The organism is Aeromonas sp. DNP9 (genome assembly GCF_001728955.1).
Taxonomy (GTDB): Bacteria; Pseudomonadota; Gammaproteobacteria; order Enterobacterales; family Aeromonadaceae; genus Aeromonas; species Aeromonas veronii.
The window spans coordinates 1-57,113 of record NZ_LYSQ01000019.1; the positions used below are offsets into that span (position 1 = coordinate 1).

The following is a 57,113-nucleotide window of genomic DNA, read 5'->3' on the forward strand; positions in this document are numbered from 1 at the left end:
ATGGCCAGCCAGCGGATGACTGACACCGACTGCTCCCCGCACACGTGGGGATGAACCGCGACACTCAAGGTCTTCGTGTTTTGTCAGTATCTGCTCCCCGCACACGTGGGGATGAACCGGCAGTGCTGCACCTTGTAGACGGTCGCCCACCCTGCTCCCCGCACACGTGGGGATGAACCGGAGCAGGCCAGCTCCAGTGTGTTGATGACGTGCTGCTCCCCGCACACGTGGGGATGAACCGCTGGAGCGGTCGCCGTGCTCGAGACCTTCCGCCTGCTCCCCGCACACGTGGGGATGAACCGTTTGCGGGCGGCGATGGCTATGGGGTGCTCTGCTGCTCCCCGCACACGTGGGGATGAACCGCCTCCAGTTTAGATGCCCAGACATACTGGGGTCTGCTCCCCGCACACGTGGGGATGAACCGACCCCGCTCAATGGCGGGGCAGTCTCTTTGGTCTGCTCCCCGCACACGTGGGGATGAACCGCAGAGTCACACCAGCGATTGAGCCAATGATGCCTGCTCCCCGCACACGTGGGGATGAACCGCGCCATAGAACGCGAGCACAAGAACGCCCAGGCTGCTCCCCGCGCACGCGGGGATGAACCGAGCGGGGCAGGGGTCAATTGCAACCTGTCCAACCTGCTCCCCGCGCACGTGGGGATGAACCGTGGGCATTCCGCCAAGTGCTGTCGATGTTTGGCTGCTCCCCGCGCACGCGGGGATGAACCGTGAGTCAGTATGCCCGCCAGCAGCGTTGTTTTCTGTTCCCCGCGCACGCGGGGATGAACCGAACTCAACATCGCCAGCGATGCAGGCGGAAATCTGCTCCCCGCGCACGTGGGGATGAACCGCTCGAGGATGCCAGTAGCAGCACAGTCTGGCCCTGCTCCCCGCGTACGTGGGGATGAACCGCGAACTGGCCCGGGCGCTGGGCCATATCTATGCCTGCTCCCCGCGTACGTGGGGATGAACCGGCCCCGCCGACGGCGAGACCAGCTAACCGAGCCTGCTCCCCGCGTACGTGGGGATGAACCTACAATTTGCCTGCTTATGATAAGAACGTGTGGCTGCTCCCCGCGTACGTGGGGATGAACCGCCGGATGCAGCGGCAGAGACCAGCGTCCAGGCCTGCTCCCCGCGTACGTGGGGATGAACCGGTAAGCCGCTACACCTATGACCGCCGTCATTGCTGCTCCCCGCGTACGTGGGGATGAACCGTGCTGACAGGTCTCGCCGCCGTGGTCGGTATCCCTGCTCCCCGCGTACGTGGGGATGAACCGCATACGGCGCTGGTATGTCGGTGCTTGATTTCCTGCTCCCCGCGTACGTGGGGATGAACCGGTCATTGCCAACGCCCCGTTCGTTCACCGCCACTGCTCCCCGCGTACGTGGGGATGAACCGAGCCTGCTGATGCCCCGCATGCTTGGCAGCCACTGCTCCCCGCGTACGTGGGGATGAACCGAAGTTGCCAACCGGTGAGGCGATGGTGATCGGCTGCTCCCCGCACCCGTGGGGATGAACCGACTCTCCGCGCCACCGCACCCCGGCGGGGAGGCAGCTCCCCACACCCGTGGGGATGAACCGGTCACTCTGCAGCTGCGAGATACTGACAATTCCAGCTCCCCGCAGCTGTGGAGATGAACCGCACATTGACGAAGCGACATGGAGGAAGGTAGCCCGTTCCCCGCATACGTGGGGATGAACCGATGTTGGAGATGGTGAGCTGAATGGTGTTGGTCCGTTCCCCGCATTCGTGGGGATGAACCGGGGTTCGTGGAGGACCGCGCTAAGATGAATGACCGTTCCCCGCATACGTGGGGATGAACCGCAAATGCAGCATGGACGGGATGTGTCTCTGGACAGCTCCCCGCGCACGCGGGGATGAACCGAATGGCCCCTCCTTTGAACTGGTAACAGTTACCTGCTCCCCGCGCACGCGGGGATGAACCGGGGCCGATCACCTTCATGGGGGCGTCAGGCTACTGCTCCCCGCGCACGTGGGGATGAACCGGACGACGAGACGCCTTGGTGCGCTGCGTTCGTCTGCTCCCCGCGCACGTGGGGATGAACCGATGCAGCCATCAAGGGCGACTTCGAGGTACAGCTGCTCCCCGCGCACGTGGGGATGAACCGGACGTAGAGCCGCTGGCCGCCGCCTACAACGACTGCTCCCCGCGCACGTGGGGATGAACCGGGCGGCAGCAGCCACTCAGGCCGACGAACGTTCTGCTCCCCGCACCCGTGGGGATGAACCGCCAGCCGCCAGCAGAGCCTTGGTCATAGCGGCCTGCTCCCCGCGCACGCGGGGATGAACCGGCCAGCGCCTTGAGGCCAACAACGTGATAGGTCTGCTCCCCGCGCACGCGGGGATGAACCGCGACAGCGGCGGAGGTGACAACAGCTACCGGATTGCTCCCCGCGCACGTGGGGATGAACCGGGTAACGATGTGCTGGCCAAGGGACGCCGCACCAGCTCCCCACACCCGTGGGGATGAACCGAACTACGTCACCGATGTGAGCGATGGGGTTAACCGCTCCCCGCACTTGTGGGGATGAACCGGTGCTGATGTACTCGTCGGCAGAGTAGGGGGCCTGCTCCCCGCGCACGTGGGGATGAACCGTATGTAGATGTTGATCTTGATCTCGCGCGGCGCCCTTCCCCACGCTCGTTGGGATGGAGACAAGCTACAACTCTAAGTGCTCAAATGTCTACCGGCTAATCAACGATGGCCACAGTGCGGAGGACGCATCCCGAATGCTTGGCCTACCGCTGCGAACGGTTAACGACATCCTGGGGATCGAGGAATAAACAAAGGGGCTCACGGCCCCTTTGTTATTGGTTCATCCAGTGTAACCACTATCTCGACAGACTCACCGAAGTGAAGGCGGGCGAGTCTGATTAGTTCTGCCACATCTGGGTAGTTGTCACGGACGTACTGACGCCGTTCTTCCAGTGACATTTCAGCGGACACGCGGCCCCCCTTTTGTCCAATTCACTTCGCCTTGGGCCTCTGTATCTCTTGAGGATTTTAGGTCTCTCAAAATCAAGAGGAAGCCAAGACTCCTTAGAACGCCTGCCTGACTTAGTGAAGTTTAGTCACGACCTTACGGAACCGCGCCAGCGGTGAAGTAAGGGAGTCGGAGGTTTTCAGGAGATCCAAGAAGTGAATTGAGGGTAGCATTTTTTTGACCAAAAGACAAGGGTGGTTGTTTGTTTTGTTGTCTAGATCACGCCCGTTAGACCTTTGGATATGCTGTATAAAAATACACTAGCCCATTTTTGTTCTTTCAGATTGCAATGGGGTGGGTGTGTGGTATGTTTTTCATGCCTTGGTGTGAGAGGGAACTATGCCGAAGAAAACCAAACTGACGACTGAGCAACTTGACTGGCTCCGTTCGTTACCGCCAGAGAGCTTACCAGTACAGGCCGAGCGAGTAGGTGTGTGTGTTGACACCCTCAAAAGGATCTTGGTGCGCGAAGGCATCAGAGAGTTTGACGGCGCGAAGTTTGTCGCCCCTCTCAAGGTCAACTATTGGACTCGTCCATGCCTGTTCTGCAAGAAGTGCGTGAAGCGCCCGAAGTGGCAATTCATCTGCGACAGGTGTGCGAGGTCGATGAAGCAACGGGATAACTAACAAGGATCGTTATGTTGAAACAGCAGGCCCGCAGTGCCCTTGAAGGGTACTTCGATGTCACGCTCACCCAGTTGGCCGAGCGGCATCCATTCACCTACGCGGGCGTCAACGAAGAGGTCATTCACCTCGACTTGGCTATCTTGAGCCACGCGCATGGTCTCAGTGGTGTGACCCTCAAGCATTGCATTCTCGTCTCCAATCAAGGCCCGAGTTTGCGTTATGAGTTCTTCACCAACTTGGCCCAAGCAAGACTCCCCATCCTGCCACATCACCCGCTTGGGATGATGATGCCGGTCGTGTCCGTGCCGGTGGCCTCATTGCAGGAGATCCCAGCATGAGCACCACCCTTGAGCACTGGAAGCGCCTTGTCACCCAGAAGCACCTGTTCTACCGCCCGTCCTTCACCTTCCAGTGGACGGATGAACTGGACGCCCGCTTGCGGGAGTGCATCGAGGAAGGTCTGTCGTATGGCAGCATCAACATTCTCTTGGGCCTGTCACCTGATGGCGCCGTTATCGGGCGGCGGCGGTGGTGTGAACGAGCGAATGACCGGAGGGGCTGACCTAGTGGGGACGCCCCTTCTTCATGTCGAGGCCAAGCGCGTGGAGCGCCTCAACTTTTTGGAGGCGATGGCGCAAGCAGAGCGCAGCTTGGCCAGAAGCAGAGGGCCGGAAGTGCCGGTGGTCATCAACCGGCGCAACCGCATGACAACAGACGACAGCCTAGTCGTGATGCGCCTCAAGCACTGGCGCATTCTCTACTTGGCTCTCTTACATCTTGAAGGGATTCACCATGTTTGAAGTCACAGCAAATACCGTGGAAGACCAACTGGACGAGGGCGTGTTCCGCGCATTGGTTTCGGTCAAAGGCGATCAGGTCGTGACCAATTCGCGCATCATCGCGGACGTGTTTGTAAAGCGCCATGATAATGTCATGCAAGCAATCACTAACCTGAAATGCAGCGCGAAGTTTCGAGCCCTTAATTTTGAGGAGTCTAGCTACCTCCAGCTGATACCTGGGGGAGGCACTAAAGAGGTGCCAGAATACTTGCTCACTCGTGACGGCTGCATGTTCCTCATCATGGGCTTTACAGGAGCCAAAGCAGGTGCATTCAAAGAGGCGTTCATCAATGCCTTCAACTGGATGGAGGCCATGCTCCGCAAGCGTGACGAGTTGAATCGGCGCATCAACGATCACACTCTCCGCGCAATGGACTCGGCAAACGAGGGGAGTTTCCACGGGCGCGGGTTGGCAAAGCGCAGGATTGATAAGCGCACCTTGGCTCTCGAAGAGTTCCAACTCCGAGGGGAGGTGCAACAGGGCCTCTCGTTATCATTGGGGGCGCAATGAACCGCGACCACTACCGCACACCGAGACCGGTGTTCCAGTACATGGCGGTACGCTATCCGTTGGTTGTGGACGTTGCCGCCAGTGTCATCAATACCCAGTTGCCCATCTTCATAGACGAGCGCCACAACGCCTTGGCTACGCCGTGGACGTGGTTCGCTATGCCTGGGGAGTATGCGTGGTGCAATCCGCCGTACAGCAACATTGGCCCTTGGGTGGACGCAGCGAACGAGGCCAGAGCGGAAGGCATCGGGACGGTCATGCTGGTCATGGCTGGTTTAAGAAAGCGAAGGCGACTTGTCAGGAGGTGGTGGTTGTAACAGGCGGGCGCTTGTCCTTCCTGCACCCCGAGACCGGTGAACCGGCGCGAGGCAACAACAAGGGCAGCATGTTCTTGGTGTGGCACCTCTTCGGTCGGGGCGCTATGCAGACGAGCTACGTGGAGCGGGACGCCCTCATGGCTTGCAATGACGATCCATTGCTACCGGTGAAGGCCGTCTCTTCGTTCTAATAGAAAGCCCCTCAATCGAGGGGCTTTTTGTTGGAATGGTCAATCCCAATTTTCTTCTTTCACTTGGCCAACCTCGGTTCGCCGGACTCCCTTCATCTTGGCTCTCGCTACCTCCACCATCGGTTGTGTGTAGCGCATGACGGTCTTTTTATCTCGGTGGCCCGTGAACATCATTACATCCGAGACGGTTAGGCCGAAAAAGTTCTGAGCCCTGGTGATAAAGCCGTGCCGGAAGTTGTGAGGGTGGACATGATCTCCAAGTCCTGCCTTCTCGCGGGATCTAATGAACATGACACTGATGCCATTAGGGCGACTAAATCGGCAGAGTCGCTCGGTATCCTTACGACCACTCTCCAAATGCTCTTTGATGACTTGCTCCAGCAAGAGTCGGCAATCATCGGTAAAGGTTCTCATTCGTTCGTCATGTGTTTTCGCATCGGGGAAGTCTGCAACGTTATCCTCCAGCCGCACATCGCAGGGACGCAAACTCCAGATCTCTGCTCGCCGCCAGCCGCTCTCCATCAAGAGCCGAATTATCCAGCGGTTCTTTTCCCTTGTGGCTTCTAGTAGCGCCTTGTAATCCGAGGCGGTAATAGGGCGCTTCACCGAAGTGATTTCGCCCTTTACCTTGAGGTTGGCAAGCGGGTTAGACTCCACTCGTTTGAGCAACGACTTGAGGTAGATTACCTCACGGCGGATCGTATTCCAGTGTCGTGTCTTCAATGCCTTCTCTATGTATTTATCCACATCGCTTTGGGTCAGTCGCTCTGGGATGCTCTTACCGAATGTTGGCTTGAGGTGCTTGTAGTGACCCTCTTCGCGCTCGATAGTCGATGGCCCAACAGCTCTTAGTAGGTGTGCTTTGTGCAGGTCATCAACAGTCACTGACTCTGGCACGTTACAAACAACTGCGTTCCTTGACTCAACCTTATCGGCCCACGCTCTTGCTTCCTCCATGGAAGGGAATGTCTTCTGTAATCTCTCTGATTTTGAACCGTTTTTCACCAAAATACGAACTCTGATCGTTCCACTTTTCAGTGTGTCGAAACTTGCCATGATGTCTCTCCTTGTTCATCAGCAACCCGAAAAGTAAATCTAATTATTCGGGTGACTGTTTTAATGTACATAAAGGGTGATACCGAGACAACATTTAGGTTGTAGTGACCATGATATTGGTCACATGTGGTCATGAGGGTGGGTTAGCGAAGTTACAAGTGACTGCTTTTGAAGCAAAAAAAACCGGCCAAAAGGCCGGTTGAAACAGTTCAGGCTTGTCAGGTGACAAACGTATCCAGCGGATGAGAGTCGCTTTCCACTCCTTGTGAAGCACAACCCTCTTGGTTACGTGCGGCTACTTTATGCCATTCACACTGAATCGAGGCTGAACCATGGATGATCCCGCCTCGTTCCCCTCTTCAATCAGATAGTGATCCCCATCGACTGGCGCAAGTAAGCGCCCGCACCGAGTAGCCCCGGCCCTTCATGGGTGATCAGAAACACCGGGATCTCCTTGAGGTAGGATTTGAAGCGCCCCTTGTCTTCAAAGGCGACCCGGAAACCGGAACTGGTAAAGAACTCCTGGAAGCGCGGCACTATGCCACCTGCGATATAGACGCCGCCAAAGGTACCCATATTGAGGGCCAGATTGCCGGCAAAGCGGCCCATCAGCACGCAGAACAGGCTCAGGGTGCGACGGCAATCGAGGCACTCGCCCGCCAGTGCGCGCTCGGTAATGTCTTTGGGGGCAAACGGCTCTGGCTCACGGCCATCGGATTTCACCAGCCCGCGATAGAGATTGACCAGACCCGGGCCGGAGAGGAAACGCTCTGCCGAGACATGGCCCAATTCGCCTCGCATTACTTGCAGCACCGCATCTTCCTCTTCGGTGTTGGCAGCAAAATCCACATGACCACCTTCACCCGGCAGGCTCAGCCACTGGTCGCCCGCCTTGACCAGATGGGCGACCCCAAGGCCGGTGCCCGCACCATAGATGGCGATGGGCTTGCCCGCTACCGGCGCGGCGCCGCCCAGCTGGATGCGATCCGATTCAGCCAAGACCGGCACCGCCATCGAGACCGCAGTAAAGTCGTTGATCACTTGCAGGCGTACCAGCCCGAGATTGCTCTGCATCTCGCTGATGGAGAACTCCCAGCTGTGGTTGGTCATGGCAACCCAGTCACCGTTGATGGGGCAGGCGATGGCGATGCAGGCTTCAGCCACCTGTACCTTGTGTTCTTCCAGATAGAGGCGTACCACGGCTTCAAGGCTGGGATGGGCCAGACCTGAGTAGGTCTTTGCCTGAGAGATAGTACCGGTGGCCAGCTCACACAGGGCCAGACGCGCATTGGTGCCGCCGACATCGCCGACCAGCGCATGGGTATGCTGCATAACAACTCCTTCGTTACAGGATTGGGACGACTCTGGTGTCCCGAGATTATTGTTGGATTATGACGGCCCATTCTATCCGAGCTCAGGCTTGCTCACCCGCCGGATCGATACAAACGTGCGCCTGCTCACAGTGTTGTTGCTTTGCAACATTTGTAAGCGCTTTCATGGCTAGGTGACGTTTTGTAACGAAAAGTACGAAATAATTAGAGATGAGTCATACTTTGTATGGCAGGCGTTAGTTGCGATAACCGCTTGTCTTGTATAGTCCTTAGCTTGAATGGAAACTTGCTTAGCCGTAGATTGAGTGCAAAGACACTGAAGCTAAATTACAAAAACGCCTGGTGGTGATGATGAATACCCTTGATAAAATTACGAACAACTTGGAAAGTTTCAGTAAATCAGAACGCAAGGTTGCCGAGGTGATCCTGGCGTCTCCCCAGACCGCCATCCACTCCAGCATCGCCGCTCTGGCCAAGATGGCCGACGTCAGTGAACCGACCGTCAACCGCTTTTGCCGCCGTCTCGATACCAAGGGCTTTCCTGATTTCAAACTCCATCTGGCCCAGAGCCTGGCCAATGGCACCCCTTACGTTAATCGTCATGTGGAAGCGGAAGATGGGCCGGATACCTACACCGCCAAGATCTTCGAATCCACCATGGCATGTCTGGATGCCGCCAAAAACAGCCTGGATATCTCTGCCATCAACCGCTGCGTCGATATCCTGACCCAGTCCAAGAAGATCAGCTTCTTCGGCCTTGGCGCCTCCTCCGCCGTTGCCCGCGATGCCCAGAACAAATTCTTTCGCTTCAACATTCCGGTAGTGAGCTTTGACGATATCGTCATGATGCGCATGAGCTGCATCAACAGCAGCGAAGGGGATGTGGTGGTGCTGATTTCCCACACCGGCCGCACCAAGGCGTTGGTCGAGATCGCCGCGCTGGCTCGCGAGAACGACGCCACCGTGATCGGCATGACCGCCAAGGACTCCCCTCTGGCCCGCGAGTGCAACCTGGTGCTCTCCATGGATGTGCCGGAAGATACCGATGTCTATATGCCGATGGCATCCCGCATCGCCCAGCTGGCGCTGGTGGATGTGCTGGCGACCGGTTTTACCCTGCGCCGGGGGATGAAATTTCGCGAAAATCTGAAGAAAGTAAAAGAGGGATTGCGCGAATCCCGCTTCGAAACCCCGCACTCTTCCTGAACCGTCGGGGGCTCAGGCCCCCGACTGTCTATGCCACCCGCCTTGGTGTAGTATTGTAATTTAATAACAAAAACCACCCAGATGGTTTGTAAACGGGTGCATCGAGCCATGGGCTTGATGGGGCAGAATCTCAAGTCATATCAACTTCATATTGGAGTCTTTCATGCCTAGACGTACAAAGATTGTAACCACACTCGGTCCGGCTACCGACCGCGAAGGGATCCTCGAAGGGATCATCCGCGCCGGGGCCGACATGGTGCGGATGAACTTCTCTCACGGCACTGCTGAAGACCATATCCTGCGCGCCAATCAGGTGCGTGACATTGCTGCCAAGCTCGGTCGTCACGTCGCCATCATGGGTGATCTGCAAGGCCCGAAAATCCGTGTTTCCACTTTCAAGGATGGCAAAATCTATCTGGCCATCGGTGACAAGTTCATTCTCGACGCGGCACTCGGCAAGGGTGAAGGTTGTCAGGAGCAGGTTGGCATCGACTACAAGAGCTTGCCAGACGATGTGGTACAGGGCGACATCCTACTGCTGGACGATGGCCGTGTGCAACTGAAGGTCGAGCAGGTTGAAGGAACCCGCATTCACACCACGGTGACCGTGGCCGGGCCGCTCTCCAACAACAAGGGGATCAACAAGAAAGGGGGCGGTCTCTCCGCTCCGGCCCTGACCGAGAAAGACAAGGAAGACATCAAGACTGCTGCACGTATGAACGTGGACTATCTGGCTGTCTCCTTCCCGCGCTGTGGCGATGATCTGCGCTATGCCCGTGAACTGGCTCGTGAAGCCGGTTCCAATGCCAAGATCGTGGCCAAGGTTGAGCGCGCCGAAACCGTCGCCACCGATGAGGCGATGGAAGACATCATCCTCGGTTCCGATGCCGTGATGGTCGCCCGTGGCGATCTGGGGGTCGAGATCGGTGACCCCGAGCTGGTTGGCGTGCAGAAGAAGCTGATCCGCCACTCCCGTCGTCTGAACCGTGTGGTGATCACCGCCACCCAGATGATGGAATCGATGATCAATGCGCCGCTGCCGACTCGTGCAGAGGTCATGGACGTGGCCAACGCCGTGCTGGATGGTACCGATGCAGTGATGCTCTCCGCCGAGACAGCTGCCGGTCAGTTCCCCATCGAGACAGTGACCTCCATGGCGAGCGTCTGTGTCGGGGCCGAGAAGCATCCGAGCCTGAACGTCTCCAACCACCGCATGAGCTACACCTTCACTTCCGTTGAAGAAGCTGTAGCCATGTCCACCATGTATGCGGCAAACCACCTGGAAGGGGTGAAGGCGATCGTGGCACTGACCGAGTCCGGCACCACGCCGCTGCTGATGTCCCGTATCAGCTCCGGTCTGCCGATCTTTGCTATGTCCCCCCACAACAAGACCCTGGCCTGGACCAATCTCTACCGTGGCGTCACCCCGGTGATGTTCGACGGTGACGAGACCAAACCGGTCTACGAAGTGTGTCGCGACGCGCTGGCCGTGCTCAAGGAGAAGGGGCTGCTGCAGAGCGGCGATATGGTGCTGCTGACTCACGGTGACAAGATGGAAACCGTGGGCAGTACCAACACCTGCAAGGTGATGATGGTCGAATAAGCCCGTCCGGTTTTACTGTGTTTAACAAGGCTGCTCCTCTTTGATGAGCAGCCTTTTTGTTAACTGCTGTCGGGCTGTGGCGTGATAAGCAGGACTCAATGATTGCTTAACCGGATTCCCCTTCCGATAATGCGGGAGTGATTTTCAGCGGGTAGCCTGTTGTAGGTGATCGCACCAGGTAACCCAGACACTCGACAATACGGGAGTGAAAAAATGAACAAGCGTAACTGGTTGCTGGCCCTGTCACTGAGTCTGGCCTTCTCACCCTGTTATGCCGACTGGGCCAAGCTCAAGGCCGCAGCGTCCGATCTGGGAGCGGCAGTGAGCGAGACCAGCAAGGAGGTGTGGCAGGATGTCAGCGATTTCTCCAAGAAGAGCTGGGCCTCCATCTCGGCCTGGGGGGAAGATGCCTTCAATACCGCCGGGGTCTGGACCGACAAGAGCATCGCCACCGGCAAGGAGTGGCTGAAGGCGGCCGACAAGGAGCTCAACGAGATGCTCAACCCCAAGACGGCGAAAGAGGCGAGGATCGCGCTCAATACTATGGCCGACACTGCGCTGATCCGGTTGTTCAACGAGCAGCCATCAGCCAAGTTGTTGTTTGACAAGGCTTATGGTTATGCAGTGTTCGATTCGCGCAAGTTCTCCCTGATGCTGCATACCAATCAGGGGGCCGGGGTGGCAGTCAATCGCAAAACCGGCAAGCACACCTATATGAAGATGTTTGGCGCAGGTCTGGCGGCCGGGATTGGTGGCAAGTTCTATCAGCAGGTGATCCTGTTTGAAGACAAGGCCAGATTCGATGCCTTCGTGACCCAGGGGTGGGAAGCTACCTCCGAAGTGGGTGTGGTGGCCGGCAAGGAGAGCGCCGAGCTGACCGCCAAATACAATGGCGGCATGGCCATCTACCAGATTGGCGAGAAGGGCCTGCTGCTCGATGCCAATATCTCCGGCTCCAAGTACTGGATTGACAAGGATCTGACCCAGTAATTGATCATGCTTTGAGCGATCGTCAGTTTTTCTTTATTCACAGTGAGTTGTTGTCTGTTTAAACGCCGCAACTTGCAGTAAAAAGAGGGCCCGTAGCCCTCTTTTTCGTGGGCGCAAACAAGCTTTAGCAACAGGACAAGGAGAGTGGCATGGTACAAGCAACAGAACCGGGTGGGATGGAGATGAGTCCTGGTCGAGAGTGGGACAAACAGAGTATCTATCTGCGTCAGCAGGATGGCATTCCCATGGTCTTTTGGGTCAAGGGGGAGCAGGTCTTTCCCCTCGACCCCAGCCCGTCAGGGGCTGAATACCAGGGGCATTTTGGCTGGGGGCAGGCCGATGAGGCGACGATGGCTCTGGCGGAGGCCATCGTCGCCAAACTGGTGGCAGAGGGATTGATCTCACCCGATCTGGCTGCGAGCCGAGCGGGTTACCTTTACAACGAAGTGTTGGTCAAATTACCCGCCGGAGAACATTACGATCTGCATCTTAGCTATCTGAGGTTGTTATTTGGTGAGGGTAGCGTACCGCGGCCTTGAGTGATGCAAGCTCCTCATCCATCCCCCCAGCCCTTGGCTTGAAAGCATTTTACCTGATTGGCACTTTTATTGCTTTAAGCCAATCAGCGTCAATGATTTGTCTGGGGATAGAAAATGGAAATTAGTGCAAGCAGCCTGATGCAAGAGATGCAGGCGCTCAAGATCGAAGCAGGCGCAACGCCGTTGGCACAACCCGGTCGTCAGGTAACCTCCGACTTTGGTCTGCTACTGCAACAGGCGCTTGGCAACGTCAACGAGCTGCAAGGGGCCGCCAATGATCTGCGTACCCGTTTCGATATGGGCGACAAGTCGGTGGATCTGGCCGAGGTGATGATCGCGGGCCAAAAATCGTCCATCGCTTTTGAAGCAACGGTACAGGTGCGCAACAAGATGGTCGATGCCTACAAGACCATCATGAACATGCCGGTATAAGCGACGCCAATAAACCATGACGACTGAACATCATGAACATGTCAGCAATAAGGACATAAATCGTGGCTACTGACCAAAACGGCGATCTGCTGATAAACGATGAGGGCACCGCCGCCCTCGATGAAAATGAGCAGAAGAGTTCGGCGCTGGGATTCCTGTCCAATACCGATGTACTGCGGCAAATCACCCTGATCCTGGGGCTTGCCATCTGTCTGGCTATTGCGGTGTTTATCCTGCTGTGGGGCAAGGAGCCGGACATGCGTCCCCTCGGCACCTACACTACCCAGGAGCTGGTGAAGACTCTCGACTTCCTCGATCAGCAGAAGATCCCCTATGAGGTGGATGGCAAGAGCGTGCTGGTCAACGCCGAAAGCTACCCCACTATCCAGCTGGCCCTGACCCGTGCCGGTCTTGCCAATGCCACCGATAGCAACATCGGTGGTGAAGATATCCTGCTGAAAGATTCCAGTTTCGGCGTCAGCCAGCGGATGGAGAGCGAACGTCTGAAGCTGAGCCGCGAGCGCCAGCTGGCGAGCGCCATCGAGCAGTTCCAGAATGTGGCCAAGGCCCAGGTACTGCTGGCTATCCCGAAAGACAACGTCTTTGCCCGCAACGAACGCAAACCCAGTGCCACCGTGGTGCTCAACCTGAAAGGGGCGGCGCTGGGGCAGGGGGAGGTGGACTCCATCGTTGATATGGTCGCCTCTGCCGTGCACGGTCTCGAGCCGACCCGCGTCACCGTCACCGACCAGAATGGCCGTCTGCTCAACTCCGGCTCGCAAGACCCGATCTCTGCCCAGACTCGCAAAGAGTTTGCCATGCAGCAGAAGCAGGAGCTGGAGTACAAACAAAAAATTGACGCCATCCTGATCCCGGTGCTGGGGGCCGACAACTATACGGCGGAAGTGGATCTCTCCCTCGACTTCTCCCAGCAGGAGCAGACCCGCAAGACTTACAACCCGGACCTGCCTGCGGTGCGCTCCGAGATGACCATGGAAGAGAACAGCGCCAGTGGTAGCAACGGTGGTGTGCCCGGCGCCCTCTCCAACCAGCCCCCTGCCGCCTCCAATATTCCCGAGGAGGCGACCGGTGGTGATGGTGCCAGCGCTGCCGCTTCGGGCCGCTCCCGCAAAGAGGCAACCCGCAACTTCGAACTGGATACCACCGTCAGCCATACCCGTCGCCAGATGGGAGGCATTCGCCGCATGACCGTCTCGGTTGCCGTGGATTACAAAGCGGTACCCGGTGCCGACGGGGCCGTGACCCGTGAGGCGCGCACCCAGGCGGAACTCGATACATTGCGCCGTTTGTTGAGCGGTGGCCTTGGCTTTGATGTGACCCGGGGTGATACCCTTGAGGTGGTCGCGATTCCGTTCAATCGCCCAGAGCTGGATACCGTGGCTGAGGTGCCGCTCTACGATCAGCCCTGGTTCTGGCGTGCGGTGCGGATTGCCGCCTCGGTACTGGTGATCATCGTCTTGATCGTCACCGTAGTTCGCCCCATGCTCAAGCGACTGCTCTACCCGGATGCCAAACCGGAAGGGGAAGTGGATTTCGACAACCACACCGTACTGGGTGGCGACGACGAGTTGAGTCTGCTGTCAGCACAAGTCGAGAACGATCAGGTATTTGGTGTCCGCGATGGCCAGCTGAAACTGCCGGATCTGCACCGTGACGAAGACTTGCTCAAGGCGGTACGTGCGCTGGTTGCGAACGAGCCGGATCTGGCCGCTCAGGTCATTAAAGAATGGGTAACGAACAAAGATGCCTGAAGAAAAGAAGAGTCAAGTCACCGGCAATGACATCACCGACAGTCAGCGCCAGATCCTCGACCAGATGTCGGGGATGGAGATGGCTGCGGTGTTGATGCTGAGCCTCAATGAAGAGGATGCCGCCCAGATCTTCCGTCATCTCGAGCCCAAGCAGGTGCAGCGGCTTGGTATGTCGATGGCCTCCATGTCCGACTTCAGTCACGATCGGGTGGCGGCGGTGCACCGTCAATTCATCGACGATATCCAGAAGTACACCAACATCGGTATCGGCAGCGAAGACTTCGTGCGTAAGGCGTTGGTGGCGGCCCTTGGCGAGGACAAGGCGAGCAACCTGGTGGACCAGATCATTCTCGGTTCCGGCGCCCGTGGCCTCGATTCGCTCAAGTGGATGGATGCCCGTCAGGTGGCCAGTATCATCCAGAACGAACACCCGCAGATCCAGACCATCGTGCTCTCCTATCTGGAGCCGGAGCAATCCGCCGAGATCCTGAGCCAGTTCCCGGAGCAGGTGCGCCTCGATCTGGTGATGCGTATCGCCAACCTCGAAGAGGTACAACCGGCGGCATTGCAAGAGCTGAACGACATCATGGAGAAACAGTTCGCCGGTGCGGCCGGTGCCCAGGCAGCCAAGATGGGCGGCCTGAAGGCTGCCGCCAACATCATGAACTACCTGGATACCAATATCGAAGGCCAGTTGATGGACTCCATCCGCGAGTCGGACGAAGAGATGAGCCAGCAGATCCAGGATTTGATGTTCGTGTTCGAAAACCTCATCGATGTGGACGATCGCGGCATCCAGACCATGCTGCGGGAAGTGCCGGGGGATCTGCTGCAACGCGCCCTCAAGGGCTCCGACGATCAGATGCGCGAGAAGATCTTCAAGAACATGTCCAAACGGGCGGCCGAAATGCTGGCAGACGATCTGGAGGCCATGGGGCCGATCCGGGTCTCCGAAGTGGAAGCGGCCCAGAAAGAGATCCTCTCCATCGCCCGTCGTCTGGCGGATGCCGGCGAAATCATGCTGGGTGCCGGTGGCGGCGAGGAGTTCCTCTAAGCCATGGCCCATAAACCGAATTGCGATGCCAAACCCGCATCAGGCAGTGGTGAGGAGCCGCGCAAAGCATGAACAACAAACTGCGTGGGTATGTGCGCCCCGAGGGCGATGATGCCCGGGTTGAGACCTGGGGCTGGCCCGAGATGGAGGTCGAGGTAGAGGCGGGAGCGCCTACCAATGCTCTTGGCCTGGCCCCTGACTGGTATCAGCAGGAAGAGGAGGTGGTGGAGCCGGAGCCCGAACAGGAGCCGACCCCCAGCATCACCGCCGAAGAGCTTGAAGCGATCCGTCAGGCCGCTTGGGAAGAGGGGATGGCCGAGGGGCGCGAGTCCGGTTATGCCAAGGGTATGGAAGAGGGCAAGCTGGAAGGATTGCAACAGGGTCATTCCGCTGGTCTCGAACAGGGGCGCGAGGAGGGGCTGGCCATGGGGCGCGAGCTGGTGGAGCAGGAGATCGCCCACTGGCAGGGGCTCGCCGCCCGCCTTGCCAATCCGCTTAACGAGCTGGATCAGGCGGTGGAGCAGCAGTTGGTCTCGCTGGTGATGCAACTGGCCCGCGCGCTTATTCGTCACGAAGCGGAGACCTCCCCCCGCATTCTGCTGGAGGCGCTTAAAGAGGGGCTGGCCTTGCTGCCTGCCGCCGAACAGGGGGTGACTCTGATGTTGCATCCCGACGATATCGCACGAATCGAACAGGCATTTGGCGTCGACGAGTGCGCCAAGCGCCACTGGCGATTGCAGAGCGATCCCACCCTCTCCCCCGGCGATCTGCAACTGGCTACCGAGCTCTCCAGCATCGATCTGACCCTCTCCGGGCGCATCGATCAGTTGCTGCGCAACTTCTTGCGGGATAATGCGTCGCAGAAACCGGCTTCGCAGGATCCACGCCCATAACCGATGCCGGACGTTGCCGTCCGGCTGCACTTTTTAGCTCTCAGGAGGCCAGATGAGCGGCTCGCTACTGAACCGGTTGCAAGGGTACAAGGTACGTGACAGCGCCCCCAAACCGCCGGTTGCCGGCAAATTGACCCGGGTGGTGGGGCTGACCCTCGAAGCCATCGGCTGCCGCGCCGCCATCGGTGCCCTCTGCCGTATCGATACCCTTGATGGGACATTGGAAGCTGAAGTGGTCGGTTTTTCTGGCGATCGCCTCTATCTAATGCCGAGCGAGCAGCTCAAGGGGGTGATCCCCGGTGCCCGGGTGGTGCCCATCACCGAAGAGCACGGCATTCCGGTTGGGATGAACCTGCTTGGTCGAGTCATCGACGGCATCGGCCAGCCACTCGATGGCCTCGGCCCCATTCTCTCCTCCCAGACCGTGCAGTTTGCCCAACACCGCATCAACCCGCTTTCTCGCCGCCCGATCCATCAGCCGATGGACGTGGGGGTACGTGCCATCAATGCCGTGCTGACGGTAGGGCAGGGCCAGCGGATGGGGCTGTTTGCCGGTTCCGGTGTCGGTAAATCGGTGCTGCTTGGCATGATGACTCGCGGCTCGGTGGCAGATGTGGTGGTGGTCGGCCTCATCGGTGAACGGGGCCGGGAAGTGAAAGAGTTTATTGAAGACATTCTGGGAGAGGAGGGGCGTGCCCGCTCTGTGGTGGTAGCGGCTCCCGCTGATGCCTCGCCGCTGATGCGGCTCAAGGGGTGTGAAACGGCGCTGGCCATTGCCGAATATTTCCGCGATCAGGGGCTTAATGTGCTGCTCTTGATGGATTCACTGACCCGTTATGCCCAAGCCCAGCGTGAAATCGCGCTGGCGGTGGGCGAGCCGCCTGCAACCAAGGGCTATCCACCGTCTGTATTTGCCAAATTACCGGCGCTGGTGGAGCGGGCGGGTAACGGCAGTGACGGCCAGGGCTCCATCACGGCATTCTTCACCGTACTGACCGAGGGGGATGACCTGCAAGATCCCATTGCCGATGCGGCGCGGGCGATCCTCGACGGCCACATAGTGCTGTCGCGCGAGCTGGCCGATGCGGGCCACTATCCGGCTATCGACATCGAGAAGTCCATCAGCCGGGTTATGCCCATGGTGACCTCGCCGGAACATATGGATCTGGCGCGCACCCTCAAGCAGTTCTACTCCCTCTATCAGCAGAACCGGGATCTCATCACCATCGGTGCCTACAGTCAGGGTTCCGATCCGCGCATCGACCGTGCCATCATTCAAAAACCCTATCTGGATCAGTTCTTGCAGCAGGGGATGCGCGAGGTCATTCACTACGATGATGGCCTGCAAGCCTTGCAGATGGTGGCGATGCCATTGATGCGCTGATGATGGTCGGTAACAGAGAGGTCGACGATGAGTAAAGGGTTGGTATTGTTGGCCGATCGGCTGGTGGAGGCGGAGCAGCAGTGTGCGCTGGCGCTGGTGAAGGCGCAGCAGGATCTCAAGCTGTTCATGGATCAGCAAAATGCCCTCAACCAGTACCGCCAGATCTATCACCAGCAGTGGACCGATCGCGGCCTGCAGGGGATTTCGCCTCAACAAAATACCCAGTATCACGCCTTTATCAACAAGCTCGAACAGGCAGCGACCCAGCAGTACGAAGGGGTGTTGCAGGTGCGTCAGGCGCTGGAACAGCGCCGTGAAGAGTGGCTGGCGGCCCAGCAGCGGCGCAAGGCGGTAGAGCTGTTGCTGGAGAAGCAGGCGAGCCGCGAGCAGCAGAAAGCCCAGCGTCAGGAGCAGAAGATGCTGGATGAGTACGCCATGTTGCGACGCTTTCATCAATCTGGCCTGTAACTTGCTTTGATCTGGACATTGTCGGCGGCCATCTCTTTGGGGGCCACCAGAATTCAGGGATCCCATCATGATGCAGACACTGTTGACACAAACGCCTTCGGCTCCGGCCAACGGGTTGGACAAAGCGCCTCTGAGCGGTTCCGTCGAGAGCAAAAGTATCGATGGGGGAACCGGCAACGACAGCAAGGGGGATTTCGCCACCCTGATTGCCAAGGCCCGGAACAGCGAACAGGGCGCCGCCGAGGCCACTCAGGGCGGTAACCATGTCCGATCAGCCAAATCTTTGGCGACCGAGAGCGCCTCTCCCAAAGAGGAGACCGGTAAGGAGCAGGATCCTGACGCCGACAACAAGGTGGAGGAGGTCCCTGCCACCGACTTTCTACTACGCCTGCAAGACTCCCTCAAGCTCGATACCTCGCTAGTGACACCCCAGCTGGCGGTGGCGGCCCAACAGAGCGCCACTGCGGTAGACGGCAATCCGTTGCCGCAAGAGGGTGAGCTGGAGGGGATTGCGCTTGATGACGGCGAGCAGACCCCTGCCGCTGCCAGAATTGCCAGCCAGCTTGCCGGTCAGAACGGGGCGCAGTCGCCGCTGGCGACGACCGCCAATTCGACTCTTGATACCACGGTATCGTCTTCAGCGGCGCGAGTGGTGGCGCAGGGCGATGCCTCTGCTGCCGTTCTCTCCTCTGAAGGTGAAGATGCAGCCACTACTACGGATAGGCAGTCCGGGGAGAAAGCCTCTGCCAAGGGAGAAACCCTCGGAGCAGATGGCAAGCACTCCAAGCCCCTCACGGGGGCCGAGCGGATGGCTCAGCTGGCCAAGGTGCTGCCGGTCGATGAGTCGGCAAACACCGCCAAATCCGCGGAGTCTCTCGCTGCAAAAGAGGCTGGCGACAGCAAATCCGATCCCGCCGCCAGCAATGCTTTGACTAACAAGGGGCAGGCGACGCAAGCCGCGACTCAGGGGGCTGCGCTCAAGGCCTTCAGCGAGGGGCTCAAGCAGTCTGAGGCGGGCGCTGCAACTACTTCAGCAACTGCGGATGGAAGTGGGGTAGCTGGCAAGGGGGCAGAAAAGAGTGCTGCCGAGGGAAGCCTGCAGCCAGCCACCGCCGCCAATCAAGGTTCGGCGCCCGTGACGACGGCGCAAAGTGCCGCAGAAAGTGCCGCAGCCCAGAGCAGCGTAACGGCAACTGCGACGGCTCAGACCGATAGTGCTGCCGCCCCCGTGATGGTGGCGCCGCAGCAGGTGTTGGCACAGGTTGAATCTCAAGGGCCGCAAGCGCCGCTGTCGACCATTTCAGCCGGCATCAAGCAGATGGAAGTGACCGGCACCGACGAGGTGCGCAAAGCGGTTTCGCTTGAGGTAAAACCGAAGGCCGGTGAGGCGGAGAAGAGCCTGGTTGCGGCGACATCGAGCGGTGAGAGCAGCCCGAGCCAGACTGTTCAGCATGGCCAGAACAGCCAAACTCAGCCACAGGTAGCCGATAGCCGGGCGCCCGCCGCTGAGACAACGCTGCGCCGTGAGCCGCAGAATTTACCCCATTTGAAGCTGGCCAGTCAGGAAGCGCCTGCCGAATTACACCAGAAGGTCAATGTGATGCTGGCCGAAAAACTGCAACAGGCGGAAATTCAGCTCGACCCCCTCGGCCTTGGCAAGATGAAGATCCAGATCCAGATGGGGGCCGACAGCCAGGCCAACGTCCATTTTGTGGTACAACATGGACAGACCCGCGAGATGCTGGAGCAGGCGATGCCCCGGCTGCGTGACATGCTGGCAGGGCAGGGGATCCAGCTTGGTCAGACGCAGGTGCAGCAGCAGTCGCAACAACAGCAGCAACAGGGCCAGCCCACTTTTAACGGGCAGGGTCAGCAGGGGCAGAGTAGTGGTCAGCCGCGGTCCGGTAACGGGCTGGTTGAAGGGGAACTTACCACTTCCAACCCCAGTTTGCTGGTGGAATCGACAAACGGTTCCGGAATTGATTTCTATGCTTGATGCAATCCCGAGTAAGTTTATGATATCGAACAAGTTTGAGACTAGGGTGGACAAGGGATGGCTGACGATAACGAGTTGACGCTAAAAGACCCGGCTGCGGGCAAGAAAAAGAAGCTGATCATTATCATTGCTCTGGCGGTAATTTTGCTGGGCGGAGGTGGTGTTGGCGCCTTCCTGATGCTCTCCGGCTCCGATAAACCGCCTGCTGAAGCGGCGGAAGGTGTCGAGGCCGCTCCCAAGGAGGAAGCGCCTAAACCTTCCCTCTATGTCGGTATGCCGCGCCCCTTTGTCTTCAACGTTGCAGGTGCCCAGCGAGATCGACTGGTGCAGATCAAGATCCAGCTGATGGTGCGCGGTACCGCCGACGAGACGCTGGCCAAACAGAATATCCCCCTGATTGAAGGCACCTTGCTGCGGGTATTCAGCGCAGCCAGTGCCGAACAACTGATGACCTTTGAAGGCAAGGAGAAGCTGCGTAAGGATTCACTGGAAGAGTGCCGTCGGGTGCTCAAGGACCTGGTCTCTTCCCCCGTTATCGAACAAGTGCTGTTTACCGGCTTTGTAATGCAGTAGGTGAAGCGTGAGCGATCTGTTAAGTCAGGACGAAATTGATGCCCTCTTGCACGGTGTCGATGATGTCGAAGAGGAAGAGATAGGCGGCGCTGGAGACCCCGGCGTAGCCCAGTTTGACTTCTCCTCCCAAGACCGCATCGTCCGTGGTCGCATGCCGACGCTGGAGCTGGTGAATGAACGTTTCGCCCGCCATATGCGGATCAGCCTGTTCAACATGATGCGTCGTACCGCCGAGGTCTCCATCAACGGGGTGCAGATGCTCAAGTTTGGCGAGTATGTTCATACCCTGTTTGTGCCGACCAGTCTCAACATGGTGCGCTTCCGCCCGCTCAAGGGGACAGCGCTCATCACCATGGAGGCCAGACTGGTCTTCATTCTGGTGGAGAACTTTTTCGGTGGCGATGGCCGTTATCACGCCAAGATTGAAGGGCGCGAGTTCACGCCGACCGAACGGCGCATTATCCAGATGCTGCTCAAACTGGTGTTTGAGGATTACAAGGATGCCTGGGCGCCGGTGATGGATGTGGGGTTCGAGTATCTCGACTCCGAAGTGAACCCGGCGATGGCCAACATCGTCAGCCCGACCGAGGTGATCGTGGTCAGCTCGTTCCACATCGAGCTCGATGGTGGCGGCGGCGACTTCCACGTGGCGATGCCTTATTCCATGCTGGAACCGATTCGCGAGCTGCTGGATGCCGGTGTGCAGAGTGACAAGGGGGATACCGACGTACGTTGGAGCAAGGCGCTGCGTGACGAGATCATGGACGTCAAGGTGGAGCTGCGGGCCAAGCTGCTGGAGACCGAGCTCACTTTGCGTGAGCTGATGGAGCTGCGACCCGGCGATATCATTCCGGTCGATATGCCGGAAAATCTGCTGGTTTTTGTCGAGGACTTGCCCACTTTCCACGCCAAGATGGGCCGCACCAAGGATAATGTGGCGCTCAAGATCACCGACAAGCTCAAACGTCCGGAAGGGGTCAAGACGGAGATGCATCTGGTGACCCGGGGCGGGGTACGAATTGATGGCGAGGCCGAGCTGGAAGAGCTCGAGCGCAGTATCGAAGATCAACAGCGATAATTGACGGTTTATTACGGTAAACGGTCACGAAGTAGCATAAGGAAACAAGATGAGCGGAACTGAGGAAGAGGATCTGATGGCTGATGCCTGGGCTGCGGCTCTGGAGGAGCAGGTGACGGCGGAAGCCAAGCCAGCCCCGCTGGAAGAGTTGAAAGATGATGCCCCCATCAGTGCCGAGGAGCGTCGCAAGCTCGACACCATTCTCGATATTCCGGTCACTATCGCCATGGAGGTGGGCCGCAGCCAGATTAGCATCCGCAACCTGTTGCAGTTGAACCAGGGCTCGGTGGTGGAGCTGGATCGGGTTGCAGGCGAGCCGCTGGATGTATTGGTCAACGGTACCCTGATCGCTCACGGCGAGGTGGTGGTGGTGAACGACAAGTTCGGTATCCGCCTGACTGACGTCATCAGCCAGATTGAACGGATCAAGAAGCTTAAATGATGCGCCTCCTGTTGTTATTGTTGCCTGTTCCGGCCTTTGCCGAGACAGCGGCATCTGCCAACGTGCCAAGTCTGAGCTCCTGGTTGCTCTCCAGTCTGATGGTGATTGGTCTCATTCTGGTGCTGGGCTTTCTGCTCAAGAAGAGCAAGCTGGCGACCGCCATGGGGGGCGGCCAGATGCGGGTCATCGCCTCGTTGCCTGTGGGTTACAAAGAGAAGCTGCTGGTGGTCAAGGTGGGCGAACAGCAACTGCTGGTCGGCGTAACACCGCAGCAGGTCAATTTTCTCTACCGGCTGGAGGAGCCGCTGGACGAAAACCAGCCGCAGGCGTTTTCCCAGCAGCTTGGCAAATTGATGGGCAAGCATGAAAAAAGCTAACGGCTTATGGCTGAAAACGGGGTTGCTGGTCAGCCTGCTGATACCACTGTTTTGCTCCTGGCCTGCGTTGGCACAGGACGCCATGTCGGCGGTGACCGTCAAGACCATGGGGGATGGCTCTCAGGAGTACAGCCTGACCCTGCAAGTGCTGGCGCTGATGACCGCGCTCTCCTTCTTGCCGGCCATGGTGATCATGATGACCTCGTTTACCCGCATCATTGTGGTGTTGGGTATCTTGCGCCAGGCGATCGGTCTGCAACAGAGTCCCTCCAACCAGGTGTTGATCGGCATCGCCCTGTTTATGTCGTTCTTCATCATGTCGCCGGTGCTGGATCGCATCAATGATGAGGCGTTGCAGCCCTATCTGGCCGAGACCATTCAGGCAAAGGAGGCGCTGGAGCGGGCCGAGTTGCCCATCCATCAGTTCATGCTGGCCCAGACCCGGATCAAGGATCTCAACACCTTTATGGAGATCGCCAACGTGCAGGTGGAGAAACCTGCCGATGTGCCGCTACGAGTGTTGATCCCGGCGTTTGTCACCAGCGAGCTGAAAACCGCCTTCCAGATTGGTTTTATGCTGTTCTTACCGTTCCTGGTCATCGATCTGGTGGTCGCCAGTATTCTGATGGCGATGGGGATGATGATGCTCTCGCCGATGATCGTCTCGCTGCCCTTCAAGCTGATGCTGTTTGTGATGGTGGATGGCTGGAACCTCATTTTGGGGTCACTGGCCAACAGTTTCGGACTGGGTGCCGGTTAGCCGGTCGAGCGCAAGGAGCCCGAACATGAGTCCTGAAACCTTTGTCGACGTCTTTCGCGAGGCGCTCTGGTTGGTCAATATCATGGTCAGCGCCGTGATCCTGCCCAGCCTCGCTATCGGGCTGGTGGTAGCCATCTTTCAGGCGGCCACTTCCATCAACGAACAGACCCTGAGCTTTCTGCCCCGTCTTATCGTAACCCTGCTAGCCCTGGGAATTGGTGCTCACTGGGGAATGCAGAGTCTGATGGACTTCTTCATACTGATGGTCAATCAAATCCCCGAGGTGGTGGGATGACCTACACAACCGCTCTGATCATGGAGTGGTTGTCTTCCATCCTCTGGCCGCTGGCGCGGGTGAGCAGTCTGCTGATGGTGATGGCGGTGTTCGGCAGCCGCCTCGCTCCTGCGCGGGTACGGATGGGGCTGGCTTTGGCCATCACCTTTCTTATTGCCCCGCTGCTCCCGAAAATGCCCCCCATTGAACTCTTCTCTGCCGGCAGCTTTCTGGTATTGGGCCAGCAATTGCTGATCGGTATTGCCCTTGGTCTGATGACCCAGTTTCTGATGGAGAGCTTCGTGATGGCCGGTCAGGTCATCGCCATGCAAACCAGCCTCGGCTTTGCCACCCTGGTGGACCCGATGAATGGCCAGTCGGCCCCCGTAGTGGGTCAGTTTTATCTGATGCTGGCGACCCTGGTGTTTCTGGCGCTGGATGGTCATCTGGTGATGCTGCGGCTGGTCATTCTTAGTTTCGAGACACTGCCTGTCTCCGAGCACGGCCTCTCGGTTTCATCCATGAAAACCCTGAGTGCGTTTCTGGGTGTGATGTATCAGGCTGCTTTGGTGATGTCGCTCTCAGCCATCGTCGCCTTGCTCTTAATCAACTTTGCCTTTGGTGTCATGACCCGGGCGGCGCCGCAACTCAACATTTTCAGTATCGGTTTTGCGGTCAGCATGATGTCGGGTCTGCTGATCCTCTGGCTCACTATCGGCGGGTTCCTCGGTCACTTCGACATCATGTGGGAGCGGGTGCAGGAGGTCAGCTGCGAGCTGATCAACACCCAGTGCTTCGGAGGCGCTCATGGCTGATACCGACCAGGAACGTACCGAACAACCCACGGGCAAACGACTGCAACAGGCCCGTGAAAAAGGGCAGATTGCACGTTCAAAAGAGTTGGGGACCGCCAGCGTTCTGCTCTCGGCGGTCTTTGGCCTGTTGATGCTCAAGGGCTCGCTGGCGACTGCCATGATCAAGGTTGTCACCATGGGCTTTACTCTGGACAGGGAGCAGGCTTTCGATCCCAATGCCATGATCGCCATGCTGCCGGCGCTGCTGGGGGAACTGGTTCTTCCGCTGGGGCTGTTGTTCGCGCTGGTGGCGATTGCCGCCTTTATTGGCAACACCCTGATGGGGGGGATGAACTTCTCCACCGAAGCCATGATGCCCAAGATGAGCAAGTTGAGTCCGCTCAGTGGCCTCAAGCGAATGTTCGGGGTGCAGTCGCTGATTGAGCTGGTCAAATCCATCGCCAAGGTGGTGTTCATCACCCTGTTTGCCTGGTGGATGCTATCCAGTCAGTTCAATCACCTGCTCAACCTCTCCATGGAGGGATTTCCCGGCGGCATTATCGATGCGTTGGAGCTGTTTCTCTGGATGCTGATTATCCTCTGCTGCGCTCTTCTTCCCATCGTTGCCATCGACGTGCCGTTCCAGAAGTGGAACCACATGCGTCAGCTCAAGATGACCAAACAGGAGGTCAAGGACGAGTTCAAGGACAGCGAAGGCAAGCCCGAGGTAAAGGGCAAGATCCGTCAGTTGCAGATGCAGATGGCGATGCGCCGGATGATGGGGGATGTGCCCAAGGCCGATGTGGTGATCACCAACCCGACCCACTACTCGGTAGCGCTCAAGTATGATGCGGGCAAACCCGGTGCCGCGCCCAAGGTCGTGGCCAAAGGAATAGATGAAATTGCAATGAAGATCAGGGAGATCGCCAGAGAGTACGAGATCCTCATCATGCCGTCACCGGCTTTGACCCGGGCTATTTACCACTCAACCGAGCTGGGCCACGAGATCCCGGAAGGGCTGTTTGCGGCGGTTGCCCAGGTGCTCGCCTATGTCTTCCAGCTCAAGAAATTCCGCCGTGGTCAGGGTCGCCGTCCCCAGCCGCTGGCTAAAGATCTGCCCATTCCGACTGAATATCGCAAATGACAAAGTTCTGACGTAGTCAAAATAAATCCATTGAATTTCAAAGTCTTGTATTGTTGGCTTGATGTTTGCTTTAATCTGGCACCAGCAGGTTGAAATTGAGAAGCGCGATGGAATTCAAGGCAGTATTGGGCCAGTTCAAAGAGTACCGGGGAGTATTGGGCAAAGGCCTTGGTACTCCTCTGCTTGTATTGGCTGCGCTCGGCATGGTGGTGTTGCCCATCCCGCCGTTGATGCTGGATGTGCTCTTCTCCTTCAACATTGCACTCTCCATCGTGGTGCTGCTGGTATCCGTCTATACCCGCCGCCCCCTCGAATTTGCTGCCTTCCCGACCGTACTGCTGCTCGCTACCTTGTTGCGGTTGGCGTTGAACGTCGCCTCGACCCGAGTGGTGTTACTGGAAGGTCATAATGGCAGTGCGGCGGCCGGCCATGTGATCGAGGCGTTCGGTAACGTGGTGATCGGCGGCAACTATGCGGTCGGCATCATCGTTTTCACCATCCTGATGATCATCAACTTTGTGGTGATCACCAAGGGTGCCGGGCGGATCGCGGAAGTGAGTGCCCGTTTTACCCTTGATGCGATGCCGGGCAAACAGATGGCCATCGATGCCGATTTGAACGCCGGTCTCATCAATCAGGAAGAGGCGAAGAAGCGTCGTCAGGATGTAACCCAGGAAGCTGACTTCTACGGCTCCATGGATGGTGCTTCCAAGTTTGTCAAAGGGGATGCCATTGCGGGCATCATGATCCTCTTTATCAACATCATCGGCGGCTTCATCATCGGGATGATGCAGCACCAGCTGACCTTCAGCGAATCGGCCGAGATCTATACCCTGTTGGCCATCGGTGACGGTCTGGTGGCGCAGATCCCCTCCCTGCTGCTCTCCATCGCCGCCGCCATCATAGTGACCCGTCAGAATACCGATCAGGACATGGGAACTGCAGTGCTGGGTCAGCTGTTTGACAATCCCAAAGCCCTGATCATCTCCGCCGGTATTCTGCTGATGATGGGACTGGTGCCGGGGATGCCGCATTTCGCCTTCCTGAGTCTGGGGGCTCTTGCCGCCGCTGGCGCCTGGTGGTTGCTGCGCCGCGAGAAACTGGCGGCCGCCAAAGCGGCCAAGGGTGAGCTGCTGCCTGCCACTGCCGAACAACCCCATGAGCAGAAAGAGCTGAGCTGGGACGATGTGATGCCGGTGGACATCATCGGGCTGGAAGTGGGTTATCAGCTGATCCCGCTGGTGGATCGCAATCAGGGTGGCGAACTGCTCAACCGGATCAAAGGGGTGCGCAAGAAACTCTCGCAAGAGCTGGGCTTTCTGGTCCCGGCCGTCCACATTCGCGACAACCTGGATCTGGCGCCCAATCAATACCGCATCACCTTGATGGGGGTCAGTACCGGCGAGGCCAATGTCTACCATGATAAGGAGATGGCCATCAATCCGGGGCAGGTGTTCGGTCAGATCCATGGGATTGCGACCCGGGATCCCGCCTTCGGACTGGAAGCGGTCTGGGTTGCCAAGGAGATGGTCTCTCAGGCACAGACGCTGGGGTATACGGTGGTAGATACCGCGACCGTGGTGGCTACCCATCTGAGCCAGATCCTGACCAACCATGCGGCTCTGCTGCTGGGCCATGACGAGGTACAACAACTGCTCGACATGATTGGCAAACATCAGAGCAAGCTGGTCGAAGGGTTGGTGCCGGAAGTGATCAGCATGGGTAACCTTGTGAAGGTATTGCAGAATTTGCTCAATGAAGGCGTGCCAATCCGCGATATGCGCACTATCCTGCAGACCCTGGTTGAATACGCGCCGCGCAGTCCTGATCCAGAAGTGCTCACGGCCGCTTGCCGGATTGCCCTGCGTCGCCTGATTGTGCAGGAGATTGCAGGTCCCGATCCCGAGCTGCCGGTGATTACCTTGGCGCCGGAATTGGAACGTATATTGCATCAATCCCTGCAGGCTGGTGGCGGTGATGGTGCCGGTATTGAACCGGGTCTGGCTGAGCGGATGCAGCGTTCGCTGGTGGAAGCCACTCAACGACAAGAATTGGAAGGCCAACCGGCCGTGCTTCTGACATCGGGGATCTTGCGCAATACCCTGGCGAAATTTGTCAAGAATGCCATTCCTGGATTGCGCGTTCTGTCTTATCAGGAAGTGCCCGACGACAAGCAGATCCGCATCGTCAGTGCGGTAGGGCAGAACTAGTTAGCGGAGACGACGGGTGAAGATTAAGCGGTTTTTTGCCAAGGATATGCGAACGGCTCTGGCCGAGGTCAAGGAGACTCTCGGGCCTGACGCCGTCATCATGTCCAACAAGAAGGTCACCGGAGGGGTAGAGATAGTCGCCGCAGTCGATTATCAATCCCAGGTCCCGGGGCCCAAAGATGCGCCGGTTCGCCGTCAGCTGAACGATGAGAGCGTCAATATTTCGTCTGCTGCACGGCAGATGATCCGCCCCGAGCCGTCGCCGGCGAAGGAGCAGAACGAACATTATGCCGATACCCTGGCCGCCTTGCTGGCGCGCCAGCAGAAGCTCAAGCCGGGCAATGGGGCGCCAATGGGCAATACCCAATCGGCCGGGCTGGCCGCTGCCAATGCAGCGCCCAGAACATTGGCCGAGCAGGGGCAGTGGGGCGCAACCCCCGAACCTGCCAAGCCCAAGGCCCGGGTTGCGTCTGGCCAGCGCCCCCCTCAACCTGCCCAGCGGGATCAGGAGATGGAAGGGATGCGCAAGGAGATGGCCAGCATCCGCAAATTGCTGGAGCACCAGATCTCCGGGCTGATGTGGCAAGAGGTGGAGCGCCGCGAACCGATGCGGGCCCTGTTGATCAAGGAGCTCAAGAAACTGGGCTTTGATGATGCCTTTGCCGATCAACTGGCGGGACTGATCCCCGAAGATATGTCCATCCATCAGGCGATGGCCCAGTTGGCCGAGGTGTTGACGGCCCAGCTCAAGATCAGCGAGGACGAGATCATGCGTCAGGGCGGCGCGGTGGCGCTGCTTGGCCCGACCGGGGTGGGCAAAACCACCACTATTGCCAAGCTGGCGGCCCGTTTCGCCATGAAGTATGGCGCTGAGCAGGTGGCGCTGATCACCACCGACAACTACCGGATTGGTGCCCATGAACAACTGCAGACCTATGGTCGCATCATGGGGTGTCCGGTGCGGCAGGTGCGTGATGCAGAAGAGCTGGCCAATGCCCTTTATCAGTTCCGCCACCGTCGGCTGGTACTTATCGATACGGCTGGGGTTGGCCAACGGGATATCCGGCTGACCGAGCAGCTCGATACCTTGGTCAAGAATGCCAAGGTGCGGATCCGCAGTTATCTGGTGATGTCGGCAACTTCCCAGCGTCGGGTGATGCAGGAAGCGGTTGACCATTTCCGGCGTATTCCATTAAGCGGCTGCATACTTACCAAATTGGATGAAAGTCTGAATCTGGGCGAAGTGATTAACGTGTGTATCCAGAATTCATTGCCCATCAGCTATATCACTGACGGACAAAGGGTTCCGGAAGATATTCAGGTTGCCAATGCGGCGCAGCTCGTCGGGGCTGCCATGGGCTCGCTGGAGCGAGAAACAGAGGAGCCCTATTTCTGGGGCGCAGGCTTTGGCGAGGCCGAAGATTCGGAGTTTTATGAGTAACATGTATATGGATCAGGCGAGTGGTCTGCGCAAAATGCGTCAAAACAATCGAGTAAAGGTAATCGCCGTTTCCGGTGGTAAAGGTGGCGTGGGCAAGACCAACGTGACCCTGAACGTGGCCGGAGCCATGGCCGCCCAAGGCAAGCGGGTGATGGTGCTGGATGCCGACCTGGGTCTGGCCAACGTCGACGTCATGCTGGGGCTGCGGGTTCATCGCAACCTCTCTCATGTCTTGGCGGGTGAATGCACCATCGACGATATCATCGTCGAAGGTCCATACGGCATGATGATCGTGCCTGCGACCTCGGGCACCCAGTCCATGGTCGAGCTTTCTCCGGTGCAGCATGCCGAGCTTATCCGTGCCTTCAGCGAGATGAAAACCCAGGTCGACATCCTGCTGGTGGATACGGCTGCGGGGATCTCCGACATGGTGCTGAGCTTCACCCGAGCAGCTCAAGACATCATGGTGGTGGTCTGCGATGAGCCGACCTCCATCACCGATGCCTACGCCCTCATCAAGATCCTCTCCAAGGATCATGGCGTGTTTCGTTTCAAGGTAGTGGCCAATATGGTGCGCAGTCTGCGTGAAGGGCAGGAGCTCTTTGCCAAACTGACCCGGGTCACGGATCGTTTCCTCGACACCTCCCTGGAGCTGGTCGCCTGTGTACCTTATGACACCAATCTGCGTGCCGCCGTGCGCAAGCAGAAGCTGATTGTCGAGGCGTTTCCCAAGTCGCCGGCCGCACTGGCGTTTCGGGCCCTTGCCAACAAGGCGGCGAGCTGGCCGGTTCCCAACCAGCCGGGCGGCCATCTGGAGTTTTTCCTGGAAAATTTGTTGCAGAAACCGGCCACAACACAGGAAGGTTCCCGTGAATAAAGCCCAAGCGTACTTGCGTCATCAGGATTCCTATGTGCTGGTGGAGCGTCATGCTCCCCTGGTCAAGCGAATTGCCCAGCATTTGTTGGCTCGCCTGCCCAGCAGTGTCTTGCTGGATGACCTGATCCAGGCAGGTATGATTGGGCTGCTTGAAGCCTCTCGCAATTTTGACGGTAGCAAGGGGGCCAGCTTCGAGACGTATGCCGGGATCCGCATCCGTGGCGCCATGCTGGATGAGATCCGGCGTGGTGACTGGGTACCCCGCTCCGTGCATCGCAACAGTCGCGCTATTGCAGAGGCGATCGAGAATGTCGAGCAGACTCACGGGCGTGACGCGCGAGATACCGAAGTTGCTGCCGAGATGGGGGTCTCCATCGCTGATTACCATGCGATGCTGCAAGACGTCTCCTGCGGCAAAATTATCGGCATCGAAGATTTGGGGGTCAGCGAGGATGTGATCGGCAACCCCGATGATGCCCCTTCAGGCTCGGGATTCGATGAATTGGCTGCCGAGCGATTTCAGATTCAATTATCCGAGCAAATTGGTCGTCTACCAGAGAGAGAAGCTTTGGTTCTCTCTCTTTACTACGATGAAGAGCTGAATTTGCGTGAAATTGGCGAGGTTTTGAATGTCAGCGAGTCGCGTGTGAGCCAGATCCACAGTCAGGCAATGCACAGATTGCGTGCTCGTTTGAGAGATTGGCATCTATAAGTGTTTGTACTGGCTACACTGAGATGAAACTCTAAGGCATAATCCGCACGACACAACCCGTTTTTAGCATCATGTAAGTGAGCCACTCTGGTGGCTATTTAGGAGGGAATTTTGGACAAGAACATGAAAATCCTCATTGTTGACGATTTTTCAACGATGCGCCGGATTATCAAGAACTTGCTGCGCGACTTGGGATTCAACAATACCCATGAGGCGGATGACGGCAATACAGCGCTGCCGATGCTGAAAAATGGTGATTTTCAGTTTGTAGTTACCGACTGGAACATGCCTGGCATGCAAGGTATTGACCTGCTTAAAGCCATCCGAGTCGATGAGAAGCTCAAGCATCTGCCGGTACTGATGGTAACCGCTGAAGCCAAACGTGAGCAGATCATTGAAGCCGCCCAAGCTGGCGTCAACGGTTACATCGTCAAGCCCTTCACCGCAGCCACGCTCAAAGAAAAACTCGACAAAATTTTCGAACGAATTGGCTAAGGAGCTGCAGGGATGATGGCCAAAACGAGAGCAATGATTTCGCTCGACCAGGCAAGGATGCTTGTTGCTCATCTGGAGCAAGGCGAATTTGAGCTGGCCGATGAACTGCTTGCCGAAGTATGTGCCCCCAACGCAGCCGATCTGTTTGAAAAAGTAGGTCAGCTGACCCGACAACTGCATGATTCACTTCAAGAATTTCGCCTCGATCCCCGTATTCCCGATTTGGCTACTCATGATATTCCCGATGCTCGGGAGCGCTTGAGCTACGTTATCGATATGACCGACAAAGCGGCCAATCGTACAATGGATGCGGTGGAAGCCAGTTTGCCGATAGCGGATCGCCTGAATGACAATATCCAGCTGGTGATGCCGAACTGGAATGCCCTGATGTCTCGTGACATGAGCGTGGGGCAGTTCAAATCCTTATGTCACCAACTTGATGATTTTATTAAGGCTTCAGAGTCTGATGCCGATAAATTACGGCAACTGCTGACAGAAATTCTGATGGCACAAGATTTTCAGGATTTGACAGGTCAGATGATCCGCAAGGTCATCAAGCTTGTTCAGGAAGTTGAAACAAAATTAATAGAAATGCTGACCATGTTTGGTGAGGCTTCTGCTGAGCATTCAACTCGTAGTATTCCTGTCAACGGGATTGAAGCAGAGGGCCCTATCATGAACCCCGAGGCTCGTGCCGACGTGGTCAATGGTCAGGATGATGTGGACGATCTGCTGTCTAGCTTGGGATTCTAATGGAGTGACGCATGGCCTTCGAAGTTGATGAAGACATACTGCAAGACTTTCTGGTCGAAGCATCCGAAATATTGGAACAGTTGTCTGAACAACTGGTCGACTTGGAAAAGCGGCCCGATGACAAGAACCTGTTGAATGCCATCTTTCGTGGTTTCCATACCGTGAAAGGGGGGGCAGGTTTTCTGTCGCTCGGTGAACTGGTTGATGTATGCCACGGTGCGGAAAACGTGTTCGATATCTTGCGTAATGGCAAGCGAACCGTTACTGCGGAGCTGATGGATGTGATCCTGCAAGCGCTGGATGCCATCAATGTCATGTTCGCCCAGGTTCAAAATCGCGAAGCACCCAGCCCTGCGTCAGATGATTTGCTTCATGACCTCCATGAGTTGTGCAAGCCGGAAGGGGAAGAGCAACTGCGCACGGCTACCAGTGCGGCTGCGGCTGTAGAATCTGAACCTGCAGCACCGGTAGTTGTTGAAGAAGTTGCTTCAGAAGTTGTTGAACCCGCAGCCATCAGCAGCGAGCCTGCTCCTGTCAATGGCGGCGGCTCGATCGATGAAATTTCTGCAGACGAATTTGAACGTCTGCTGGACGAACTCCACGGCGTGGGTGGGGCACCGACCAAGACGGCTGCAGCAGCCCCGATAGCGGGTGGCTCTGGCGATATCACCGATGATGAGTTTGAGGCCTTGCTGGATCAGCTCCATGGCCAGGGACAGCACATGGGGGCGCCAGAGGTGAATCCTCTGAAGTCGGTGCAAAAAGAGGTGGACGAGCTTATCGATGATGATGAGTTTGAGCGTCTGCTTGATGAATTGCATGGTCGTGGTCAAGGGCCTCAGAGTACTCTGGCACCTGCCGCACCTGCCGCACCTGCCGCACCTGCCGCACCTGCCGCACCTGCCGCACCTGCCGCACCTACCGCGGTGACTCCGCCCAAACCGGTCACTCCTGTAGCCAAACCAGCACCGGCTGCCCCCGCAAAACCCGCTGAAGCAGCCAAGGCGCCAGCGCCTGTTGCCAAGGCGGCGCCTGCGCCAGCAGAAAACAGTGCCGTGCAAAGCGATACGACGGTGCGGGTGGATACCAAGACTCTCGATGTCATCATGAACATGGTAGGTGAGTTGGTATTGGTCCGTAACCGGCTGGTGAGCCTGGGTATTGCCAGCAATGATGAAGAGATGTCAAAGGCGGTTGCCAATCTGGATGTGGTAACGGCTGACCTGCAAGGTGCGGTGATGAAAACCCGCATGCAGCCAATCAAGAAGGTATTTGGTCGTTTCCCGCGCGTGGTGCGTGATCTGGCCAGAACCCTCAAGAAAGAGATTGAGCTGGTGATGGTGGGCGAAGAGACAGATCTGGATAAAAACCTGGTAGAGGCGCTCGCCGATCCTCTGGTTCACCTTGTTCGCAACTCCTGCGATCACGGGGTCGAAATGCCTGATGTGCGGGAGAAAGCGGGCAAACCGCGGCAAGGGACGATCACCCTTAGCGCCTCCCAGCAAGGTGACCATATTCTGCTTTGCATTGAGGATGATGGGGCAGGGATGGACCCTGAGAAACTCAAGTCAATCGCAATCAGTCGCGGTGTTCTGGATGCAGATACTGCCGCTCGCATGAGCGACAACGATGCCTATAACCTGATCTTTGCTCCGGGCTTTTCAACCAAGGCCGAGATTTCCGATATCTCTGGCCGTGGTGTCGGGATGGATGTGGTTAAAACCAGCATTGTCAGCCTTAATGGCTCGGTACACATCGATTCCACCTGGGGGAAAGGTACTCGTCTCGAAATCAAGGTTCCGTTGACGCTTGCCATTCTGCCGACGCTGATGGTGGAAGTGGGTGAGCAAACCTTCGCACTTCCCCTTGGTTGTGTGAACGAGATTTTCCATCTGGATCTCAAAAAGGCCAACATGGTTGATGGCCAGCTCACCATCATTGTACGCGAGAAGGCGATACCACTCTTCTATCTGCACAAGTGGTTGATTCGTGGCGCCAATAAACGTTCACGTCAGGATACCGGACATGTGGTGATCGTGCAGATTGGTACTCAGCAAATCGGGTTTGTGGTAGACAGCTTGATTGGTCAGGAAGAGGTGGTGATCAAGCCACTTGATAACTTGCTGCAAGGCACCCCTGGCATGGCCGGGGCGACCATTACCAGTGATGGTGGAATTGCTCTTATTTTGGATGTGCCGAGTCTGCTCAAAGCATATGCGCGTAGACATTAATAGCTCAGGCCCAAGGAGTTAGAAAAACAACAATGGCAGTCAAGGTATTAGTTGTCGACGATTCGAGCTTCTTTCGCCGTCGGGTGAGCGAGATCATCAATCAGGATCCCATGCTGACGGTGATTGATACGGCCCAGAATGGACGTGAGGCTGTGGACAAGGCGATGTCGCTGCGCCCTGATGTGATCACCATGGACATCGAGATGCCCGTGATGGATGGCATCAGTGCGGTGCGGGAGATCATGGTCAAGTGCCCAACCCCCATTCTGATGTTCTCCTCCCTGACCCATGAAGGGGCCAAGGCTACGCTGGATGCGCTGGACGCCGGTGCACTCGACTTCTTGCCCAAGAAGTTTGAGGACATTGCCAGAGACAAAGATGAAGCGGTCAGACTGTTGCAACAGCGGGTGAAGGAGATCTCCCGCAAGCGCTTCCTGATGACATCAGCTGCTCGCCCCAAAGCAACTGAACCGGTTGCTCGTGCTCCGCTGGGCAGCACAGCGCCCAGAACTTCAGATCGTCAGCCTGACCTGCAACGTACTGTGCCAAGTGCTTCATTCAAGCGCAGTGGCAAGAGTTATCAGTTGGTGGCGATCGGCACTTCTACCGGCGGACCTGTTGCTTTGCAAAATGTGCTGACCAAGTTGCCGGGGGATTTTCCCCATCCCATCCTGCTTATCCAGCATATGCCAGCCACTTTTACCGCCGCGTTTGCTGCCCGTCTCAACGGGTTATGCCAGATTGGCGTCAAGGAAGCGGAAGATGGCGATGTGCTTAAACCCGGGCATGCCTATCTTGCTCCCGGTGGTAAGCAGATGCTGCTGGAAGGTCGTGGTGCAGGGGCCCGCATTCGCATCGTGGATGGCAACGACAAGGTAAATTACAAGCCTTGTGTGGACATCACCTTTGCCTCTGCGGCCAAAACCTATGCCGACAAGGTATTGGCGATTGTGCTGACCGGTATGGGGGCTGATGGCCGTGATGGCGCCAGACTGCTGAAAGAGCAGGGATCAACCATCTGGGCTCAGGATGAGGCTTCCTGCGTGGTATATGGTATGCCCCAAGCGGTAGCCAAAGCGGGGATTGCCAGCGAATCACTCCCTCTGGACAAGGTGGCCCAGCGTATTCTGGTTGAGTTGGGGCGCTAATCATGGGCTTGCTCGGTCTGCTCCTGGCATTGGGGGCTATTGCCATTGCCCAAATGTGGCATGGCGGCTCTCTGTTGACGTTGGTGGACGGCCCTGCTTTTTTGATCGTGCTGGGTGGTACCGTTGGTGCAGTCACGTTGCAGACTCCAGCCAAGTACATCCTGCTGGCGTTGCGCCAGCTGTTATGGATTTTTACCCCTCCCCGCCAAGATCTTGCGACGCAGGCCGAACGATTGCAGTCATGGGCCGTCTTTGCGCGCCAGCAAGGGCTGCTGGCCCTTGAAAATCAGGCCGAGCAGGAGGAGGACAACTTTACCCGTCAAGGGCTCGGCATGATTGTCGATGGGGTATCCACAGAGGATATCCGTATGCTGCTGGAAGCGGACATCGATATCGAGCAGGAACGCAATGAACATGCCGCCAGGGTATTTGAAGCCATGGGGGGGTACAGTCCGACCATCGGGATCATCGGTGCCGTGCTGGGCCTGATCCAGGCCATGTTTCATCTCGAAGACCCGTCAGCGCTGGGGGCGGGTATCGCAGTGGCATTTGTGGCGACCATATATGGAGTGGGGTTTGCCAACCTCATCTACCTGCCTATCGCCAATCGGCTACGCGCATTTCACTACCACTATGCACTCTTTCAGGAGATGACCCTGGAAGGGCTGCTGGCTATCGCTCATGGTGAAAACGGCTTGCAGGTTGAACGCCGGCTCAGGGCCTATTTGAAAGGAGAGTAGCCATGCGCAAGCGCTATCGGTTGCACTTGCAGGGTCGCGAGCATCTTGACCGCTGGTTGGTCTCCTATGCCGATTATATGACGCTGATCTTTGCCTTGTTCGTGGTGCTCTACTCTGTTGCGCTGGTGAACAAGGACAAGTATCGCGCCGTGATTGATGGTATGAGCCAGGCGTTCAGTGTCATGCAGTCTGGCGGCAATGGCTTGCTTGAAGGGCAGGGTAATTCCCTGCTGGATAACGCGGTATCTGCCTCTCCATCGTTGCTGGAAAGCCCAGCATCCCCCTCTCCTTCACTTGCTCCCATTTCTGGTGTGCCAGTGCTGCAAGATGGCGCGACACTTGCAAAACTCGATATGCAGTTGCAACAGAGCATGGGCTCGCTGGTGGATGCCGGTATCGTCAAACTGACACAAGACGAGAACTGGCTGACGGTTGAACTTAGTTCCGGCTTGTTGTTTGGCAGCGGCAGTGCCTTTTTGGGACCAAACGCTGCACCGGTCATTAATACTCTTTCAAGTATTCTCAAACCGGTCGATAACTATGTAAGGGTTCGGGGTTATACCGATAACCAACAGATAAATAATGAAATTTATCGTTCTAACTGGGCGCTTTCTGCTGCTCGGGCCGAAGCGGTACTTAATGGTTTGATTGCTGATGGGATCGCCCCTCAGCGTCTGGCGTTCGAGGCATATGGTGAGTTTTCCCCCTTTGCTGACAACGGCAGCGAGCAGGGCAGACTGCAGAATCGCAAGGTTGTGGTCGCTATCTCCAAATTTGCCTGGGTGCCGCCGGCACCTGTGGTTGCAACACCGACGGTAGTTGCTGAACCGGTTCCAGCTGTACAGCAGGCGGTGGATGCAGGAGAGATAAAGGTGATCACCTTGCCCGGTGGTGGCATACGCATAACAACAAGGCAGGATTGATACAGTGATTGTTTGGACGGTTGCCAACCAGAAAGGTGGTGTGGGTAAAACCACCACAGTGGTCTCGCTTGCGGGGATCCTGGCCCAGCGTGGCCAGCGGGTGCTGTTGATTGATACCGATCCCCATGCTTCGCTGACTGCATACCTTGATTTTGATTCAGATCGCCTGGATGGAACCCTCTATGAGTTGTTTCAAGCTGTCAAACCGACAGCCGAGCTTGTCAATAAACTGACGCTCAAGACCAAGTTCGAAAATATCAATTTACTACCCGCATCTATTACCCTTGCGACCCTTGATCGGGTGATGGGCAATCGTGAGGGGATGGGACTGGTACTGAAGCGGGCACTGCTGCGCATTCAGGATCAATATGATTACGTGCTGATCGATTGCCCGCCAGTACTGGGGGTTATGATGGTCAACGCGCTGGCTGCCTGCGATCGCATTCTGGTGCCTGTCCAGACCGAGTTTCTGGCCCTCAAGGGGTTGGAGCGGATGATGAAAACATTCGAGATCATGCAGCGTTCCAAGCGTGACAAGTTCCGTTATACCGTGATCCCGACCATGTTCGACAAGCGCACCCGTGCCTCTCTGATGACCTTGAAGTCGATCAAGGATCAATATGGGGATTCGGTGTGGAATGCGGTGATCCCTATTGATACCAAGTTTCGGGATGCCAGCTTGCTGCATATCCCCCCGTCTATCTATTCTCCCGGGAGTCGTGGAACCTATGCATATGAAACGCTGCTCAACCATCTTGATGCCCTTGAGCGGCAACGGGTTCATGAGGTGACGGTATGAGAGATACCATTCAAGTTCGGGCGATGGATGACTATTTCCACTCCCTGCTGCTCGATGAGCCACTGGCGCTGGATGAGGTGGAAGAGGTTCAATCTGCCCCTGTTTTACAGTTGCAACGTCAGCCCCAAAGCGTCCCCGAGGTAGTTGCCGCACCTTACCTTGAAAGCGATCCACGGCTTGCCCAGCTCGGTGAGCTATTGGCTCAGGTGGGACAAGTCCAGTTTGAGAATGACGCCTTCACCCAGGAAGCGACTCTCACCACTCCGCTGGAGATTGTGGCGGAGGATTCACTGCTGCCGGTGGAGCCTGAGTGGCCTGCGGAGGTACTGCTCCCCGAGGTTGCGGAACCCCATACTACTATCCTGACCGAGACGGCGCTGGAGGTTGCTCCGGTAGAGGCCAGTGAACCGGTTGCCTGGGAAAATATCGATATCGGTAAAGAGTTTCAGGCCCTTTTCTTTGAAGTCGCGGGCGTGACGTTTGCGGTGCCGTTGACCGAGCTGGGTGGTATTCATCAGCTGGGCGAGATCACCTCCCTGTTTGGCCAGCCTGGCTGGTACAAGGGGATCATGACCTCTCGCGAGCAGAAGATGAATGTGGTCGATACTGCCCAGTGGGTCATGCCGGGTCAGCATCTCGAGATGGATGATTACAAGTATCTGATTATGCTTGGTGAATCGCCGTGGGGATTAGCCTGCCATCATCTCAAAGGGACTGAATTGTTACACCGTGACCAGGTGAAATGGCGCCATCAGGAGGGCAAGCGCCCCTGGTTGGCTGGCATGGTCAAAGAAAAAATGTGTGCCCTGTTACACGTCCGCGAACTGCTCCTGTTGCTGGAGCGTGGGGTTAACATAGAAGGTCGTTGATAACTTCTGCAATCGAGCTGTTTTATTGCTAGTTTTAGCAGTAGACGTTTTCATAAAAGGAATAAAAACATGACAGAAAAGCGCAATATTGCACAGAATCTGGCCGAAGATGAAGTGCTGCAATGGGTAACCTTCCAACTGGAAAACGAAACCTACGGCATCAATGTGATGCAGGTTCAGGAGGTGTTGCGCTACACCGAAATTGCACCGGTGCCGGGTGCGCCTGAGTACGTACTGGGGATCATCAACCTGCGTGGCAATGTGGTGACTGTCATCGATACCCGTTCCCGCTTCGGTCTGCCTTCCGGTGATGTGAGTGAAAACTCCCGGATTGTGATCATTGAGGCCGAGAAGCAGGTGATCGGCATCATGGTCGACAGCGTGGCTGAAGTGGTTTATCTGCGCTCTTCCGAAATCGATGCGGCACCAGCGGTCGGTACTGAAGAGAGCGCCAAGTTTATTCAGGGGGTAAGCAACCGCGATGGGCAACTGCTGATCCTGGTTGACTTGAACAAGCTGCTCTCTGATGAAGAGTGGGAAGATATCGGTTCCCTCTGATAAGTAAGGTGATGTTTTGATAATCGAGATGGTTGCCTTGGGGTTGTCCCTGATTGCCTTGGCGTTTGCCTCTTATATCTGGTTCAAGAGCAAGCACAGCAAGCAGGAGTTCGAGGCCAGTGTGGCAACGCTGCAAGGTCAGCTGGAAAGCTTGCGCAAGCAGATGATGGAGCTCCATACCGGTGCCATTGGCATGGGGCAGCGTCTGCAGTCGGTGGAAGGGGCGATGCAGCAGGTCAATGATCGCCAGCAAGAGCTGACCCTGCAGGATCCCGAACGCAGGCTCTACAGCCGAGCGGCCAAGATGGTCGAACTGGGCGCCGATCTTGATGAAGTCATGAGTGAGTGCGAGTTGCCAAAGGCAGAGGCCGAGCTCTTGATATCGTTGCGAAAAGGTCGCTCTTGATGATTCAGGAAGGCATTTGCCTTCCTGAATTTTATGGCGTGCAGCAGCTTGTCCCCCTGCTGCGTTGAGCGGATGGTTTCTACTGCATTTTCTTTGTGATCCCGGTCGCCAGTCAGTTCAATTGTTGCATCTTTGAAAAGACGTATTCCAATACTGTGTTAAGATGCAGACCGCTTCATTTTCTCTGAAAAAATCCCCATGCTGCTTCAAGTTAACAATCTGAGCTGCGTGCGCGAAGATCGCACTCTGTTTGAACACCTCTCTTTCTCTGTTGCGCCCGGCGATCTGGTGCAAATCGAAGGGCCCAACGGGGTCGGCAAGACCAGCCTGTTGCGGTTGTTAACTGGGCTGTCGCAGCCGTTTGCCGGTGAGGTGTGCTGGAACGGGGAGAATATTCGTCACTGTCGCGATGAGTATCATGCCAATCTGCTCTATCTTGGCCACCAGCCCGGTGTCAAAGCGGCGCTGACCCCTTTTGAAAACCTGAAGTTCTACCAGCAGTTGCATCACCCGCAGCAGACAGAGACTGACTTGTGGCAGATATTAGCCCGGGTAGGGCTTGCCGGGTTTGAAGAGAACCCGACCGGACAACTCTCTGCCGGTCAGCAACGCCGGGTGGCTCTGGCCAGACTCTGGCTGTCACAGAAACCGGCGCTCTGGATCCTCGATGAGCCCTTTACCGCCATCGACAAGCAAGGGGTCAAGGTGCTCGAGCAGCTCTTTCTGGCCCACGCCGAGCGGGGCGGCATGGTGATCCTCACCACCCATCAGGATCTGACCCTGATGCAGGGACGGCTGAAGACTATCTCGTTGACCCCCTTCGCCTCGACATTGCAGGAGTAACGCTATGTTGCGCGCTGTTATGCACCTTATTCACCGTGAACTGCTGATGGCTCTGCGCCAGCGTTCCGATATTCTCAACCCGCTCTGGTTTTTCCTCATCGTCATCACCCTGTTTCCGTTAGGCATTGGCCCGGAGCCCAAACTGCTGGCCCGTATTGCCCCGGGAATTATCTGGGTGGCGGCGCTATTGGCGGCCATGTTGTCGCTGGAGCGACTGTTTCGCGACGACTTTGCCGATGGTGCGCTGGAGCAGATGATGCTGATGCCTCACCCGCTGGGCTTGCTGGCGCTGGCGAAAGTGGTTGCTCACTGGCTGCTGACCGGCTTGCCGCTGCTGCTGATTTCTCCCTTGCTGGCGATTTTGCTGTCGCTGGATATGAACACCTATCTGGCTGTCGTCGCGACGCTGGCACTTGGCACTCCGGTATTGAGTCTGCTCGGCGCGGTCGGGGTCGCGTTGACGGTGGGACTGCGCAAAGGCGGGGTGCTGCTTAGTCTGCTGATCCTGCCGCTCTATATTCCGGTACTGATTTTTGCCACCTCAGCCATCGATGCCGCGGGGATGAGCTTGCCCTATGGCGGGCAGCTTGCCATTCTGGCCGCCATGCTGGTGGGGGCTTTGACACTGACGCCGCTGGCTGTGTCGGCGGCGTTGCGGGTCAGCCTCAACTGATGGCCGTGAGCTGAACCGAATTTGGCTCCGAATGGGGTCTTTTTGCAAAAAATAATGTTGCGATGGATCAAGGAGAGTGCCGCTTATTGCTTTCGGGGTATTTGATGCTGCCCCGTGGTCGGTATGGTAGGCCTCGCCAAATGATTAATAACAAAAAGGTTTTGTGAGCTATGTGGAAATGGTTGCACCCTTATGCCAAACCGGAGCGTGCCTATCAGCTGGCAGGCACACTGTTGCCCTGGTTTGCGGTGATTAGTCTGCTCTCGTTTGTGATCGGCACTGTCTGGGGCCTCGCGTTTGCGCCAGCGGATTACCAGCAGGGAGATTCGTTCCGGATCATCTATATCCACGTGCCTTCCGCCATTCTCTCCATGGGGGCCTACTCCACCATGGCGGTGGCCGCCTTTATCGGCCTGGTGTGGCAACTGCGGATGGCGGACATGACGGTTGCAGCCATTGCGCCGGTCGGCGCCGTATTTACCTTTATTGCCCTCTTTACTGGTGCCGCCTGGGGCAAGCCGATGTGGGGAACCTGGTGGGTGTGGGATGCGCGGCTCACCTCTGAGCTGATACTTCTGTTTCTCTACCTCGGCGTGATAGCCCTCTACAACGCCTTCAGCGACAAGGTGGTCGCTGGCCGTGCGGCCGGCATTCTGGCACTGGTTGGGGTGATCAACCTGCCGATCATCCACTACTCGGTGGAGTGGTGGAACACCCTGCATCAGGGGGCCACCATCACCAAATTTGACAAACCCTCCATTTCACCCGAGATGCTCTGGCCGCTGCTGATCATGATCCTGGCGTTTGCCGCATTTCTCGGGGCCCTGACCCTGATGCGTTTTCGCAATGAACTCCTGATGCGGGAGTGGCATCGCCCCTGGGTCAAAGAGATTGCAGAGCAGGAGAAGTAAGCATGCACTTTGCCTCTTTCAGTGATTTTATGGCGATGGGCGGTTACGCCTTCTATGTCTGGCTCTCATTTGGCCTGACGCTGGTGTGTCTGGTCGGCATCATCATTTCTACTCGCATGAAAACCCGCAGCCTGCTCGCCGAGTTGCGCAGCAAACAGGCGCGTGAGGCCCGTCGCAAGGCGGCCCAGCAGATGGAGAACACCCTATGAACCCGAGACGCAAAAAACGCCTCACCATCATTCTTGCCATCACCCTGGGTCTGGCGACCGTAAGCGGGCTGGTGCTCTACGCCCTCAGTCAGAATATCGACCTCTTCTATACCCCGAGCGAGCTGGTGGAGGGGAAGGGGCCGGACAAGATCAAGCCGGAAGAGGGGCAGCGCCTGCGCATCGGTGGGTTGGTCGTGCCGGGGTCGGTGCAGCGGGATCCCCAGAGCCTCAAGGTTGCCTTCAAGCTGGTGGATAACGGCGGTCATCTGGTGAAGGTCGAGTTTGACGGCATCCTGCCGGATCTCTTCCGTGAAGGGCAGGGGATTGTTGCCCAGGGCACCCTCAAGGATGCCACGACCGTAGAGGCGTTCGAGGTGCTGGCCAAACACGATGAGAACTACATGCCGCCGGAAGTGGCCGACGCCACCAACGGCATGCACTTCAAGCCGGAGTATACCGAGGCGCAGTTGAAGGGAGCCAAACAGTGATCCCTCTGGTGTTTGCATTTTCCGCTTTGCCTGCCGTGCGTGGTGCGGCTGTTGTCACCGTTCAATTGAAAGGAATGCCTTCATGATCCCGGAATTAGGTCAGTTTGCGCTGATCCTGGCCTTTGCCACTGCCCTGCTGCTGGGTAGCTACCCACTGCTGGGCGCTAGTTGGGGGCGTCTTGGCATGATGTCGGCGGCCCGTCCGCTCGCCTATGCCCAGTTTTTGTTGCTGCTGCTGTCGTTTCTCTGCCTGACCTGGGCCTTTATCGACAACGACTTCACCGTGCAGTATGTGGCCACTAACTCCAATAGCCTGCTGCCGCTCGCCTATCGTATCTCGGCGGTGTGGGGGGCCCACGAAGGTTCCCTGCTGCTGTGGGTTCTGACCTTAGGGGGCTGGACTGCGGCGGTGGCCATGTTCAGCCGCCGTCTGCCGCTAGATGCTGTCGCGCGGGTACTCGGTGTACTGGGGCTGATCTCGGTCGGCTTCACTGCATTCGTGCTGTTCACCTCCGATCCCTTCACCCGCACCTTGCCCTATTTCCCGGTAGATGGTCGTGACCTCAATCCGCTGCTGCAGGATCCGGGTCTTATCTTCCATCCGCCGATGCTCTACATGGGTTATGTGGGCTTCTCGGTGGCGTTTGCCTTTGCCATTGCTTCGCTGATGACCGGCCGTCTCGATGCGACCTGGGCTCGCTGGTCGCGCCCCTGGACCATGGCGGCCTGGGTATTCCTGACCCTAGGCATCGTGCTCGGCTCCTGGTGGGCCTACTACGAGCTCGGTTGGGGCGGCTGGTGGTTCTGGGATCCGGTAGAAAACGCCTCCTTCATGCCCTGGCTCGCGGGCACCGCTCTGCTGCACTCGCTGGCGGTGAGCGAGAAGCGCTCCACCTTCAAGGCGTGGACCGTGCTGCTGGCCCTCTCAGCTTTCTCGCTGAGCCTGCTGGGTACCTTCCTGGTACGCTCCGGCGTGTTGGTGTCGGTGCATGCGTTTGCCTCCGATCCGACCCGCGGTCTGTTTATTCTCGGCTTCCTGCTGGCGGTGATCGGCTCATCCTTGCTGCTGTTTGCCTTCAAAGGCTCGCAGGTGAAGAGCCACGGCAAACACGAGCTGTGGAGTCGCGAGACCCTGCTGCTTTGCAACAACATCATGCTGGTGGCGGGTCTGCTGACCGTGCTGCTCGGTACCTTGCTGCCGCTGGTGCACAAGGAGCTGGGGCTGGGGAGCATTTCCATCGGTACTCCCTTCTTCAACCACATCTACAGCTGGCTGATCATCCCGTTTGCCCTGCTGCTGGGGATTGGCCCGCTGTTTCGCTGGCGTCGTCAGGAGCTGGGGGAACTCAAAAGCAAGGTGGTTGTGGCACTGGTGCTGAGTCTGGCCGCAGCCTTGCTGTTGCCGCTGCTCTTTGCCGAAACCTTCAAGCCGTGGGCGGCGGTAGGGATTGGTCTGGGGGCCTGGATCATCGTCACCAGCGTGCAGGAGACCTGGGCGCGAGCGACCCACAAGCACAGCTTTGCAGTCGGTGTGCGCAAGCTTGGCAACAGCCACTGGGCCATGATCCTCGGCCATGTGGGGCTGGCAGTCAGCATCATAGGTATCGCTTGCACCCAGAATTACAGCATCGAGAAGGATCTGCGGATGCAGGCGGGTGATCGGGTGCACTTTGCCGATTACGAGTTCGTCTTTGCCGGGATCAAGGAGAAGAACGGCCCCAACTACGATGGCTTCAAGGGCGTGCTGGAAGTGCACCGCAATGGCAAGCAGGTCGCCCTGCTCAAGCCCGAGAAGCGGATGTACAAGGTGAGCCGGATGCCGATGACCGAAGCGGCCATCGATGCCGGTATCACCCGCGATCTCTATGCGGCGCTGGGGGAACAGCTCGACAACGGTGCTTGGGCGGTGCGGATCTACTACAAGCCGTTCGTGCGCTGGATCTGGTTCGGCGGCGTCTTTATGGCCATTGGTGGCGTGCTGGCGATGCTGGACAAGCGTTACCGTTTCGGCAGTCGTGAGGAGGAGGCCAAGGCATGAACAAAAAGACCTGGTTGTTTTTAATCCCCTTTATCGTCTTTTTGCTGGGGGCGGTGTTCCTGTTCAAAGGGCTCTACTCCGATCCCACCAAGCTTGAGTCCGTGATGGTGGGCAAAGAGGTGCCGGTGTTCACTCTGCAGGACATTTACGATCTGAACAAACAGCACGATCGCAGTATCCTGACCGGTCGCCCCATGCTGCTCAACGTCTGGGCCACCTGGTGCCCGACCTGCTATGGCGAGCATACCTACCTCAAACAGCTGGCGGGGCAGGGTATTCCCATCATCGGCATGAACTACAAGGATGAGCGCGACAAGGCGATCAAGTGGCTGGCGGAGCTGGGTAACCCCTATCAGGTCAACCTCTATGATCCGGACGGCATGCTGGGGCTGGATCTCGGGGTATACGGCGCGCCGGAGACCTTCTTTATCGACAGCAAGGGGATCATCCGTTATCGCCACGTGGGGGACATAAACCCCGAGAACTGGGCGTCGACCCTCAAACCCATCTTTGATGCCATGAAGTGAGGGGAGTCCTGATGAGAGTATTTATTGCTTCCCTGCTGCTGTTGCTGGGATGGGTAGTGCAAGCACCCGCCATGGCCGCTATCGATGTCTACAGCTTCGACAACGACAATCAGGAGCAGGTCTTTCGCGAACTGACCAAGGAGCTGCGTTGCCCCAAGTGTCAGAACCAGGATATCGCCGACTCCAATGCGGGGCTGGCCAAGGACTTGCGCGACAAGACCTACCAGATGGTGCGCGAGGGCAAGGATAAAGAGGAGATTGTGGATTATATGGTGGCCCGCTACGGCAACTTTATCCTCTATAACCCGCCCCTGATGGCCTCCACCCTGATCCTCTGGCTCGGCCCGCTGCTGGTGATCCTGATCGGTGGCGCCGTGGTCGTGATGCGCAGCCGCCGGCCCCCTGCGGTGAAAAAACAACTGGATAACGCCCTGAGCGAGGAGGAGCAGCGCCGACTGGCCGAGCTGCTCAAAGAGGAAGAGAAACAATGACCGCTTTTTGGATAGTGATTGCGGGCTTGCTGGTGCTGGTGAGTCTGGCGCTCGTCGTGCCGCTGTGGTGTGGTGAAGGCAAACAGAGCATCAGTCGCTCGGCGCTCAACAAACAGCTCTATCGCCAGCGGCTGCTGGAGATTGGCGAAGAGCGCGAGCAGGGTGTCCTGGCTGAGGAGTCCGACTCGCTGGTCGAGCTGCAACGAAGTCTCTTGGATGATATCCCCGATGTGGAGCAGACTGCCCGCAGTGGCAAGAGTCTGATCTGGATCCCGGGTGTGCTGGTGCTGTTGGTGGTGAGTCTGGGGCTCTACTACAAGTTGGGCTCCTGGCAAGAGGTGAGTCGCTGGCAAGATGCCAGCAGCCGTCTTGGCGAGCTGAGCAACCGTATTCTGGTGGAGCGGGATGCCAAGGTGACCGAGCAGGATCTGCTGGATTTCACGCTGGCACTGCGTACCCGCCTCAAGGATGAACCGAACGACTACCGCGGCTGGCTGCTGCTGGGACGCTTGGCGCTGGATGGCAATGATCCCGAGATGGCCAGCGAGGCGCTGGAGCGGGCCTACACGCTTGCCCCCCAGAAATCGCTGGTGGCGGTGCCCTATGCGCAGGCGCTGATGATGACGGGGGATGAGGCGCAAGCGGATGCCCTGTTGCAGGCTGCTATCGCGCAGGATCCGGACAATATCGAGGCGCGCTCCGTCTATGCCTTTATGGCGCTGCAAAAAGAGGACTTCCAGACCGCGCTGGCTCGCTGGCAGGCGATGTTGCCACTGATGGAGAAAGGTACCCCCCGTTACGTGATGGTCGAGCGCTCCATGGAGTATGCTCGCGCGCAGCTCAAGCAGCGCGGCATCGAGGTGACGAATTCAGGCGCAGCCAAAGCGGGCGCAGTTGAGGGACAACCGCTGGCGGTGAAGGAGGGGGAATTCCCCATCCACGTCACGTTGGCGGCGGGCATTCAGATGCCGGAAGATGCCCATCTCTTCGTCTTTGCCGTGGTGCCCAACGGGCCGCCCATGCCCATCGCCGTGAAGCGTATCGCAGGGCCAACCTTGCCTGTTACCCTGTCACTCGGGGATGGCGATGCCATGATGGAAGGTAGCAAACTGGCGGCCTATCCGGAGCTGCAGTTCAAGGCGCGTCTCTCGCGCGGTGGCAATGTGATGAACAAGGAAGGAGCCTTCGAAGGGGTATCCGTGTCGGTCAAGACGGCCGAGATCCCTGCTGCTCCGATTGACATCCGCATCGATCACGCCCTCTAATATGCCTTTGGATAACCCGGCCCCTGGATAGGGGCCGGGTTATCTATACTTCTGATAAATCAAAATAAAACGTCAGGACAATCATATGTATCTTCGTTCAGGGTCCATACTGGCAGCCCTCTTGCTGGCTGGCTGTGCCGGTGGCCCACCCAAGCCTGGCCCAGAGAGTCTGGATCTCAATCCCGGCATGAATAATCCGGGTGCCACCAGTACGGCGGCCGATCCCCGCGATCCCTTCCAGGGGGCCAACCGGGCCATGTGGGCGGTCAACTATGATGTGCTGGAACCCTATGTGGCACGTCCTGTGGTACATGCCTATGCCCGCTACATTCCGGTAGGGGTGAAGGATGGCATTGCCAACTTTGTTGCCAACTTTGATGAGCCAAGCAGCATGGTGAACCATCTGATCACCGGCGATTTGAAGGGGGCGGGCACCAACCTGGGGCGCTTTACCCTCAACACCACGGTCGGTCTGCTGGGTATCTTCGATGTGGCCAAACATGCCGGCCTCGAGCGCAACAAGCTGGAGATGAACACAGTGCTGGGCAGGGCCGATATCGGTAATGGTGCCTACATCATGGTGCCTGTTTACGGCCCGACCACCACCCGTGAGCTGGTTGGCGATGCGATTGACAGCTTCTATTTCCCCTATGCCCTGTTAACCTTCCCGATGAAGGTTGCACACTGGGCGCTGGATGGCTTGGGCACACGTGCCAAGCTGATCGATCAGGAGCGGATCATCGACAACTCCCTCGATCCTTATGCGCTGACCAAGGATTTCTACCTGCAATATAACCAGGGCAAGGTGACGGGCAAGCAGACCGAGCTGAAAGCGTCTCAGCAAGAGCAGGCCGACGATGCCAATCTGGATGAATATATGGACGAGCTGGACCAGTAAGCGGGTCATCTCGATATGTAAAAGGCGCCTGCGGGCGCCTTATTCATTTTCGCAGCCATATCGAGATAAAAAAACGCCCCGCAGTGCGGGGCGTTTTGGCAAGCGAGGCTGATTAGGCAGCCAGATTCTTGGCCACGAATTCCCAGTTAACCAGAGCCCAGAAGGTTTCCATGTACTTCGGACGCAGGTTGCGGAAGTCGATGTAGTAGGCGTGCTCCCACAGGTCAACAGTCAGCAGTGGGGTGGTACCGGCTTCAGTCAGCGGGCAGCCAGCGTTGGAGGTGTTGACGATAGCCAGAGTGCCGTCAGCTTTCTTCACCAGCCAAGTCCAGCTGGAGCCGAAGTTGCCGATGGCAGATTTGGTGAAGGCATCTTTGAACTCGGCGAAGGAGCCGAATGCTTTGTTGATGGCATCAGCCAGGGCGCCAGTCGGCTCGCCACCGCCATTCGGGGAGAGGCAGTGCCAGTAGAAGGTGTGGTTCCAGATCTGGGCGGCGTTGTTAAAGATGCCGCCGTTGGAGGTCTTGATGATCTCTTCCAGAGACTTGCCTTCAAACTCGGTACCCGGCACTAGATTGTTCAGGTTGACCACGTAGGTGTTGTGGTGCTTGCCGTGGTGATATTCCAGAGTTTCCTGGGAGATGTGCGGTTCCAGAGCGTTGATTGCATAGGGCAGAGCGGGAAGTTCGAATGCCATTTTCTACTCTCCATTGGCTGGACCGTGCGAAGGCGACGGTTGCAAGACATTGCGTACTCTTTTCTATATGTGAAAAGAGTTGTTTTTAAAATGATGGGGCTGGGTAGCCCAAAGCCAAGGGATTGTAGCAGTATCAAAGATGGCCTAACAACTCTTGATTGGCGCCATGATCGCGATCAATCCTGTGTGGGTTCTTTGCGCAATTCGAGCCGGGTCACCCCTTTGTCAGTTTGTGCTCGGGCAAGATTGCAGTAGAATGGCCGCCGAAATCGCTCTAGTGAGGCACCTATGGAAACTATTGAAAAGATTAAGCAGCAGCTGGCTGACAACCCCATCATCATCTACATGAAGGGCTCCCCCAAGCTACCCAGCTGTGGCTTCTCTGCCCAGGCCTCCCAGGCTCTGATGTCCTGCGGCGAGCCGTTTGCATACGTTGATATCCTGCAAAATCCGGATATCCGCGCCGAATTGCCAAAATTCGCCAACTGGCCGACTTTCCCCCAGCTGTGGGTTGAGGGTGAGCTGATCGGCGGCTGTGACATCATGATCGAGATGTTCCAGGCTGGCGAGTTGCAGGCTCTGATCAAAGAGACTGCTGCCAAGTACAAGCAGGATGACGCTGCTGCTGAATAAGCGGATGTTCATATCGCTGAAAAGGGAGTCATCATGGCTCCCTTTTTTATTTGCTGGCGACGCAAGCAGTACACACGGTTCCCCATCGGGAGTGTGTCAGCAAGCCAAAACAAAGCGGCTGCCATAGGCAGCCGCTTTTTCTATCTGGTCATCGGGGTGGATCAGGCGATCCGTTCGATACGAGCCATGTAGAAGCCGTCGAAGCCGGTCTCGGACGGGCTCACGGTGTGATCGTCACGCAGACGGAAGTGCTCGTTGGCCGCGAGGAACTTGTCCACCTGCTGGCGGTTCTCCTGAGGCAGGATGGAACAGGTTGCATAGACCAGCAGACCACCGACCTTCACCATCTGGCTGTAACGCTGCAGGATCTCTTCTTGCAGTGCGACCAGCACCGGCAGACGCTCGGCGGTATCGCGCCACTTGGCATCCGGATTGCGCTTGAGTACGCCCAGACCGGAGCAGGGCACGTCCAGCAGTACGCGGTCGGCGCTCTCTTTGAGGCGCTTGACGGTCTTGCTGCTGGTGATGACCCGGGTTTCCACGTTGTGGGCACCGGCACGACGGGCGCGCTGCTTGAGGTTCTCCAGCTTCCACTCTTCCACATCCATTGCCAGCAGACGGCCTTTGCCCTGCATCATGGCGGCCAGATGCAGGGTCTTGCCACCGGCACCGGCGCAGGCGTCGATAACGCGCATGCCTGGGGCAACTTCCAGCGCAGCAGCAACCAGCTGGGAGCCTGCGTCCTGCTGTTCGAAGCAACCATCGGCAAAGGCCTTGGTACGGAACAGGGCGGCGTCAGAGGTGACCTGCAGGGCAGTCTCCACACCTTCAACCGGAATGGTGGTGACCTGCTCTTTGGCCAGCATGGCTTGCAGCTCATCACGGGTGCACTTGAGGGTGTTGACCCGCAGGTAGCGCTTGGGCATCCAGGCCAGGGCTGCACGCTCGGCCGGCCAGGCTTCACCCAGTTGCTCGCTGCCCAGTTTCTCCAGCCAGCTCGGGCAACCATCCATCAATACCGAGTTCTTCTTCGCCTCGGTCAGACGGCGGCGGAATGCTTCTTCATTGAAGCGATCCAGGGTCGGGTGGTTGGGCTGGGCAATTTTGTGGAATGCGTGCCAGCTGTGCAGCAGTGGCCAGACATTCTTTTCGGCCTGACGCACCTGAATACCGGTGAGGAAACAATAGAGGCTGAGACGGCGCAGCAGGTCGCCGGTGACCAGGGCAATCCTTGCCTGTTCTTGCGGTTTGAGTTCGATGCCTGAGAAGTGACGGGCATAGGCGCGGTCGAGGGTGAGACCCTGACCGAGCACATCGTCAACAATGGCAACGACCAGATCCCCGAAACGGGGCAACAGTGGGGATTTGAGCATGAGATTAACCTTGGCCAGATAAAGATGAACCGCACCTTTGTGAAGAGGGGCAGTTCTAAAATTGACAAATCCGCGCAATGATAGGGGTTAGACGGGGTTGGCGCAACACTCCCCATGGGTGAGTGGCTGAAACAGTGGCGCCGGGCTTCTTGATTCGGCGGGATAATGATGCCGGTAATGGTTCAAAAAAGTGCATGACTACAAGGATGACAAAGATGCATGTGACCAGTAAGTGTTCGTTGGCCCTGTTGGTGGCCAGTTTTTTGGGGTCAACCAGTCTGATGGCCAGCGAGTGGAGCACGGTAGCCGCCAGAGCGACTGCGGAGCAAGGTTATGAGGTGCGGGCCCATCAGTTCAGGGTTGCCAAGGTGCCGCTCGACTATTTTTCCGGGCTGCAAGCCGGGGCGAGTGAGCTGACCCTGCCGCTGCCCGATGGGGGGGAGGTCACCTTTGCTCTGGAAGCCTACGACTTGCTGCCTGCAGATCTTGCCGCCAAGTATCCGCAGATCCGCACCTTCAAGGGTCACAACCCGGCGCATCCGATAGAGACGGGGCGCTTCGATCTGGGGCCGCAAGGTTTCCACGCCATGTTCAGCCATCAGGGCAGGATGGTGTTTGTCGATCCGCTCAGCAATGCCGAAGGCTACGCCGTCTATTACCAGCAGGATGCCCATAGTCGATTGGAAGAGGCTGCAGATGAGGTGATAGGGCCCAAGCTCAGCAAACTGGTGCGCAAGGTGCAAGTGGATGGCAATGTTCGCAAGCGCTACGTCATTGCCATTTCGGCGACAGGAGAATTTACCCAATACCATGGTGGCTCCAAAGCGCTTACCATGGCGGCGATTGCGACCTTGCTCAACCGCGTCAATCAGGTCTATCAACGGGATGTGGGCGCCGAATTCGTGCTGGCCAGTGGCAATGACAACCTGATCTTTACCGATCCGGCCAGCGACTTGTTTGCCAATGATAATTCGGATGCGCAGACCAATATCGGGGTACAGGCTTATTACTTTACCAATATGCAGCTCGGTAATTTTGATATCGGCCATGTCCTGAATACCAATGGCGGCGGTCTGGCCGGATTGGCTGTGCTCTGCACCAATCAGAAGTCTGGCGGGATGTCGGGTTCACCCACACCGGTAGGAGATGCCTTCTTCGTTGACTATGTGGCTCATGAAATTGGCCACCAGTTTGGTGCCGATCATACCTTCAACGGCACTACCGGGAGTTGCGGTGCAGGTACCCGGGTTGCGAATCAAGCCTATGAGCCAGGTAGTGGCAGCTCCATCATGGCCTATGCCGGTATTTGTGGTGATGAGAATATCCAGACTCACAGCGACCCCTATTTTCATAGCAAGTCCATCGAGCAGATGCGTGCGCACATGGCGACCGTATCGACTTGCGGAACCACGCTCTCGTTGAGCAATAATGCCCCGCAGGCAGCAGCAGGTGGGGACTATGTGATCCCTGCCAATACGGCCTTTATGTTAAAAGGGGCTGGTGGAGATCTGGATAATGATTCTCTGCTCTACAACTGGGAGCAGATCGATCTGGGTACTGAATCGAGCAGTGCCGCCACCATGGTTGACGATGGCTCCCGGCCGCTGTTTCGTTTTGTCTCTCCCACCAGCTCTGCCGAGCGGATTTTGCCAAGCTTGCCATCGTTGCTCTCCGGTACTCTCGCCAAAGGAGAGGCCTGGCCGACTACCAACCGGGGTCTCAATTTCAGACTGACGGTGCGTGATGGTCAGGGTGGCGTTGCCAGTGATGACATGAAAGTGCAAGTGATCAATACCGGTGCGGCATTTCGCATCACCAACCCGTTTTACGGGGTGACTCTCACTCCGGGGGCCAGTCAGGCAGTGGCATGGGATGTGGCGGGCACCACGGTGGCGCCGATCAGTTGCAGCAAGGTGGACATCTCGGTGACCCAGGATGAGGGCGTAAGCTGGACAATGCTCGCCGCCGGACAACCCAATAACGGCGCAGCAACGGTAACGTTGCCTGCCGATCTCACCAGTAGCGTCAGGCTGAAAGTGGCATGCAGCGACAATATCTTCTTTGCCATCAGTCCCCTCAAATTGCCTCTGGTGCAAGGTGGCTCGACTTCAGGTGGCGGCGGTGGTGGCGGGGCGATCGGATTGTGGACGTTGGCTCTGGCGCTGCTCGGCTGGCAACGGAGGCGCAAATGAAGGGAGTCCCTCTGTTGCTGCTTGCCGTGCTCGGCGGCTGTCAGGCCGATGCCAGCACGCTGGAACAGGAGCTGAGTGCAAGCCTCGCCAGGCAGGATTACCGCCTGATAGTGATAGCCGGGCGGGGAGAGTTCGCCCCCGGTATTGCAGCCGAGCATCAGGCAGAGGCCAAGGCACGCTGTGGCAAGCGTTATCTGGAGGGATTGGGCGATGTGATAAGACCCGGTCAGCAAGAGATACATGCCAAGCTGAGCGCTTACGCCAGCGAGTATAACCAGCGCATGGTGATTCATTGCCCAATAGCATCGGGCGCTGACAAGCAGTAATACGCCAACGAACCAATCCAAATGGAGGGGATACTCATCCCCCTATCTATCCGTGAAGGCGCCAATGGCGCCTTCACTTTTTTCCGTTGTTGAATGGGGCCAGTCTGTATTGCCTGAGATGGGGATCGCGGGTGTAGCACGATTTTTCAGCGTGACAGAAGTTTTGTGCGAATTTTCTTTTCTGTCTGTCACGCAGATCGTCAATTGACGCTGCACCATACTTGTTGTCACCAAGGTAGGGCAAGGAGGCTCTATGAAGCATGGCATTGCGGTGATTATCACCAGTTTGTCTGTTCAGGTTGCAGCAGAACCACAGTGGACCTTCATGGATGAAAACTTGGAAAGGGGAGGGATCTATGATGTGCGAGCTGAAAAGGTCAGAGTGGTGGTTCCTGACAAGCCTTTTGAACCCGGGCATCTCGCCAGTGTATTGACCTTGCCATTGCCGGATGGCACTACGGTGCAGTTTGATGTTCATTCCAATGCCTTGCTCCCGGAGCCTTTGGCCCAGCGCTACCCTTCTATCAATACTTACAGTGGGAAGGCTATCGATCGGGCGGCGGATACAGGCCGATTTGATGTCACCATACATGGTTTTCACGGTATGTTTACCCATCAGGGGCGTACCTTTTATGTCGATCCGCTTCAGGACGGCTTCTCTTATGCCGTTTATGAACAGCAAGATGCCTGGCGGCGACAGGATGTGGATCAGGTGATTGATCCTCATGGTATCGAGCGTGAGCGAGCTGTGCTAGTCGATGGCAATTTGCGCAAGCGCTACACCATCGCCATCTCGGCAACCGGGGAATATACCCAGTATCACGGTGGTACCAAGGTTGCAGCACTCTCGGCCATTGCAACACTGCTTAATCGGGTCAATGAAGTCTATCGCCGTGATGTGGGGGCCGAGTTTCAGCTTGCAGCCGATACAGACAAGGTGATTTTCACTGATCCTGCGACGGATCCTTTCACCAACTCGACCCAGGATATCGCCATCAACCAGACCCAGCAGGGGCTACTGTTAAACCCAACCTTTGATTTGGGCCATCTGCTGGCGACATCAGGCGGCGGGGTGGCGACCCTGAGATCTCTGTGCAACCCTTTCAGCCGTTCACGGGGCATGACCGGAGGCTCACAGCCTATCGGCGATGCATTCTTTATTGATTATGTGGCTCACGAATTGGGGCACCAGTTGGGGGCCGAGCACTCTTTCAATGGCATGGCCGACAGTTGTGCCACGGGTCGCAAGGCTAGCTCAGCCTGGGAACCGGGCAGTGGTTCGACCATCATGGCCTATGCCGGGATCTGTGGTGAGGAGAATCTGCAGGTTAACAGCACACCTTTCTTCCACAGCAAGTCGATCGAGCAGATGCGGGCCCTGATGGCCTCTCTGCCCTCCTGCGGCACCGACCTGGCGCTTGCCAATAACGCGCCGGTTGTGGATGCGGGGGGGGATAGGGTGATCCCCGCCAATACGCCTTTCACTCTTGTCGGTAGTGCGCTGGATCTGGATGGTCATCCCCTGAGTTACACCTGGGAGCAGGTTGATCTTGGCAATGCATCTTACAGCGTGGCAACCATGGTGGATGATGGAACCCGCCCGCTGTTTCGCTTTGTGTCTCCTACATCGGATCCTCGCAGAACCTTGCCCGCCATGAGCTCTCTGATATCGGGTGCCTTGGCCAAAGGAGAGGCGTGGCCTGCGACCAATCGCAATCTCCAGTTTCGCCTTACCGTACGTGATGGTCAGGGGGCGGTGAGCAGTGATGAAATGGTGGTTCAGGTGATCAATACTGGCGCGGCATTTGCCATCACAGCTCCGCAGATCGGCACCATGGTGGCGGGTAGCACTCAGCTAGTGACCTGGAATGTAGCAGGGACCGATCAGCCTCCTATCAATTGTCCCAGCGTGGATTTAGCCCTGACACAGAATGGCGGTTCTAGCTGGACTACGCTGGCAAGCGGGCTTGCCAATAACGGGTCGGCCAGTGTGGTGTTGCCTGCACCGTTGACCAGCACGGCCAGGCTGAAGCTGGCATGCAGCAATAATATTTTTTTCTCTATCAATGGGATAAGAGGTAATGCGTCTGCCACTACGGCCACAACAGAAAGTGCAACCGTCATTACTGGTAACAGTGCGGGCGGCGGTGGTGGTGGCGCTGTGAGTCTTATCGTGATCCTCCTGATGGGAGGGGCAGCCGGATGGCGCAGGTATTACGGTTAGTTGTCAGTTTGCTGTGTCTGCATATCTGCGCAGCGCCTGTTGTGGCCGCATCGCTGACAGAGGCAATAGATGAGAGTCTTGCTGCCCAGGATTATCGGCTCATCGTGCGTGGCGGGCGCGGCGGTATAGCTCCGGGGGTTGTGGAGTCATTGCAAGCAGAAGCGAGAACCCGGTGCGGAGTCCGTTATCTGAAAGGGTTCGGTGATGTGATTGAGATGGGCAAGGAGGCGGAGTTCGAGCAACGGATTGACTATGCCACCCGATATAACCGGCGGATGCTGGCAAAGTGCATGCCGGAGGCGATTTCAAGGCCATAGTGGCTGTTCAATAACGGCATGTAAACCGACATGATTGGAGTTATAACTCTAATATTCCAAACATACTGATAGCCTCATGGGAATGATCCGATGACTCACATATGAGCCCCCATATACTTTTTTGGAGTTTTAACTCTATTAAAAAGAACTGCTGAAAATGCTAACAAAATGAGCTGTTTATAAACTTTAACTCACTAACCTTATGATTTTAAATGAAATAAAATTCATTTAATTTTTGTTGAAAAAGTTGAATTGTGATTTGTGTCACGTTATTCTCGCCGGCTGTTCAGTCAGGTGATTAATAATGATGAAGTTCACAATAAATGCAATCTCAGTTGTCATCGCAATGTCAGCCAATATCGCGCTGGCATCCCCATGGCATATGGTCGAAGCACAAAATAAGCAGGCGGCTGATACCGTCACAACTAGTGCCTATACCAGCTTTAAGGTCGATGAAGAGTTTATTCAAAACCTGCGTGCTGGCGATACGCTGATTACCTTGCCATTACCCAATGGTGGAATGGTGCAATTTGAAGTGCAGCCCTCGTCGGTGCTACCACCCGCATTGGCCGCCAAGTATCCGGATATCATGACCTTTAAAGGCCATGAAGTGGGTAATGAAAATAATACCGGCAGTTTTGATATTTCCCCCCGTGGATTTAATGGCATGTTTATGCACCAAGGGGAGCAGGTATTTATTGATGTTCAACGTAGTGGTCTTTATTCTGTTTATTACAAGAAAAATGTAAAACCGCGGAAAAATGGGCATCATGAAGAGCTGATGCAGAATAATACAAGTGAGCATGAAAATGAAAAAAAGCGCTCCTTGTTAGATAGTGCAACTAAGCAAGCTGCACAAAATTATAACTTTCCTGGAGTAAAAACATATCGGATTGCGATATCTACTACTGGAGAGTACACCACCTCATTTCATGGTAAAGTTGGTGCTTTGTCATCTATCGTAACATTGCTGGCTCGTGTCAATGAGATATATGAGCGTGATCTTGGCATAAAGTTTATATTGGCAGATGGCAATGATAATATCATTTTTGAGGATCCAGATACAGACCTGTTTTTTAACGGGTATAATAAAGACCGTACATCGGCCACGCCAAACATAGATCGTGATGATGCCCATCGAAATGAGCTTGTTCAACAGCTGGCTCAAAGAGAAGTCGATCCTG

At 56.9% G+C, this 57,113-nt stretch carries 56 protein-coding genes, 2 pseudogenes and 1 CRISPR repeat array (1 of these 59 running past the window's edge); of the genes and pseudogenes, 54 read left to right on the top strand and 4 right to left on the bottom strand.

The annotated features are described in order from the left end of the window. Positions 1-29 precede the first annotated feature (29 nt). Positions 30-2,623: a CRISPR direct-repeat array (repeat unit 16 nt; unit sequence ACGTGGGGATGAACCG). Positions 2,624-3,649: 1,026 nt separating this feature from the next. The 5 genes and pseudogenes from A9G06_RS13895 (at position 3,650) to A9G06_RS22565 (ending at position 5,496) form a co-directional block, all read left to right on the top strand. Next, the gene (locus A9G06_RS13895) at positions 3,650-3,976 is read left to right on the top strand and encodes a hypothetical protein (protein WP_069555612.1); all 327 of its coding nucleotides are present in this window, start codon (positions 3,650-3,652) and stop codon (positions 3,974-3,976) included. Next, on the top strand, positions 3,973-4,200 hold the full coding sequence (locus A9G06_RS13900) for a hypothetical protein (protein WP_069555613.1): 228 nt from the start codon (positions 3,973-3,975) through the stop codon (positions 4,198-4,200). Before A9G06_RS13895 ends, A9G06_RS13900 begins: the two co-directional genes overlap by 4 nt. A gap of 40 nt (positions 4,201-4,240) precedes the next feature. Next, a complete protein-coding gene (locus A9G06_RS13905) occupies positions 4,241-4,438 on the top strand; it encodes a hypothetical protein (RefSeq protein WP_139126243.1) in 198 nt (65 codons plus the stop codon). Continuing rightward, positions 4,431-4,988 carry a Rha family transcriptional regulator gene (locus A9G06_RS13910; protein ID WP_069555615.1) on the top strand — a complete coding sequence of 186 codons (558 nt, stop codon included), beginning with the start codon at positions 4,431-4,433 and terminating at the stop codon, positions 4,986-4,988. Before A9G06_RS13905 ends, A9G06_RS13910 begins: the two co-directional genes overlap by 8 nt. A gap of 41 nt (positions 4,989-5,029) precedes the next feature. Further along, positions 5,030-5,496: pseudogene (locus A9G06_RS22565) on the top strand (DNA N-6-adenine-methyltransferase). 39 nt (positions 5,497-5,535) lie between these two features. On the opposite strand, the gene A9G06_RS13920 reads toward A9G06_RS22565, so the two are convergent. Both A9G06_RS13920 and glk read right to left on the bottom strand, forming a co-directional pair. Beyond that, positions 5,536-6,552, bottom strand: a complete 1,017-nt coding sequence (locus A9G06_RS13920; RefSeq protein WP_069555616.1) for a tyrosine-type recombinase/integrase — start codon at positions 6,550-6,552, stop codon at positions 5,536-5,538. Positions 6,553-6,915: 363 nt separating this feature from the next. After that, positions 6,916-7,899: pseudogene (gene glk / locus A9G06_RS13925) on the bottom strand (glucokinase); the annotation flags it as partial. Between the two features lie 335 nt (positions 7,900-8,234). Here glk and A9G06_RS13930 point away from each other — a divergent pair. The 43 genes from A9G06_RS13930 to A9G06_RS14140 all read left to right on the top strand — a co-directional run bounded on the left by A9G06_RS13930 (position 8,235) and on the right by A9G06_RS14140 (position 48,167). Next, positions 8,235-9,089, top strand: coding sequence for a MurR/RpiR family transcriptional regulator (locus A9G06_RS13930; RefSeq protein WP_005334759.1), 855 nt, complete (start codon positions 8,235-8,237; stop codon positions 9,087-9,089). Between the two features lie 163 nt (positions 9,090-9,252). Continuing rightward, positions 9,253-10,692 carry a pyruvate kinase gene (gene pyk / locus A9G06_RS13935; RefSeq protein ID WP_005362071.1) on the top strand — a complete coding sequence of 480 codons (1,440 nt, stop codon included), beginning with the start codon at positions 9,253-9,255 and terminating at the stop codon, positions 10,690-10,692. A 213-nt stretch (positions 10,693-10,905) separates the two neighbouring features. Continuing rightward, the gene (locus A9G06_RS13940; protein WP_069555618.1) at positions 10,906-11,682 is read left to right on the top strand and encodes a hypothetical protein; all 777 of its coding nucleotides are present in this window, start codon (positions 10,906-10,908) and stop codon (positions 11,680-11,682) included. Positions 11,683-11,831: 149 nt separating this feature from the next. Then, positions 11,832-12,221 carry a hypothetical protein gene (locus A9G06_RS13945; RefSeq protein ID WP_069555619.1) on the top strand — a complete coding sequence of 130 codons (390 nt, stop codon included), beginning with the start codon at positions 11,832-11,834 and terminating at the stop codon, positions 12,219-12,221. Positions 12,222-12,335: 114 nt separating this feature from the next. Further along, positions 12,336-12,653: a flagellar hook-basal body complex protein FliE gene (gene fliE / locus A9G06_RS13950; RefSeq protein WP_005353687.1), complete on the top strand. Its 318-nt coding sequence runs from the start codon at positions 12,336-12,338 to the stop codon at positions 12,651-12,653. Positions 12,654-12,715: 62 nt separating this feature from the next. Further along, positions 12,716-14,425 carry a flagellar basal-body MS-ring/collar protein FliF gene (gene fliF, locus A9G06_RS13955; protein WP_005334750.1) on the top strand — a complete coding sequence of 570 codons (1,710 nt, stop codon included), beginning with the start codon at positions 12,716-12,718 and terminating at the stop codon, positions 14,423-14,425. Then, positions 14,418-15,479 (top strand): flagellar motor switch protein FliG, encoded by a 1,062-nt coding sequence (fliG, locus tag A9G06_RS13960; RefSeq protein WP_005334749.1) that lies wholly within the window; start codon positions 14,418-14,420, stop codon positions 15,477-15,479. The genes fliF and fliG overlap by 8 nt, the downstream gene beginning before the upstream one ends. Before the next feature lie 68 nt (positions 15,480-15,547). Further along, positions 15,548-16,372, top strand: coding sequence for a flagellar assembly protein FliH (fliH, locus tag A9G06_RS13965; RefSeq protein ID WP_069555620.1), 825 nt, complete (start codon positions 15,548-15,550; stop codon positions 16,370-16,372). 52 nt (positions 16,373-16,424) lie between these two features. Continuing rightward, positions 16,425-17,756 (top strand): flagellar protein export ATPase FliI, encoded by a 1,332-nt coding sequence (gene fliI / locus A9G06_RS13970; RefSeq protein WP_005334747.1) that lies wholly within the window; start codon positions 16,425-16,427, stop codon positions 17,754-17,756. Positions 17,757-17,783: 27 nt separating this feature from the next. Next, entirely contained in the window at positions 17,784-18,224 is a 441-nt protein-coding gene (gene fliJ / locus A9G06_RS13975; RefSeq protein ID WP_005334746.1) for a flagellar export protein FliJ, read from the top strand. Positions 18,225-18,291: 67 nt separating this feature from the next. Next, positions 18,292-20,220: a flagellar hook-length control protein FliK gene (locus tag A9G06_RS13980; RefSeq protein WP_069555621.1), complete on the top strand. Its 1,929-nt coding sequence runs from the start codon at positions 18,292-18,294 to the stop codon at positions 20,218-20,220. A gap of 57 nt (positions 20,221-20,277) precedes the next feature. Next, positions 20,278-20,793: a flagellar basal body-associated protein FliL gene (fliL, locus tag A9G06_RS13985; protein ID WP_069555622.1), complete on the top strand. Its 516-nt coding sequence runs from the start codon at positions 20,278-20,280 to the stop codon at positions 20,791-20,793. A 7-nt stretch (positions 20,794-20,800) separates the two neighbouring features. Further along, complete coding sequence (gene fliM / locus A9G06_RS13990; protein WP_005334736.1) at positions 20,801-21,871, top strand: flagellar motor switch protein FliM; 1,071 nt, start codon at positions 20,801-20,803, stop codon at positions 21,869-21,871. Between the two features lie 49 nt (positions 21,872-21,920). Further along, complete coding sequence (gene fliN, locus A9G06_RS13995; RefSeq protein WP_005298791.1) at positions 21,921-22,313, top strand: flagellar motor switch protein FliN; 393 nt, start codon at positions 21,921-21,923, stop codon at positions 22,311-22,313. Beyond that, entirely contained in the window at positions 22,310-22,690 is a 381-nt protein-coding gene (gene fliO, locus A9G06_RS14000; RefSeq protein WP_005362049.1) for a flagellar biosynthetic protein FliO, read from the top strand. Before fliN ends, fliO begins: the two co-directional genes overlap by 4 nt. After that, positions 22,677-23,450, top strand: a complete 774-nt coding sequence (gene fliP, locus A9G06_RS14005; protein ID WP_005334729.1) for a flagellar type III secretion system pore protein FliP — start codon at positions 22,677-22,679, stop codon at positions 23,448-23,450. The genes fliO and fliP overlap by 14 nt, the downstream gene beginning before the upstream one ends. 25 nt (positions 23,451-23,475) lie before the next feature. Then, on the top strand, positions 23,476-23,745 hold the full coding sequence (fliQ, locus tag A9G06_RS14010) for a flagellar biosynthesis protein FliQ (protein ID WP_005334727.1): 270 nt from the start codon (positions 23,476-23,478) through the stop codon (positions 23,743-23,745). Further along, positions 23,742-24,539, top strand: coding sequence for a flagellar biosynthetic protein FliR (gene fliR, locus A9G06_RS14015; RefSeq protein ID WP_005353677.1), 798 nt, complete (start codon positions 23,742-23,744; stop codon positions 24,537-24,539). The genes fliQ and fliR overlap by 4 nt, the downstream gene beginning before the upstream one ends. Then, positions 24,532-25,662 carry a flagellar biosynthesis protein FlhB gene (gene flhB, locus A9G06_RS14020; RefSeq protein ID WP_069555623.1) on the top strand — a complete coding sequence of 377 codons (1,131 nt, stop codon included), beginning with the start codon at positions 24,532-24,534 and terminating at the stop codon, positions 25,660-25,662. The genes fliR and flhB overlap by 8 nt, the downstream gene beginning before the upstream one ends. Positions 25,663-25,769: 107 nt before the next feature. Next, complete coding sequence (gene flhA, locus A9G06_RS14025) at positions 25,770-27,872, top strand: flagellar biosynthesis protein FlhA (protein WP_069555624.1); 2,103 nt, start codon at positions 25,770-25,772, stop codon at positions 27,870-27,872. Between the two features lie 16 nt (positions 27,873-27,888). After that, positions 27,889-29,313, top strand: coding sequence for a flagellar biosynthesis protein FlhF (flhF, locus tag A9G06_RS14030; RefSeq protein ID WP_069555625.1), 1,425 nt, complete (start codon positions 27,889-27,891; stop codon positions 29,311-29,313). Position 29,314: 1 nt separating this feature from the next. Next, a complete protein-coding gene (locus tag A9G06_RS14035; RefSeq protein WP_013723550.1) occupies positions 29,315-30,190 on the top strand; it encodes a MinD/ParA family protein in 876 nt (291 codons plus the stop codon). Then, complete coding sequence (locus A9G06_RS14040) at positions 30,183-30,902, top strand: RNA polymerase sigma factor FliA (protein ID WP_019444723.1); 720 nt, start codon at positions 30,183-30,185, stop codon at positions 30,900-30,902. The genes A9G06_RS14035 and A9G06_RS14040 overlap by 8 nt, the downstream gene beginning before the upstream one ends. A 111-nt stretch (positions 30,903-31,013) precedes the next feature. Further along, positions 31,014-31,397, top strand: a complete 384-nt coding sequence (gene cheY, locus A9G06_RS14045) for a chemotaxis response regulator CheY (RefSeq protein ID WP_013723552.1) — start codon at positions 31,014-31,016, stop codon at positions 31,395-31,397. A gap of 12 nt (positions 31,398-31,409) precedes the next feature. Then, positions 31,410-32,150, top strand: coding sequence for a protein phosphatase CheZ (locus A9G06_RS14050; RefSeq protein ID WP_005353668.1), 741 nt, complete (start codon positions 31,410-31,412; stop codon positions 32,148-32,150). 11 nt (positions 32,151-32,161) lie between these two features. Continuing rightward, positions 32,162-34,381 (top strand): chemotaxis protein CheA, encoded by a 2,220-nt coding sequence (locus A9G06_RS14055; protein ID WP_069555626.1) that lies wholly within the window; start codon positions 32,162-32,164, stop codon positions 34,379-34,381. A gap of 32 nt (positions 34,382-34,413) precedes the next feature. Further along, positions 34,414-35,529: a chemotaxis response regulator protein-glutamate methylesterase gene (locus tag A9G06_RS14060; RefSeq protein ID WP_069555627.1), complete on the top strand. Its 1,116-nt coding sequence runs from the start codon at positions 34,414-34,416 to the stop codon at positions 35,527-35,529. 2 nt (positions 35,530-35,531) lie between these two features. Beyond that, positions 35,532-36,269 carry a flagellar motor protein gene (locus A9G06_RS14065; RefSeq protein ID WP_069555628.1) on the top strand — a complete coding sequence of 246 codons (738 nt, stop codon included), beginning with the start codon at positions 35,532-35,534 and terminating at the stop codon, positions 36,267-36,269. A gap of 2 nt (positions 36,270-36,271) precedes the next feature. Next, positions 36,272-37,192 carry a flagellar motor protein MotB gene (locus A9G06_RS14070; RefSeq protein ID WP_021229886.1) on the top strand — a complete coding sequence of 307 codons (921 nt, stop codon included), beginning with the start codon at positions 36,272-36,274 and terminating at the stop codon, positions 37,190-37,192. A 4-nt stretch (positions 37,193-37,196) separates the two neighbouring features. Beyond that, a complete protein-coding gene (locus tag A9G06_RS14075; RefSeq protein WP_043820930.1) occupies positions 37,197-37,991 on the top strand; it encodes a ParA family protein in 795 nt (264 codons plus the stop codon). After that, on the top strand, positions 37,988-38,860 hold the full coding sequence (locus A9G06_RS14080) for a chemotaxis protein CheW (protein WP_069555629.1): 873 nt from the start codon (positions 37,988-37,990) through the stop codon (positions 38,858-38,860). The genes A9G06_RS14075 and A9G06_RS14080 overlap by 4 nt, the downstream gene beginning before the upstream one ends. 69 nt (positions 38,861-38,929) lie before the next feature. Next, on the top strand, positions 38,930-39,418 hold the full coding sequence (locus A9G06_RS14085) for a chemotaxis protein CheW (protein ID WP_005298836.1): 489 nt from the start codon (positions 38,930-38,932) through the stop codon (positions 39,416-39,418). A gap of 28 nt (positions 39,419-39,446) precedes the next feature. Next, positions 39,447-39,824, top strand: a complete 378-nt coding sequence (locus A9G06_RS14090; RefSeq protein ID WP_069555668.1) for a DUF2802 domain-containing protein — start codon at positions 39,447-39,449, stop codon at positions 39,822-39,824. 198 nt (positions 39,825-40,022) lie between these two features. Further along, complete coding sequence (ccmA, locus tag A9G06_RS14095; protein WP_005353659.1) at positions 40,023-40,667, top strand: cytochrome c biogenesis heme-transporting ATPase CcmA; 645 nt, start codon at positions 40,023-40,025, stop codon at positions 40,665-40,667. Positions 40,668-40,671: 4 nt separating this feature from the next. Then, positions 40,672-41,340 carry a heme exporter protein CcmB gene (ccmB, locus tag A9G06_RS14100; protein ID WP_005353658.1) on the top strand — a complete coding sequence of 223 codons (669 nt, stop codon included), beginning with the start codon at positions 40,672-40,674 and terminating at the stop codon, positions 41,338-41,340. A 170-nt stretch (positions 41,341-41,510) separates the two neighbouring features. Then, positions 41,511-42,251, top strand: a complete 741-nt coding sequence (locus tag A9G06_RS14105; protein WP_005334687.1) for a heme ABC transporter permease — start codon at positions 41,511-41,513, stop codon at positions 42,249-42,251. 2 nt (positions 42,252-42,253) lie between these two features. Then, a complete protein-coding gene (ccmD, locus tag A9G06_RS14110) occupies positions 42,254-42,460 on the top strand; it encodes a heme exporter protein CcmD (RefSeq protein ID WP_005353657.1) in 207 nt (68 codons plus the stop codon). Continuing rightward, complete coding sequence (gene ccmE, locus A9G06_RS14115; protein ID WP_005334685.1) at positions 42,457-42,948, top strand: cytochrome c maturation protein CcmE; 492 nt, start codon at positions 42,457-42,459, stop codon at positions 42,946-42,948. The genes ccmD and ccmE overlap by 4 nt, the downstream gene beginning before the upstream one ends. Positions 42,949-43,030: 82 nt before the next feature. Beyond that, positions 43,031-44,986, top strand: coding sequence for a heme lyase CcmF/NrfE family subunit (locus A9G06_RS14120; protein ID WP_069555630.1), 1,956 nt, complete (start codon positions 43,031-43,033; stop codon positions 44,984-44,986). After that, positions 44,983-45,513 (top strand): DsbE family thiol:disulfide interchange protein, encoded by a 531-nt coding sequence (locus A9G06_RS14125; RefSeq protein ID WP_005353655.1) that lies wholly within the window; start codon positions 44,983-44,985, stop codon positions 45,511-45,513. Before A9G06_RS14120 ends, A9G06_RS14125 begins: the two co-directional genes overlap by 4 nt. Positions 45,514-45,524: 11 nt before the next feature. Then, positions 45,525-46,004: a cytochrome c-type biogenesis protein gene (locus tag A9G06_RS14130; RefSeq protein ID WP_069555631.1), complete on the top strand. Its 480-nt coding sequence runs from the start codon at positions 45,525-45,527 to the stop codon at positions 46,002-46,004. Further along, positions 46,001-47,269 carry a c-type cytochrome biogenesis protein CcmI gene (gene ccmI / locus A9G06_RS14135; protein WP_069555632.1) on the top strand — a complete coding sequence of 423 codons (1,269 nt, stop codon included), beginning with the start codon at positions 46,001-46,003 and terminating at the stop codon, positions 47,267-47,269. Before A9G06_RS14130 ends, ccmI begins: the two co-directional genes overlap by 4 nt. A gap of 85 nt (positions 47,270-47,354) precedes the next feature. Then, entirely contained in the window at positions 47,355-48,167 is an 813-nt protein-coding gene (locus A9G06_RS14140; RefSeq protein WP_069555633.1) for a VacJ family lipoprotein, read from the top strand. Between the two features lie 112 nt (positions 48,168-48,279). Here the strand turns inward: A9G06_RS14140 and sodB are convergent, their stop codons facing one another. After that, complete coding sequence (gene sodB / locus A9G06_RS14145) at positions 48,280-48,864, bottom strand: superoxide dismutase [Fe] (RefSeq protein ID WP_069555634.1); 585 nt, start codon at positions 48,862-48,864, stop codon at positions 48,280-48,282. A 288-nt stretch (positions 48,865-49,152) separates the two neighbouring features. On the opposite strand from sodB, the gene A9G06_RS14150 reads away from it, so the two are divergent. Continuing rightward, complete coding sequence (locus A9G06_RS14150) at positions 49,153-49,497, top strand: Grx4 family monothiol glutaredoxin (protein WP_069555635.1); 345 nt, start codon at positions 49,153-49,155, stop codon at positions 49,495-49,497. A gap of 161 nt (positions 49,498-49,658) precedes the next feature. Here A9G06_RS14150 and A9G06_RS14155 read toward each other — a convergent pair whose 3' ends face one another. Then, positions 49,659-50,870 carry an RsmB/NOP family class I SAM-dependent RNA methyltransferase gene (locus A9G06_RS14155; protein WP_069555636.1) on the bottom strand — a complete coding sequence of 404 codons (1,212 nt, stop codon included), beginning with the start codon at positions 50,868-50,870 and terminating at the stop codon, positions 49,659-49,661. A gap of 215 nt (positions 50,871-51,085) precedes the next feature. Here A9G06_RS14155 and A9G06_RS14160 point away from each other — a divergent pair, with 215 nt between their 5' ends. The 5 genes from A9G06_RS14160 to A9G06_RS21570 form a co-directional block, all read left to right on the top strand. After that, positions 51,086-53,062 (top strand): reprolysin-like metallopeptidase, encoded by a 1,977-nt coding sequence (locus A9G06_RS14160; RefSeq protein ID WP_069555637.1) that lies wholly within the window; start codon positions 51,086-51,088, stop codon positions 53,060-53,062. Then, the gene (locus A9G06_RS14165; protein ID WP_064339713.1) at positions 53,059-53,388 is read left to right on the top strand and encodes a hypothetical protein; all 330 of its coding nucleotides are present in this window, start codon (positions 53,059-53,061) and stop codon (positions 53,386-53,388) included. Before A9G06_RS14160 ends, A9G06_RS14165 begins: the two co-directional genes overlap by 4 nt. A 253-nt stretch (positions 53,389-53,641) precedes the next feature. Continuing rightward, the gene (locus A9G06_RS14170; RefSeq protein ID WP_069555638.1) at positions 53,642-55,612 is read left to right on the top strand and encodes a reprolysin-like metallopeptidase; all 1,971 of its coding nucleotides are present in this window, start codon (positions 53,642-53,644) and stop codon (positions 55,610-55,612) included. Next, a complete protein-coding gene (locus A9G06_RS14175) occupies positions 55,591-55,929 on the top strand; it encodes a hypothetical protein (RefSeq protein ID WP_083243794.1) in 339 nt (112 codons plus the stop codon). Before A9G06_RS14170 ends, A9G06_RS14175 begins: the two co-directional genes overlap by 22 nt. Before the next feature lie 304 nt (positions 55,930-56,233). Further along, a protein-coding gene (locus A9G06_RS21570) for a reprolysin-like metallopeptidase (protein ID WP_083243795.1) crosses the window boundary here: on the top strand, positions 56,234-57,113 show its start. 1,307 nt of this gene lie beyond the right edge of the window; 880 of the gene's 2,187 nt are visible here — the first part of the coding sequence; it begins with the start codon at positions 56,234-56,236; its stop codon lies beyond the right edge, outside the window.

Excerpts from the sequence above, each read along its gene's own strand:
- fliL (WP_069555622.1), top strand. The coding sequence starts at position 20,278 with ATGGCTGACGATAACGAGTTGACGCTAAAAGACCCGGCTGCGGGCAAG.
- A9G06_RS13895 (WP_069555612.1), top strand. The coding sequence starts at position 3,650 with ATGTTGAAACAGCAGGCCCGCAGTGCCCTTGAAGGGTACTTCGATGTC.
- A9G06_RS13980 (WP_069555621.1), top strand. The coding sequence starts at position 18,292 with ATGATGCAGACACTGTTGACACAAACGCCTTCGGCTCCGGCCAACGGG.
- A9G06_RS14140 (WP_069555633.1), top strand. The coding sequence starts at position 47,355 with ATGTATCTTCGTTCAGGGTCCATACTGGCAGCCCTCTTGCTGGCTGGC.
- A9G06_RS14125 (WP_005353655.1), top strand. The coding sequence starts at position 44,983 with ATGAACAAAAAGACCTGGTTGTTTTTAATCCCCTTTATCGTCTTTTTG.
- A9G06_RS14085 (WP_005298836.1), top strand. The coding sequence starts at position 38,930 with ATGACAGAAAAGCGCAATATTGCACAGAATCTGGCCGAAGATGAAGTG.
- fliJ (WP_005334746.1), top strand. The coding sequence starts at position 17,784 with ATGAGTAAAGGGTTGGTATTGTTGGCCGATCGGCTGGTGGAGGCGGAG.
- ccmE (WP_005334685.1), top strand. The coding sequence starts at position 42,457 with ATGAACCCGAGACGCAAAAAACGCCTCACCATCATTCTTGCCATCACC.
- ccmA (WP_005353659.1), top strand. The coding sequence starts at position 40,023 with ATGCTGCTTCAAGTTAACAATCTGAGCTGCGTGCGCGAAGATCGCACT.
- A9G06_RS14035 (WP_013723550.1), top strand. The coding sequence starts at position 29,315 with ATGTATATGGATCAGGCGAGTGGTCTGCGCAAAATGCGTCAAAACAAT.
- flhA (WP_069555624.1), top strand. The coding sequence starts at position 25,770 with ATGGAATTCAAGGCAGTATTGGGCCAGTTCAAAGAGTACCGGGGAGTA.
- fliN (WP_005298791.1), top strand. The coding sequence starts at position 21,921 with ATGAGCGGAACTGAGGAAGAGGATCTGATGGCTGATGCCTGGGCTGCG.
- A9G06_RS14090 (WP_069555668.1), top strand. The coding sequence starts at position 39,447 with ATGGTTGCCTTGGGGTTGTCCCTGATTGCCTTGGCGTTTGCCTCTTAT.
- A9G06_RS13940 (WP_069555618.1), top strand. The coding sequence starts at position 10,906 with ATGAACAAGCGTAACTGGTTGCTGGCCCTGTCACTGAGTCTGGCCTTC.
- A9G06_RS14175 (WP_083243794.1), top strand. The coding sequence starts at position 55,591 with ATGGCGCAGGTATTACGGTTAGTTGTCAGTTTGCTGTGTCTGCATATC.
- flhB (WP_069555623.1), top strand. The coding sequence starts at position 24,532 with ATGGCTGATACCGACCAGGAACGTACCGAACAACCCACGGGCAAACGA.
- A9G06_RS13920 (WP_069555616.1), bottom strand. The coding sequence starts at position 6,552 with ATGGCAAGTTTCGACACACTGAAAAGTGGAACGATCAGAGTTCGTATT.
- A9G06_RS14170 (WP_069555638.1), top strand. The coding sequence starts at position 53,642 with ATGAAGCATGGCATTGCGGTGATTATCACCAGTTTGTCTGTTCAGGTT.
- A9G06_RS14055 (WP_069555626.1), top strand. The coding sequence starts at position 32,162 with ATGGCCTTCGAAGTTGATGAAGACATACTGCAAGACTTTCTGGTCGAA.
- A9G06_RS14160 (WP_069555637.1), top strand. The coding sequence starts at position 51,086 with ATGCATGTGACCAGTAAGTGTTCGTTGGCCCTGTTGGTGGCCAGTTTT.
- fliG (WP_005334749.1), top strand. The coding sequence starts at position 14,418 with ATGCCTGAAGAAAAGAAGAGTCAAGTCACCGGCAATGACATCACCGAC.
- A9G06_RS14120 (WP_069555630.1), top strand. The coding sequence starts at position 43,031 with ATGATCCCGGAATTAGGTCAGTTTGCGCTGATCCTGGCCTTTGCCACT.
- A9G06_RS13900 (WP_069555613.1), top strand. The coding sequence starts at position 3,973 with ATGAGCACCACCCTTGAGCACTGGAAGCGCCTTGTCACCCAGAAGCAC.
- fliR (WP_005353677.1), top strand. The coding sequence starts at position 23,742 with ATGACCTACACAACCGCTCTGATCATGGAGTGGTTGTCTTCCATCCTC.
- A9G06_RS13930 (WP_005334759.1), top strand. The coding sequence starts at position 8,235 with ATGAATACCCTTGATAAAATTACGAACAACTTGGAAAGTTTCAGTAAA.
- fliQ (WP_005334727.1), top strand. The coding sequence starts at position 23,476 with ATGAGTCCTGAAACCTTTGTCGACGTCTTTCGCGAGGCGCTCTGGTTG.
- A9G06_RS14150 (WP_069555635.1), top strand. The coding sequence starts at position 49,153 with ATGGAAACTATTGAAAAGATTAAGCAGCAGCTGGCTGACAACCCCATC.
- fliP (WP_005334729.1), top strand. The coding sequence starts at position 22,677 with ATGAAAAAAGCTAACGGCTTATGGCTGAAAACGGGGTTGCTGGTCAGC.
- A9G06_RS13945 (WP_069555619.1), top strand. The coding sequence starts at position 11,832 with ATGGTACAAGCAACAGAACCGGGTGGGATGGAGATGAGTCCTGGTCGA.
- A9G06_RS14080 (WP_069555629.1), top strand. The coding sequence starts at position 37,988 with ATGAGAGATACCATTCAAGTTCGGGCGATGGATGACTATTTCCACTCC.
- fliI (WP_005334747.1), top strand. The coding sequence starts at position 16,425 with ATGAGCGGCTCGCTACTGAACCGGTTGCAAGGGTACAAGGTACGTGAC.
- fliH (WP_069555620.1), top strand. The coding sequence starts at position 15,548 with ATGAACAACAAACTGCGTGGGTATGTGCGCCCCGAGGGCGATGATGCC.
- ccmD (WP_005353657.1), top strand. The coding sequence starts at position 42,254 with ATGCACTTTGCCTCTTTCAGTGATTTTATGGCGATGGGCGGTTACGCC.
- A9G06_RS14105 (WP_005334687.1), top strand. The coding sequence starts at position 41,511 with ATGTGGAAATGGTTGCACCCTTATGCCAAACCGGAGCGTGCCTATCAG.
- ccmI (WP_069555632.1), top strand. The coding sequence starts at position 46,001 with ATGACCGCTTTTTGGATAGTGATTGCGGGCTTGCTGGTGCTGGTGAGT.
- A9G06_RS13910 (WP_069555615.1), top strand. The coding sequence starts at position 4,431 with ATGTTTGAAGTCACAGCAAATACCGTGGAAGACCAACTGGACGAGGGC.
- A9G06_RS14050 (WP_005353668.1), top strand. The coding sequence starts at position 31,410 with ATGATGGCCAAAACGAGAGCAATGATTTCGCTCGACCAGGCAAGGATG.
- fliO (WP_005362049.1), top strand. The coding sequence starts at position 22,310 with ATGATGCGCCTCCTGTTGTTATTGTTGCCTGTTCCGGCCTTTGCCGAG.
- A9G06_RS14065 (WP_069555628.1), top strand. The coding sequence starts at position 35,532 with ATGGGCTTGCTCGGTCTGCTCCTGGCATTGGGGGCTATTGCCATTGCC.
- fliE (WP_005353687.1), top strand. The coding sequence starts at position 12,336 with ATGGAAATTAGTGCAAGCAGCCTGATGCAAGAGATGCAGGCGCTCAAG.
- sodB (WP_069555634.1), bottom strand. The coding sequence starts at position 48,864 with ATGGCATTCGAACTTCCCGCTCTGCCCTATGCAATCAACGCTCTGGAA.
- A9G06_RS14155 (WP_069555636.1), bottom strand. The coding sequence starts at position 50,870 with ATGCTCAAATCCCCACTGTTGCCCCGTTTCGGGGATCTGGTCGTTGCC.
- A9G06_RS14165 (WP_064339713.1), top strand. The coding sequence starts at position 53,059 with ATGAAGGGAGTCCCTCTGTTGCTGCTTGCCGTGCTCGGCGGCTGTCAG.
- pyk (WP_005362071.1), top strand. The coding sequence starts at position 9,253 with ATGCCTAGACGTACAAAGATTGTAACCACACTCGGTCCGGCTACCGAC.
- A9G06_RS14070 (WP_021229886.1), top strand. The coding sequence starts at position 36,272 with ATGCGCAAGCGCTATCGGTTGCACTTGCAGGGTCGCGAGCATCTTGAC.
- A9G06_RS14060 (WP_069555627.1), top strand. The coding sequence starts at position 34,414 with ATGGCAGTCAAGGTATTAGTTGTCGACGATTCGAGCTTCTTTCGCCGT.
- ccmB (WP_005353658.1), top strand. The coding sequence starts at position 40,672 with ATGTTGCGCGCTGTTATGCACCTTATTCACCGTGAACTGCTGATGGCT.
- A9G06_RS14130 (WP_069555631.1), top strand. The coding sequence starts at position 45,525 with ATGAGAGTATTTATTGCTTCCCTGCTGCTGTTGCTGGGATGGGTAGTG.